The following is a 51,159-nucleotide window of genomic DNA, read 5'->3' as shown; positions in this document are numbered from 1 at the left end:
CCCCCCCCCCCCCCCCCCCCCCCCCCCCCCCCCCCCCCCCCCCCCCCCCCCCCCCCCCCCCCCCCCCCCCCCCCGCTCCTACAGGTCCTGTGCCTGCCTTGAAGGTGATGCAGGCCAGGTGGTGGGCTTGTCCCTCGAAGCGCCGCGGGAGCGGCGCTCGATTTGAGCATCAACTACAACTTCAGGCAGGCATCTTCAGCCTCGACGCCCGTCTCAAGCCGGCTCCATTGCCTCCACCACCTTCCCCCGGCTCAGGTGCACCACCTTGTCCGCCGTATCGAAGTACCGGTCATCATGCGAAATCACGATGATGGTCTTGCCCATGCGCTTCAGGTCCGGCAACAGCTCGGTGTAGAACACCCGGCGGAAGGTCGGGTCCTGGTCTGCCGCCCATTCGTCGAACACCAGCACCGGCCGCCCGTCCAGCCAGGCATTGACCAGCGCCAGGCGCTTGCGCTGGCCGGTTGACAGGTCGGTGGTGGTAAAGGCGCCATCGCGCACGCTGACCTTGTGGGCAATCTCCAGCCGCTCCAGGTAGCGCGTGGCATCGCTGGGCAGGGCATGTTCATGCTCGGGCAGGTCTTCGAACAGGTAGTAATCGGCAAAAACCGTGGTAAACAGCTGGCGATAGTCATCCAGCCCCTCCGGCCCAACGGCCTTGCCGTTCAGGCGCACCTCACCGCGCTGCGGGGTGTACAGGCCCAGCAGCAGCTTGATCAGCGAAGTCTTGCCGCAGCCGTTTTCACCGACGATGAACAGGATTTCGCCCGGCTCGATGCTCAGGTTCACCGGCCCCACGCGGAACGGTTCGTTGCCGTCCACCGGTGGGTAGGCGTACTCGACGTTGTGCAGCTCCAGGTGCGCGCTGGCCGGGGCGGCACGCTTGGCCGGCGGTTCCAGCAGCAGGTGCGGTTCGGGCGAAGAGAAGCGCTCGGACAGGTCGGCAATGCGGCGGAACGCAACCTGTGCACGGCCAAGAATCGGCAGGTTGCCGATCAGCGTTTCCAGTGGGCCTTTCATGTACAGCAGCACCAGCACGAAGCCGCTCATTACCGCCGGATCGTTGCTCGGCCACAACGATTGCAGGGCCAGGGTCAGACCGATGACCACGAAGAACAGCATCGAGCCCAGGCTCTTGGCCACAACGAAGATGTTGATGGCGCGGATGTGGGTACTGGCGATGAAGTCGGCGGTGCCCTGGATGTTGCGCGTCAGCATGGCGTGGCGGCGGCGGCGGTCAATGCGCAGTTCCTTGGCGCCTTCGGCGATGGCGGAGTAGTGCTTCTGCAGGTTGTCCTCGGCATCGCGCGCGGCGTTGAAGCCAGCCACACCTTTTTGCCGGGCGATGTACTGCACGCCGCTACCGATGCCAATGGCCACCAGGGTGATGAGGAAGATCGGCCACGACAACCAGGCCAGGTAGGCCATGCAACCCGTCACGGTAGTCAGGGAAATGGCCAAGGGGGAAAAGGCGAAGGCGAAGTCGCTGATGGTGTCGACGTCACGGGTCAGCACCGGGATCAGGCGATGGCTGCGGTAGCGCTCGATCTGTTCGATTGGCGCCGACAGCACCTTGGCGCCCAGGTCCTTGCGTAGCCGGGCAATCACCTTCTGCCCGACGTAGTTGCTGCCGCTGTCGGCCGCCACGCTGCTGACCAGGGCCAGCACGCACAAGCCGGCGAAGGCCAGGATCACGCCCTGGCTCATGCCATCGGCAGCGTGCAGGCCCTGGTTGACGGTGGCCAGCAGGGCGGTCACGGCCAGGCCGCCGAGCATGCCCAGCAGCACCGAGACGATGACCGCCGGGCGGTAGGGTTTGAGCAGGCCCAGCAGTTCGCGGATGGCCCCGGGGGAAGAGGTTTTCATGAAGCGTGATCTCGCTGGTGGAGTGGGGGCGGGGTCAGCTGCCGAGGGTCAGGGAGCCCTTCATCAAGGTGCTGTGGAACGGGAACGAGCAGTAGAAGCTGTAGTCGGTACCGGCCTTCAGCAGCTTGGTATCGAGGGTGACGCTGTCCTTTTCACCACCGCCGATCAGGCGGGTATGGGCAATCACCCGGGTGTCGCCAGGCTTGACGTAGTCCTGCGCCTCGCCGGCCTTCTGGCCTTCATCCAGCACGCCCTGCATGTCGGCCTGGGTGCTCAGCACCCAGTTGTGGCCCATCACGTTCTTCGGCATGTCGCCGGGGTGGCTGAGGGTGACGGTGAACGAACGGCAGGCCTTGGGCACGCTGATGGCAGCCTTGTCGAAGGTCATCTGGTCGGTGCCGTGGATTTCCACGGCGCATGGCTCCGCCGACCAGGCGGCCGGGGCCGTGGCGAGCAGGGCGAGGAGCAGGAGCTGGCGAGTCATGTACGGTTCCTGGGCGATAAAGGGGTGCACATCGTTCAGACGAACCGGCGCGGGCAGGCTTTACCTGTGTGCGCGCGGCTGGTGAATTTCCCGCAGCCCCGCTCGTTAATCTAGTCAGGCGCCGCCATGGCGCACATCCCGATTTCGCCGCCAACGCGGCCCTGGCTTGAGGTGACCGTACATGAGTGAACTGCTGAGCTTTGCCATCGAACCGCTGGACGCCGCGCGTGGCAACCTGCCGCTGCTGGTACGCGCGCCGGAGCCGGGTATCGACCTGCTGGAAGCCTTTGCCGAGCTGCAGCCCCTGGTGGACCAGCACCTGCTGCAAGCTGGCGGCATTCTGTTCCGCGGCTTTGAAGTGGCGGGTGCCGAAGCCTTCCGCCAGTTCGCCGCCTCGTTCGGCCACCCGCTGCTCAACTACGAGTTCGGCTCCACCCCGCGCAGCAACGTGACCAAGGGCGTGTACACCTCCACCGAGTACCCGGCGCACCAGAGTATCCCCCTGCACAACGAGCAGGCCTACACCCTGGAGTGGCCGATGAAGATCTGGTTCTACAGCGTGATCCCTGCCGAGACCGGTGGCGAGACGCCGATTGCCGACAGCCGCGAGGTTTACCGGCGCATGCCGGCGCGCATTCGCCAGCGGCTGGAGGAGAAAGGGCTGATGTACGTGCGCAACTACGGCAACGGCCTGGATGTGGAATGGTCGCAGGTGTTCAACACCGAAGACCCGCGCCAGGTCGAGGCCTATTGCCGGGCGCATGCCATCGAGTGCATCTGGAAGGACGACGGCGAACTGCGCACCCGCCAGCGTTGCCAGGTGGTGGCGCGCCACCCGGTGACCGGGGAGGACGTATGGTTCAACCAGGCGCACCTGTTCCATGTGTCGAACCTGCAGCCCGAGGTGCGTGAGTCGCTGATGGATATTGTCGAGGAAGAGGACCTGCCGCGTAACGTGTACTACGGCGACGGTACGACCATCGAGGACTCGTTGCTCGATGAGGTGCGTGGGGTGCTGGATGAGTGCACCATCAGCTTTCCCTGGCTGGCGAATGATGTGCTGATGCTCGACAACATGCTGGCGGCGCATGCGCGGTCGCCGTTTACCGGCAAGCGCAAGGTGGTGGTGGCGATGGCGCAGGGGTATAGCGAGGGGTTGGGCTGAGTAGGGAATGGGGGCGGGGTGTTTGCCTTGAGGGGATGTCAGGGCGGCTAGGTGTCTGCCTTGAGAGGTGTGTCGCCTATGAGATCGAGCGCCGCCCGCGCGGCGCTTCGCGGCTAAAGCCGCTCCTACGTTTGTTTCGGGCCAGTCCATCCTGTGCCAGGCGCGCGCGACCGCCTTGTTTGTACGACGCGATATTGAGACATGCGCCAAGGCGTTCGCGCGCAAATCCCACAGAAATAATTGGCCCGAAACAAACGTAGGAGCGGGTTTACCCGCGAAGCGCCGCGCGGGCGGCGCTCGATCTCACAGGCGCTGAATATGTCAAGGCGAACGCTTCGGCGCTCGATCTCACAGGCGCTGAAAGGGTTGTGGCGAACACCTGTCAGCCCAGATGGGGTTGATGCGCTGACCCTTGTATTGGATGGACCGGCCCTTTCGCGGCCGCTCCTACAGGGACTGCGTATGCCTCAGGGGATGCACCCTCTGTAGGAGCGGCTTTAGCCGCGAAGAGGCCCGCCAAGGCGACGCCCAGAGCCCCGCAACCCTCCACTAAATAACCCCCCCACCCCTTCGTCTGACAGTTACCGCTCGACTGCCAGGACTCCGCTCGACATGAATGCCGACCAAACGCTCAAGCTCGCCCGCCGCTTCATCGAACTCAGCCCCGACAAGCGCCGCCTGTTCCTCAAGGCGTTGCAGGGCGAGGGCATGGATTTTTCCGTGCTGCCGATTGCGCCCGGGGTGGAGGTGGCCGAGCGTGACCAGCTGTCGTACGCCCAGCGGCGCATGTGGTTCCTCTGGCAGCTCGACCCGCAAGGCGCGGCATACAACCTGCCCATGGCCGTGCGCCTGCACGGCCCGCTGGACCTGACCGCCCTGCAACAGGCCTTCGATGCCCTGGTGGCCCGCCATGAAACCCTGCGCACCCGTTTCGTCGCCGATGGCGATGACGTGCGCCAGCAGGTTGATGCTGTCGCAGCCCCGCTGCAGCTGCGCCAGGATGCCCTGACCGGTCTGGACGACAATGCCCGCCAGGCCGCCATCGAAACCATCGCCGAAGCCGAAGCCCTGGCGCCGTTCGACCTGGCCAGTGGCCCGCTGCTGCGCGTGCGCCTGCTGCAACTGGGCGCACAGGAGCACGTGCTGCTGCTGACCCTGCACCACATCGTCGCCGACGGCTGGTCGATGAACGTGCTGATCGACGAGTTCCTGCACCTCTACGACGCAGCCGTGGTCGGCACCGAGAGCACCTTGGAGCCGCTGCCGATCCAGTACCGCGACTACGCCCTGTGGCAGCGCAGCTGGCTTGAGGCCGGTGAACAGGAACGCCAACTGGCCTACTGGCAGGCACGCCTGGGCGACGACCATTCGCCGCTGGAGCTGCCACTGGACCGCACCCGTCAGGGCCGCCCTAGCTACCGCGGCGCTCGCCACGAATTCCCGATCGACGCAGACGTTGCCGAACGCCTGCGCGGGGTGGCCCGCAAGCACAATGTCACCCTGTTCATGGCCCTGCTGGCCGCCTTCAAGCTGCTGCTGCAGCGTTATAGCGGCCAAGCTGCGATCCGCGTCGGCGTGCCCATCGCCAACCGCAACCGTGCCGAAGGCCAGGGCCTGATCGGCTGCTTCATCAATACCCAAGTGCTGCACACCGAGATCGACCCGCTGCTGGATATCGCCGGTTTGCTGCAGCGCGTGCGTGAAACCGCTGTGGGCGCGCAAAGCCATCAGGACTTGCCGTTCGAACAACTGGTCGAAGCCCTGGACCTGCCGCGCAGCAGCGAAAGCCCGCTGTTCCGTGTGCTGTTCAACCATCAGGCGCAGGTGGCGGATGTTCAGGCCATCGAGACCCGCTCCGGCCTGAGCCTGGCGCCGATTGCCCTGGAAAAGCACAGCGCTCGCTTCGACCTGGCGTTGGACACCCACGAGCGCGCCGGGCAGTTGCATGCGGCGTTCACCTATGCGACCGATGTATTCGATGCGGCGACCGTCGAAACCCTCGGCGAGCAGTGGCTGGCCCTGGTGCAGGCGCTGGCCGCCGAAACGGCTGGCGCCGTAGGCGAGCTGGCATTGCCGGGCCTGGCCACAGCCATTGGCGCCGCAGCACAGGCTGACGAAGTACCCATGGTGCAGCAGCGCTTTGCTGCTGCCGCCCGCCGTCACCCTGAGCGTATCGCGGTGATGGCTGCCGGCGAGCAGGCCAGCTTCGCCGAACTTGATGCCCGCGCCGAGGCCATCGCCGGCCGGCTGGCCGAAGCCGGCGTGGGGCCGGACTCGCTGGTCGGCGTACTGGCCGACCGCAGTGTCGGCATGCTCGCCAGCATCCTTGGCGTGCTCAAGGCCGGTGGCGCCTACCTGCCGCTGGAGCCTGAGCAACCAGCCGAACGCCTGGCCTACATGCTTGCCGACAGCGGCACGCGCCTGGTGCTGGCCCCCGGCAGCTGGCAGGCCGAGCTGCCCGCAGCTGTGCAGTGCCTTGACTGGGCGCAAGCCGGCAATGGCCAGGCCATGCGCATCACTCCAGCACCGGCAAACCTGGCCTATGTGATCTACACCTCCGGCACCACCGGCCAGCCCAAGGGCGTGGCGATCAGCCACGGCGCCCTGGCCAACTATGTTGATGGCATCGCCGCACGCCTGCCAGTCGAACGCATCCGAAGCATGGCCCAGGTCTCGACCCCGGCGGCCGACCTGGCCCATACCATGCTGTTCGGCGCCCTGTGCGGCGGCCACACCCTGCACCTGCTGCTGCGCGAGCAGGTGCTGGATGCCGAAGGTTTCGCGGCCTACCTGGCCAAGCACCAGGTCGATGCGCTGAAGATCGTGCCGTCGCATCTGGAGGCTATGCTGGTGGCTGGCCGCGCGGCGCTGCCGGGCCAATGCCTGGTGCTTGGTGGCGAGGCTATCAGCCCAGGCCTGCTGGGCAAGATCCGCCAACTGGCCCCGGCGCTGAAGGTGTTTAACCACTACGGCCCGACCGAGACCACTGTCGGTGTGCTGGTCGCCGAACTGAATGAACAGAGCAGCCTCGGCCAGCCATTGGCCAACACCCATGTGGCGGTGCTCGACCGTTGCCTGCAGCCGCTGCCGGCCAAGGCCAAGGGCGAGCTGTACATCGGCGGCGCGGGCCTGGCCCGTGGCTACCTGAACCGCCCGGCACTCACCGCCGAACGCTTTGTCCCCGACCCGAATGGCAGCCACGGCCAGCGCCTGTACCGCAGCGGTGACTGGGTGCGCCAGGGCAGCGACCTGCAATTCGCCGGGCGCATGGATGGCCAGGTAAAGATCCGTGGCTACCGCGTCGAGCTGGCCGAAATCGAAAACCAGCTGCGCGCGCTGGACGGCGTCGCCAACGCCCTGGTCCGCGTGCATGGCCAGGCGCCGCAATTGCAACTGGCTGCCTGGCTGGTACCCAGCGAGATGCCAGCCGACAGCCAGGCCTGGCAAGAGTCGATCCGCACCACCCTCAAAGGCCTGCTGCCCGAACACATGGTGCCGAGCCACCTGATGGTGCTGGAACACTTGCCGGTCACGGTCAACGGCAAGGTCGACGTCAAGGCGCTGCCCGAACCTGTCGCCACCCAAGTGGCCTATCAGCCGCCGCAAACGCCGCTGCAGGTGCAGCTGGCGCAGATCTGGGCCGAAGTGCTGCAAGTACCGCAGGTGGGCCTGACCGACAACTTCTTCGCCCTCGGCGGGCATTCGTTGCTGGCCACCCAGGCCGTTTCGCGGGTGCGCAAGCAACTGGGCGTGGATATCCCGCTGCGCACCCTGTTCGACACGGTTGAGCTGCAAGCCTTCGCCCAGGCAGTGGCCGAGGGCGAGCAGGGCGCTGGCCTGGAGATCGAAATCCTCGACCGCCAGCAGCCACTGCCGGTGTCCCGCTCGCAGAACCGCCAGTGGCTGTTCTGGAAGCTCAACCCGCAGAGCCTGGCCTACAACACGCCGATGGCCGTGCGCATGCAGGGCAACCTCGACCAGGCCGCGGTGCAGTTTGCGCTGGATGCGCTGGTGGCCCGCCACGAGTCGCTGCGCACGGTATTCGTCGAGGCCGACGGCCTGCCCTGGCAGCGCATTCTGCCAGCGGCCACGGTGCCGATCGGTTTTGAAGACCTCAGCGGCCAGGACCACGCCGCGCAGATGCACAAGCTGGAAGCCGAAGCCTTTGTCCCGTTCGACCTGGAGCACGGCCCGCTGCTGCGCGCACGGCTGTTCAAGGTGCACGCACAAGAGCACCTGCTGTCGCTGACCTTGCACCATATCGTCTCCGACGGCTGGTCGATGAGCCTGCTGGTGCGCGAGTTCGCCGCCGCCTACAACGCCGCGGCCACGGGCCAGGCACACACCATCGCGCCGCTGCCGGTGCAGTACGCCGACTTCGCCGCCTGGCAGCGCAAGTGGCTGGCCGAAGGGCAGATGCAGGCGCAGATCGACTACTGGAAAGGCCGCCTGGAAAGCGACTTCGAAGTACTCGAACTGCCCGCCGACCGCATTCGCCCACCGGTCAAGAGCTACCAAGGCAGCCGCTTCGACGTGCGCCTGCCACTGGCCCTCACCGAGCGCCTGCGAACGCTGGCGGTGGCGTCCAACGCCACGCTGTTCCATGTGTTCCTGGCGGCCTATGCCATCGTGCTGTCGCGCTACAGCCGCAAGGGCACGCTGAACATCGGCGTGCCGGTCACCAACCGCAACCGCCTGGAGCTGGAAGGGCTGATCGGCTTCTTCATCAACGTGGTGGTGGCCCGTATTGGCGTCGATGGCAGCCAGCCGTTCCCGCAGCTGCTGGCGGCGATCAAGGAAACCACCTTGCAGGCCCAGGCCAACAAGGACGTGCCGTTCCTGGAAGTGGCCGAAGCGCTGTACCCGGACCGCGACCAGGGCGTGAACCCGTTCTTCCAGGTGTTGTACAACCACCTGCGCGATCTTGGCGAGCAGGTGTCCAGCGATGCCCTGCACGGCCTGCAGGTCAAGGAAGTCGACCTGCTGGAGCCGGGCGCGCAGTACGACATCTCGCTCAACACCCTCGAGCGCGCCGATGGCGTGACTGCCTCGTTCAACTACTCCACCGACCTGTTCGATGCCGCGCGCATCGAGCGTATGGCCGGCCACTGGCAGGCGCTGCTGGAGGCCATCTGCGCCGAGCCGCAGTGCTGCATTGCCGAGCTGGAGTTGCTTGGCAGCGCTGAACACCAGCAGCTGACCCACGGCTGGAACCCGGCACCGCTGGCCAGCAGCGGCCTGTGCGCGCACCAGTTGCTGGAGCACCAGGCACGTCAGCGGCCAGACGCTTTGGCGCTGATCTTCGACGACCAGCAGATGACCTACGCCGAGCTGGACCGCAGCAGTAACCAGCTGGCGCACCGCCTGCGGGCGCTGGGCGTGGGCCCGGACCGCCTGGTCGGCGTGGCGGTCGAGCGCGGCCTGGGCATGGCCCTGGCGCTGGTCGCCATTCACAAGGCCGGTGGCGCCTATGTGCCGCTGGACCCGGACTACCCACAAGAGCGCCTGGCCTACATGGTCGAAGACAGCAACATCGGCCTGCTGCTGGCCGATGCGCCTTCGCGTGAGCGCCTGCAACTGGGCAAGCAGCTGCCTTGCGTAGTGCTGGAGCCGGGCACCGAGTGGCTGAACGCCTGGCCCGCCGAGCCGCTGGCCAACCTGGCCGCACCGCACAACCTGGCCTACGTGATCTACACCTCCGGCTCCACCGGCATGCCCAAGGGCGTGGCCATCGACCACCATGCCCTGTCGGTGTTCTGCCAGGTAGCCGGCGACTATTCGCGGCTGAGCCCGAATGATCGCGTGCTGCAGTTCGCCACGTTCAGCTTCGACGGTTTCATCGAACAGTTTTTCCCGCCATTGGCCCAGGGCGCCTGCGTAGTGCTGCGTGACCTGCGGCTGTGGGACACCGCCACTTTGCTGGACGAGATCAACCGCCACGGGGTGACCGTGGCTGACCTGCCGGCGGCCTACTGGCGCCTGCTGGCGCTGGAGCGCCGCGCCCCCGAGGCCTATGGCCGGTTGAAACAGATTCACGTCGGCGGTGAGGCAGTGCCGGAAGACGCCCTGCGCGCCTGGCTGGCCGATGGCCCGCCAGCGGTGCGCCTGCTGAACACCTACGGCCCGACCGAAGCCACCGTGGTCGCCACCACTTATGACTGCTCGCAAATGACCGAGCAGCAGATCAGCCAGGGCGGCGTGCCCATCGGCCGCGCCTTGCCGGGCCGTGCCCTGTATGCCCTGGACGATGGCCTGGCGCCAACCCCGGTGGGCGTGCCTGGCGAGCTGTTCATTGGCGGCGCAGGCTGCCTGGCGCGGGGTTACCACCAGCGCCCGTCACTCACTGCCGAGCGCTTCATCCCCGACCCGTTCGACCCGGTTGGCGGTGGTCGCCTGTACCGCACCGGCGACCTCGGCCACTACGACGAACATGGCCAGCTGGCCTATCGCGGTCGGGTTGACCATCAGGTGAAAGTACGCGGCTTCCGCATCGAACTGGGGGAGATCGAGCAGTACCTGCGAGCACACCCGGACGTGCGCGAGGCCACCGTGCTGGCCATCGACCTGCCCAGTGGCAAGCAACTGTGTGCCTACGCCGTGCCGGCTGAAGGCCACAGCGGTGACCTGCGCCTGGCGCTGAAGCAGTACCTGCAGGCCAGCCTGCCGGACTACATGATCCCGTCCTACCTGGTGAGCCTGCCGAGCATGCCGTTGACCCCCAGCGGCAAGCTCGACCGCAAGGCCCTGCCATTGCCCGACCCAAACCAGCCGCAGCATGACTACGAGGCGCCGCAGACCGAGCGGCAACAACAGCTGGCGCAGATCTGGGCGCAATTGCTTAACGTCGCCCGGGTCGGCCTCAACGACAACTTCTTCGAGCTCGGCGGCCACTCCCTGCTGGCCGCCCAGGCCGTGTCGCGGATCAACGTCGAGCTGGGGCTGGATATGCCCCTGCGGCTGATTTTCAGCCACCCCCAATTGCGCGCCTTCGCCCAGGCGCTGGATGAGCAGGGCTTGTCGCTGTCCGACGACGGCCTGAGCGATATCGAAAAAATGATGAACGCATTCACAGAGGCCTGACATGGAACTCACTGCAGCACAACGCATCGCCCAACGTTTCGTCGGCCTCCCCGTGGAGCAGCGCCAGCAGATCCTGGAAAAGATGCAGGCCAGCGGCCAGAGCTTCCGCCTGCTGCCCATCGTGCCCGCCCGCCAGGGCCTGGCGCGTATCCCGCTGTCGTACGCCCAGCAGCGCCTGCTGTTCCTCTGGCAGCTGGAACCCGACAGCCCGGCCTACAACGTGCCGATGGCGGTGCGCCTGAACGGCGCGCTGGACCAGGCGGTGCTGCAACAGGCGCTGGATGCGCTGGTGCAGCGCCACGAGTCGCTGCGCACCCGCTTTGTCTCGCAGGAGGGTGAGTTCCACCAGGAAATTCTCGACCACTGCTCGCTGCCGCTGGAGCGGGTGCTGTTCGATGGCCGCCCCGATGAAGCAGCGCTGAGTGAGGCGGTGGACGCTGCCCTCAAGCAGCCGTTCGACCTGCTGACCGGCCCGCTGCTGCGGGTGACCCTGCTGCGCGTGGCGGAGCACAAGCATGTGCTGGCGCTGAGCATGCACCACATCATCTCCGACGGCTGGTCGAGTGATGTGCTGGTGCAGGAGTTCATCCAGCTGTACACCGCCCTGGCCGAAGGCCGCCAGGCCGCGCTGCCGGCCTTGCCGATCCAGTACGCCGACTACGCCATCTGGCAGCGTGCCTGGCTTGAAGCCGGTGAGGCGCAGCGCCAATTGGCCTACTGGCAGGCGCAGCTGGGCGATGAGCAGCCAGTGCTGAGCCTGCCGCTGGACTTCGCACGCCCGGCCACGCCAAGCCAGCGCGGCGCGGTGGTACGTGTGGACATCGGCAGCGAACAGGCCGAGGCCCTACGCAGCCAGGCACGCAAGGGCGGCCACACGTTGTTCGTGCTGGTGTTGGCAGCGGTGGCGGTGGTGCTGTCGCGCTACAGCGGCCAGGCCGACATCCGCATTGGCGCACCGAATGCCGGGCGCAACCGCACAGAGCTGGAAGGCTTGATCGGCTTCTTCATCAACACCCAGGTGCTGCGCGTGCAGGTGGACGAGCGCGCCACCTTCGCCGCACTGCTGGAGCAGGTGAAAGAGGTGATTGGCGGCGCCCAGTCGCACCAGGAGCTGCCGTTCGAACACCTGGTCGATGCCTTGCTGCCCGAGCGCAACCTGGCGCATAACCCGCTGTTCCAGTTCAAGATCAACCAGCACGTGGCCGCCAGCGACGCGGGCCGCAAGCGCCTGGGTGCGCTGGAAGTGGAAGGCTTTGCCCGTGACGGCGGCGATGCCCGCTTCGACCTGGCCTTCGACTTCTCCGACAAGGCCGACGGCATCGAAGGCTACTTCACCTACGCCACCGACCTGTTCGAGCAGGCCACCATCGAGCGCATGGCGGGCTCACTGCGCCAGGTACTGAACGCACTGGTGTGCGACCCGCAGCAAGCCATCGTCGATTGCCCGCAAGTGGCGGCAGTGCTGCCGGCTACCACGCAGCGCTACCCGCAGGGTGACTTCCTCGCCCTGTGGCGCCAGGCAATGGCGCAAGGCCAGGCCACCGGCGGCGTGCGCGCCGGTGAGCGGTTCATGACCCAGGCCGGGCTGGAGGCAGCGTCCAACCGCCTCGCCGACTACCTGCGCCAACGTGGCGTCGGTGCAGGCAGCATCGTCGCGCTGTGCCTGCCGCGCTCCATCGAATGGGTCAGCGCCTTGCTCGCGGTGCTCAAGACCGGCGCCGCCTACCTGCCGCTGGACACCCAGCAACCGCAGGAGCGTTTGCAGCAACTGATAGCCGACAGTGGCGCCGCCGTGCTGCTGCACGTGCCGGGTGATCAGCGTTTCGCCGGCCTGGATGGCGTGCAGGTAATTGCCTGCGATCACACGCTCTGGGCAACCTGCAGCGACAGCCCGATCGAGCTGTTTATCGCCGCCGAACAACCGGCCTACCTGATCTACACCTCGGGCTCGACCGGCCAGCCGAAAGGCGTGGTGGTCAGCCACGGGGCCCTGGCCAGCTATACACAGGCGGTGCTGGAGCGCCTGCAACTGCCGGCAGCGGCGAGCATGGCGATGGTTTCCACCACCGCAGCCGACCTGGGCCATACCGTGCTGTTCGGTGCCCTGGCCTCGGGCCGCTTGCTGCACCTGTTGCCGCAGGAGCTGGCGTTCGACCCGGATGGTTTCGCCAGCTACATGGCGCAGCACCAGGTTGGCGTGTTGAAGCTGGTGCCGAGCCACCTGCAAGGCCTGCTGCAAGCGGCCCGCGCGGCTGATGTGCTGCCTGCCAACGCATTGATTCTGGGCGGTGAGGCGTGCGGTTGGGGCCTGCTGGAGAAGGTCCGCGAACTGCGCCCCGATTGCCGGGTGATCAACCACTACGGCCCGACCGAAACCACTGTCGGCGTGCTCACTTTCGAGCCCGACCAGCCGCTGCCGGGCTGCCGCACCGTGCCGGTGGGTCGCCAGCTGGGCCATGCATGCGCCCAGGTACTGGATGGCTACCTCAACCCCTTGGCCGCGCAGGTTGCAGGCGAGTTGTACCTGGGCGGGCAGGGCGTCGCCCAGGGCTACCTGGGCCAGCCTGCGCTGACGGCCGAACGCTTCGTGCCGGACCCGTTCAGCGAAACCGGTGCCCGCCTGTACCGCACCGGCGACCGCGCGCGGCTGACGGCTGAAGGCCTGGTCGAGTTCATTGGCCGTGCCGACGACCAAGTGAAAATCCGTGGCTACCGTGTGGAGCCGGGCGAAGTCGGCCGCGTGCTGGCCGGCCTGCCTGGGGTCAGCGAGGCCGTGGTACTGGCACTGCCGCTGGAAGGCGATGCCGAGCGCCTGCAACTGGTGGCCTACGCGGTGGCTGACGCTGGCGTGACCGTGCAGCAACTGCAAGCGCAGCTGCAAGCACGCCTGCCGGACTACATGGTGCCGGCACAGATGCTGCTGCTGGAGCGCCTGCCGCTGACCGCTAACGGCAAGCTGGACAAGCGCGCATTGCCGGCACCGGGCGCGGTCAGCCGTGGCTATGTGGCCCCAGAAGGCGAAATCGAGGAGAAACTGGCCGCCGTATGGGCCGATGTGCTCAAGCTGGAGCAGGTCGGTAGCAGCGACAACTTCTTCGAACTGGGCGGTGACTCGATCCTCAGCCTGCAGATCATCGCCCGGGCCAAGCGCCAGGGCATCAAGATCACCCCCAAGCAACTGTTCGAACAACAGACCATTGCCCAGTTGGCCCAGGTGGCCAAACTTGTCGAGGCCAAGCAGCCTGCAGTTGCAGCAGCCGTGGACACGGCTACCAGTGGCGAGGTGGCCCTGCTGCCAGCCCAGGCGCGCTTCTTTGAGATGGCTGTCGCCCAACCGGCGCATTGGAACCAGTCGGTAATGCTCAAGCCGGCCAGCCCGGTGCAAGTGCCACAGCTGGAGGCAGCCCTGCGCGCAGTGGTCAAACAGCACGATGCCCTGCGCCTGCGTTTCACCCGTGACAAGGGCCAGTGGCAGGCACGCTTCCAGCCGCAGGACAACGCGCCGCTGTTGCGCCAGCGCAACCTGGCAGTGCTGGACCAACTGGACGCTGCCGGCAACGAGGTACAGGCCAGCCTGAACCTGGAGCACGGGCCGCTGCTGCGCGCCGAGCTGTTCGACTTCGCCGATGGCCAGCAGCGGCTGCTGCTGGTGGTGCATCACCTGGTAGTTGACGGAGTGTCCTGGCGGGTGCTGCTGGAAGACCTGCAAGAGGCCTACCAGCAGTTGCTGAACGGTCAGGCCGTCAACCTGCCGGCCAAGACCACCCCAGTGAAAGCCTGGGCCGAACGCCTTGCCGCCTACGCCAACAGCCCTGCACTGCAAGTACAGCGCGACTACTGGCTGCAGGCGCTGGCCGGCGACAACGCCGAGCTGCCGCGGGACAACCCGCAGGGCAGCCTGGTCAATACCCACGCCCGCACTGCCGCCACACGGCTGGATGCCGAGCGCACCGCCAAACTGTTGAAGCAGGCCCCGGCTGCCTACCGCACGCAGATCAACGACCTGCTGCTGACTGCGTTGGCGCGCACCCTTTGCCAGTGGAGTGCACAGGACAACGTACTGCTCCAGCTGGAAGGCCATGGCCGCGAAGACCTGTTCGACGACCTCGACCTCAGCCGCACCGTGGGCTGGTTCACCAGCCTGTTCCCGGTGCGCCTCACCCCCGGCCATGAGCTTGGCCAGTCGATCAAGACGATCAAGGAGCAGCTGCGCACGGTGCCGGACAAAGGCCTGGGCTACGGCCTGCTGCGCTACCTCGGTGATACCGAAGTACGTGGGCAGCTTGCGCGTACCGCCCAGCCCCGTGTCACCTTCAACTATCTGGGCCAGTTCGACGCCAGCTTCAATAGCGACGCCGGTGCACTGTTCGCCCCAAGCGGTGAAAGTGCGGGCCGTAGCCATTGCGCTGGCGCGCAGCTGGGTAACTGGCTGAGCATCACCGGGCAGGTGTATGGCGGTGAGCTGTTCCTGGAGTGGACCTACAGCGCCGAGGTCCATGCCCCGGCAACCATCGACAAGCTGGCCCAAGCCTACGAGCAGGCCTTGGTCGAGCTGGTCGAGCACTGCTGCGATGCCCGCCACCAGGGCGTGACGCCATCCGACTTCCCACTGGCCGCGTTGACCCAGGTACAACTGGACAGCCTGCCACTGGCCGCCGCGCAGATCGTCGATGTCTACCCGCTGTCGCCGATGCAGCAGGGCATGCTGTTCCACACCCTGTACGACCAGCAGGCCGGCAACTACATCAACCAGCTGCGTGTGGATGTACATGGGCTGGATGTGCAGCGCTTCCAGCACGCCTGGCAGGCTACGCTCGATGCCCACGATATCCTGCGCAGCGGCTTCATCCTGCAAGGCGCGCTGGAGCAGGCGGTGCAGGTGGTACGCAAGGCCGTCGAGCTGCCGTTCAGCGAGCATGACTGGCGCGGCCAGCCGGACCTGGAGCAGACCCTGCAGGCCTTGGCCGACGGTGAGCGCCAGCGCGGCTTCGACCTGGCTGAGGCGCCGTTGCTGCGCCTGGTACTGGTGCGTACGGGCGATGCCAGCCACCACCTGATCTACACCAACCACCATATCCTCATGGACGGCTGGAGCACCTCGCGCCTGCTGGGTGAGGTGCTGCAACGCTATGCCGGCCTGGTGCCGCAGGCCCAGGCCACGCACTACCGCGACTACATCGCCTGGCTGCAAGGCCAGGACGCAGCAGTAGCCGAAGCCTTCTGGAAGGTCCAGCTGGCGGTGCTGGACGAGCCGACCCGCCTGGCCCAGGCCATTGCCGGCAGCGCTGACGCAAGCGGCAGCGGCTATGGCGATCACCGCCTGTCCTTCGACCGCGAGCAGACCGCCCGCATCGAAGCCTTCGCCCGGGCCAACCGGGTCACGGTCAACACCTTGGTGCAATCGGCTTGGCTGCTGCTGTTGCAGCGCTGCACCGGCCAGGCCAGCGTGTGCTTCGGCGCCACCGTCGCTGGGCGCCCGGCAGACCTGCCAGGCGTGGAAGAACAGATCGGCCTCTTCATCAACACCCTGCCAGTGATCGGCGCGCCGCGTGCCGAGCAGACCGTGGCCGAGTGGATCGGCCAGGTGCAGGCCGGCAACCTGGCTGTGCGCGAGTTCGAGCACACCCCACTGTACGATGTGCAGCGCTGGGCGGGGCAGGGCGGCGACGCGCTGTTCGACAGCATCCTGGTGTTCGAGAACTACCCGGTGGCCGAGGCGCTGCAACAAGGCGCGCCCGGTGGCCTGCGCTTTGGCGACGTGGCTGTGCAGGAGCAGACCAACTACCCGCTGACCCTGGTGGTGGAGCTGGGCGCAACGTTATCGATGCAGTACAGCCACGACCGTGCACTGTGGAGCGACGAGACCATCGGCCGCCTGGCGGGCTACTTTGCCAACCTGCTGCAGGCGCTGGTCGAGAACGCGGAAACTGTTATCGGTGAGCTGCCAATGCTGGGCCAGCCGGAGCAGCAAAAGGTGGTCGAAGGCTGGAACGCCACCCAGGCCGCCTACCCGGACGAGCGCAGCATTCATCAGCTGATCGAGGCCCAGGTGTTCGCCACCCCGGACGCCCCGGCGTTGGTATTTGCCGAGCAGACCCTGACCTATGCCGAGCTGAATCGTCGCGCCAACCGACTGGCATACAAACTGCGCGAGCAGGGCGTAGGGCCGGACGTGCTGGTAGGCATCGCCATGGAGCGCAGCCTGGAGATGGTCATCGGCCTGCTGGGTATCGTCAAAGCCGGTGGCGCCTACGTGCCGCTGGACCCGGACTACCCGCAGGACCGCCTGAGCTACATGTTCGAAGACAGCGGCATTGCCTTGCTGCTGACCCAGTCGCACCTGCGCGACAGCCTGCCGATTCCGGCCGGCCTGCGCAGCCTGGACCTGGATAGCGAGGACCTGAGCGGCTACAGCGACGCCAATCTGGATATCGACGTCGCGCCGCTGAACCTGGCCTATGTGATCTACACCTCTGGCTCCACCGGCCGGCCGAAAGGTGCTGGCAACAGCCACCAGGCGCTGGTCAACCGCCTGTGGTGGATGCAGAAGGCTTATGGCCTGGACGCCAGCGACAGCGTGCTGCAGAAAACCCCGTTCAGCTTCGACGTGTCGGTGTGGGAATTCTTCTGGCCGCTGATGACCGGCGCGCGCCTGGTCATGGCCCAACCGGGTGCGCACCGCGACCCGCAGCTGCTGGTCGAAACCATCAACCACTACGGCATCAGCACACTGCACTTCGTACCGTCGATGCTGCAGGCGTTCATGACCCACGAGGCGGTCGAGCGCTGCGTCAGCCTCAAGCGCGTGGTGTGCAGCGGTGAAGCGCTGCCGGCCGAGCTGGCGCGTCAGACCTTGCAGCGTTTGCCGGCGGCCAGCCTGTACAACCTGTACGGCCCGACCGAAGCGGCGATCGACGTCACCCACTGGACCTGCCAGCCGGACGAAAGCATCAGCGTGCCGATCGGCCAACCGATCGACAACCTGAAAACCCACATCCTCGAAGGCAGCCTGCAACCGGCCGTGCGCGGCAGTGCCGGCGAGCTGTACCTGGGTGGCGTCGGCCTGGCCCGTGGTTACCACCAGCGCCCAGCGCTGACCGCTGAACGCTTCGTACCGGACCCGTTCAGTGACACCGGCGGGCGCCTGTATCGCACCGGTGACCTGGCGCGCTACCGTGCCGATGGCGTGATTGATTACGCCGGGCGTATCGACCACCAGGTGAAGATTCGCGGCCTGCGTATCGAGCTGGGCGAAATCGAAGCACGCCTGCTGGAACTGCCGGCAGTGCAGGAAGCGGTGGTGCTGGCCCAGGACGGGCCGAGTGGCAAGCAACTGGTGGGCTACGTGGTGCCTGCCGACAGCACGCAAGACCAAGGCGTATTGCGCGACAGCCTGCGCGAAGCCCTGAAGGTCGGCCTGCCGGACTACATGGTGCCGGCGCACCTGTTGCTGCTCGACAAGCTGCCAGTAACGCCGAACGGCAAGCTGGACCGCAAGGCCCTGCCGCAGCCGGATGCCAGCCAGTTGCAGGGTGAGTACATTGCCCCGCAAAGCGCGCTGGAGCAGCAGATCGCGGCAATCTGGGCGGATGTGCTGAAGCTGGAGCAGGTCGGCCTGGGTGACAACTTCTTCCAGCTTGGCGGGCATTCCCTGCTGGCTACACAAGCGGTGGCGCGCCTGCAGATGGAGCTGGGCGCCGAGACACCGCTGGCCTTGATCTTCCAGGCCGACAATCTGCGCGACTACGCCGCCGCCGTCAGCGCAACCAGCACTGACCGCTCGGCAGACCTGGACGAGTTCCACGACTTCATGAATGAGCTTGAGGCAGTTTGAAATGAGCACCGATAACCGCAACACCGACCTGGTTCACCGCTTCATTCGACTGCCGCTGGAGCAACGCAAGATGTTCCTGGAGAAGCTGGCGTCCAAGGGCAGCAGCCTGGCGCAGCTGCCCATCCCGCAGACGCGCGGCGAGTTCGAACAACTGCCGCTTTCCTACGCCCAGCAACGCCAGTGGTTCCTGTGGAAGCTGGACCCGGACAGCGCGGTGTACAACATCTCCACGGCCCTGCGCTTCAAGGGCGAGCTGGACCGGCCTGCGCTACAGCGGGCCTTCGACACGTTGCTGGCCAGGCACGATGCGCTGCGTACAACCTTCCGCCAACACGGCGAACAGGTGGTGCAAGTGGTTCACACGGATCAGTCATTGGCCGTGGCCCATGAACGATTGAGCGGTGCAGGCGAGCGGGCCCTGCGCGAGCAGGTGGAGCGTGAGGCCAGCCAAGGCTTCGACCTTGAGGCTGGCCCGCTGCTGCGGGTCAAACTGCTGGAGCTGGATACACAAGAGCACGTGCTGGTGTTGGTGCTGCACCACATCATTGCCGACGGCTGGTCGATGCCATTGATGGTGGAAGAGCTGGTGCAGCTGTATGCGGCTTATCGCGAAGGCGGCGATGTGCAATTGCCAACGCTGCCTATCCAGTATGCCGACTATGCCATCTGGCAGCGCAGCTGGATGGAGGCCGGTGAACAGGCGCGGCAACTGGCGTACTGGCGCGCGCAACTGGGCGGCGAGGCCCCGGTGCTGGAGTTGCCGACGGACCGCCCGCGGCCAACGGTCAGCAGCCTCAAGGGTGAGCGCCTGGCCATCGACCTGGACGAGCAGCAGGCGCAAGCGCTCAAACAGTTCGCCCAGCAACAGGGTGTGACCCCGTTCATGCTGTTGCTGGCCAGCTTCCAGATCCTGCTGCACCGTTATTCGGGGCAGTCCGATGTTCGTGTCGGTGTGCCGGTGGCCAACCGCAACCGTGTGGAGACCGAGCGCCTGGTCGGGCTGTTCGTCAACACCCAGGTGCTGCGCGCCGAGTTCGACCTGCAGATGACCTTCAGCGAATTCCTCGGCCAGGTCAAGCAGCGGGTCGTCGAGGCCCAGGCCCACCAGGAGCTGCCGTTCGAGCAACTGGTAGAGGCCTTGCAGCCAGAGCGCAGCCTGAACCACAGCCCGCTGTTCCAGGTGATGTACAACCACCAGACCCAGGCCAGGGGCGAGCAGCGCAGCCTGCCGGGGCTGCAGCTGGACGCCGTGGCATGGGACAACCACACGGCCAAGTTCGACCTGACCCTGGAAACCTTCGAGCACCAGGCCGGTATCGGCGCGGCACTGATCTATGCCACCGACCTGTTCGATGCCGCGACTGCCCAAACCATGGCCCTGCACTGGCAGAACCTGCTGACCGCCATCATCCGCCAGCCCGGCCAGCGTATTGCCGAGCTTGCCCTGCTGGACGCCGCCGAGCACCAGCAGATCGTCAGCGGCTGGAACGCGACCCAGGCCAGTTTCCCGGATGAGCACTGCATCCATCAGCTGTTCGAGGCGCAAGTGGTGAAAACCCCGGATGCCCCGGCGCTGATTTCTGGTGAGCAGACCCTGAGCTATAGCGAGCTGAACCGCCGCGCCAACCAGCTTGCCCACAAACTGCGCGAGCACGGTGTCGGCCCGGATGTGCTGGTGGGCATTGCCATGCAGCGCAGCCCGGAGATGGTCGTCGGCCTGCTGGCCATTCTCAAGGCTGGTGGCGCCTATGTGCCGCTGGACCCGGAATACCCGCAGGACCGCCTGGAATACATGCTCGAAGACAGCCAGGCGATCCTGCTGTTGTCAGAGACTGGCCTGATCGCACGCATGCCAGGGCAGTTCCAGTCGCGCACGCTGTTGGTCGACCAGTTGGCGCTGGACGGCTACCCGGACACCGATCTGGCCTGCGTGACCAGCGCCGGCAACCTGATCAATTGCATCTACACCTCTGGCTCCACTGGTAAACCCAAGGGCGTGCAGGTCGAGCATCGCAGCGTGGCGGCACTGATCGGTTGGTCGCTGTCGGTCTATAGCCAGGCAGACCTGTGCGGCGTGCTGTTCTCCACTTCGATCTGCTTCGACCTGTCGGTATGGGAGCTGTTTGTCACCTTGTCGGCCGGTGGCTATGCAGTGCTGGCCGCCAATGCCCTGGAGCTGCCGCAGCTGGCGGCCAGGGACCGGGTGCGGCTGGTCAATACCGTGCCTTCGGCCATCAGGCAGTTGTGCGAAAGCGGCAGCATTCCGCCATCGGTCAAAACCATCAACCTTGCTGGCGAAGCGCTGAAACAGTCGCTTGTCGATGACCTTTATCGACTCGAGCATGTAAGCGCTGTGTATGACCTGTATGGCCCTACGGAAGACACCACCTACTCCACCTTCACGCTAAGGGTTGCCGGCGGCAAGGCCAGTATCGGCCGGCCTTTGGACAACGGTGCTGCCTACGTGCTTGGCAGTGCCTTGCAACCGGTACCGGTGGGCGCGGTCGGAGAGCTGTACCTGACCGGTGCCGGCCTGGCACGGGGTTACCTGCACCGCCCAGGGCTGAGCGCCGAGCGTTTTGTCCCCAATCCGTTCGACGAACAGGGCGGTGGGCGGATCTACCGTACGGGTGACCTGGCGCGTTATCGGCGCGACGGTGTACTGGAATACGTTGGCCGTGTAGATCATCAGGTCAAGGTTCGTGGGTTCCGAATCGAGCTGGGTGAAATCGAGGCGCGTCTGCAACAGCAAGAGGCGGTGCGCGAAGCCGTGGTCATGGCCGTTGATGGGCCTGGTGGCCAGCAGCTGGCGGCCTATGTGGTGCCGGCCACGGCGGCAAAGGTGGACGATGCAGCAGCCCTGCCAGCGCTGCGCGAAAGCCTGCGGGTTGCATTGCGCAAACACTTGCCGGAATACATGGTGCCGGCCTACTTCATGTTGTTGGAGCAGTTGCCGTTGACACCCAACGGCAAGCTGGACCGCAAGCTGCTGCCGCGCCCTGACGCGGGCCAATTGCGCGAGGCGCATGTGCCGCCGGTTACGCCACTGGAGCAACAGGTGGCAGCGATCTGGGCTTCTGTCCTGGAAGTCGGCCAGGTTGGCCTCAGTGACAACTTCTTCTCCCTGGGCGGGCATTCGCTGATCGCCACCCAGGTAACCAGCCGTATCCAGGAACAGGCAGGGTTGCCGGTCAGCCTGAAAGCCTTGTTCGAAAACCCCGTGCTCGGCGATTACTGCGCATCGCTGGAGCAACTCACGCCCCTGGCCGACCCGCTGCAGAGCGAACTGGCTAAATCCCTGGAGGCCTTGAAACGTCTATCTACGGAGGAAATTGAAAAGCTGGTTTCTTAGGAGATTTTTACTGTGCAAGAGCTGCTTGAGTCTGTAAAGCTACTGTCCACCAAAGAGCGCCAGGCCCTGGCAGCCTTGCTCAAGCAGCAGGGGGTGAACCTTTATGGCGTCACCCCCATCTTCAAGCGCGAGCCTGAAGCTTCACTACCCCTCTCTTATGCCCAGCAGCGACAGTGGTTTCTTTGGCAACTGGACCCTGGCGCACCCACCTACAACATCCCGGCTGCCTTGCGCCTGCAAGGCCGTCTGGATATCGAGGCCTTGCAGCGCAGCTTCGATGCGTTGATTGCCCGCCACGAAACCTTGCGCACCACCTTCAGTGACGCAGGGCAGGGCACCGTCCAGGTCATCCACCCCGAACATACCCTGAGGCTGGATTTGCAGACCCTGCAAAACGCTGATGAGCACGCGGTGTTGGAGCAGGTGCAAGCCGAGGCGCGTCGCCCGTTTGATCTGCAGCAAGGGCCGCTGCTGCGGGTCAAGCTGCTGCGCCTGGCGCAGGACGAGCATGTGCTGGTGGTGACGATGCATCACATCGTGTCTGATGGCTGGTCGATGCCCGTGATGATCGACGAACTGATGCAGCTGTATGCTGGATACAGCCAAGGCGAGGCGGTGCAGCTGCCGGCACTGGCGGTGCAATATGCCGACTATGCGATCTGGCAGCGCCAGTGGATGGAGGCCGGTGAACAGGAGCGGCAGCTGGCGTACTGGAAAGCGCAACTGGGCGATGACCAGCCGGTGCTCGAGTTGCCGACCGACCGGCCACGTGCAGCATCGAACAGCCATCGAGGTGCCAGGCATGAGGTTCGGCTGCCGGAGCACCTGGTGCATTCGCTCAAACAGCTGGCCCAGCGCCAGGGCGCGACCTTGTTCATGTTGTTGCTGGCCAGCTTCCAGACCCTGCTGCACCGCTATTCCGGGCAGGCGGACATTCGTGTCGGGGTGCCGGTAGCCAACCGCAACCGGGTGGAAACCGAGCGGCTGATCGGTTTCTTCGTCAATACCCAGGTACTGCGTGCCGAGTTCGACTTGCAGATGACCTTCAGCAATCTGCTGGAGCAGGTCAAGCAGCGCGTGCTGGGGGCGCAAAGCCACCAGGATTTGCCTTTTGAGCAACTGGTAGACGCACTGCAGCCGGAGCGCAGCCTCAGCCATAGCCCGCTGTTCCAGGTGATGTACAACCACCAGATGCAGGCCAAGGGTAAGCAACGCAGCGTGCAAGGCTTACAGGTAGAGGGGCTGAGCTGGGACCACGACACGGCCAAGTTCGACCTGACCCTGGACACCTTCGAATACGCGCACACCCTTGGCGCGGCCTTGAGCTATGCGACCGACCTGTTCGATGCCGCGACCATCGAGCAGATGGCACGACACTGGGTGAACCTGCTTGAGGCTATCGTTCGTCAGCCTGGGCAGCGGTTGGTCGAGCTGCCGTTGATCGGCCAGCAGGACCAGCAGCAGATTGTGCAGGCCTGGAACCCGGCACTGAGCCATTTCCCGGCAGAGCAGACCCTTCATCAATTGATCGAAGCCCAGGTCGAGGCCGCCCCGGATGCCGTGGCAGTGATTTTCGGCGAGCAGGCTCTCAGTTATACCGAGCTTAACCGCCGGGCCAATCAGTTGGCGCACAAGCTGCTTGAGCTGGGTGCCGGGCCGGATGTGTTGGTCGGCCTGGCCGTGGAGCGCGGCCTGGAGATGGTCATTGGCCTGCTGGCCATTCTCAAGGCCGGTGCTGCCTACGTGCCGCTGGACCCGGAGCATCCGCAGGACCGCCTCAGCTACATGTTCGCGGACAGCGGTATTCGCCTGTTGCTGACCCAGCAGCACCTGCGTGATGCGTTGCCGGTGCCGGCGGGCGTGCATACCCTGGTGCTGGACAGCGAAGCTGGCCTGGCTGGCTACAGCGATGCCAACCCTGCCTGCCGGGTGAGCCCGGACAACCTGGCGTATGTCATCTACACCTCGGGCTCCACCGGCAAGCCCAAAGGCACGCTGCTGCCGCACCGCAACGTGGTGCGCCTGTTTGCGGCTACCCGGCAGTGGTTCCACTTCGATGCCAGTGATGTGTGGACCGTGTTCCATTCCTACGCCTTCGACTTTTCGGTGTGGGAGCTGTACGGCGCGTTGCTGTATGGCGGCAAGGCGGTCATCGTGCCCAAGGATGTGGCGCGCTCCAGCGAAGACTTCCACGCACTGCTGGTACGCGAACACGTTACCGTGCTCAACCAGACGCCTTCGGCATTCAAGCCGCTGATACCGGTGGCCTGCGAGGCAGCGCAGGCGGGGCAGGGCCTGGCCCTGCGCTACGTGGTGTTTGGCGGTGAAGCCCTGGAGGTCAGCAGCCTCAAACCTTGGTTCGAGGTATTTGGCGACCGCCAGCCGCGCATGATCAACATGTACGGCATCACCGAAACCACCGTGCACGTGACTTATCGGCCCATCACCCTCGAAGACCTGCACAAGGGCGCCAGCAGCCCGATTGGCGAGGTGATTCCCGACCTGTCGTGGTACTTGCTCGACGCAGCCTTGAACCCGATCCTGCCGGGGTGCACGGGGGAAATGCTGATTGGCCAGGCTGGCCTGGCACGCGGCTACCATGGCCGCCCCGGGCTGACGGCCGAGCGCTTCGTGCCGAACCCGTTCGATGACCATGGCGGCCGCCTGTACCGCTCGGGCGACCTGGCGCGTTACCGCAGCGACGGAGTTATCGAGTACATCGGGCGTATCGACCATCAGGTGAAGATTCGCGGTTTCCGTATCGAACTGGGCGAGATCGAAGCGCGCCTGCTGGAACAGCCAGCGGTACGCCAGGTGGCCGTCCTGGCGGTGGAGGGCGCCAGTGGCAAGCAGTTGGTGGGCTATGTGGTGCCTGCCGATGCAGGTGTGTTGCAAGGCGCTGAACAACAGGCGCAACTACGTGACAGCCTGCGTAGCGAACTCAAGGCCAGCCTGCCTGAACATATGGTGCCGGCGCACTTGCTGTTTCTTGAGCAGCTGCCACTGACCGGTAACGGCAAGCTCGATCGCAAGGCCTTGCCGGCACCGGACGCCAGCTTGTTGCAGGGCGAATATGTTGCGCCACAAAGCGAACTGGAGCAGCAGATCGCCGCCATCTGGGCCGACGTGCTGAAACTGGAGAAGGTCGGCCTTGCCGATAACTTCTTCGAGCTGGGCGGCGACTCGATCATGTCGCTGCAGGTGGTCAGCCGCGCCCGTCAGCTGGATATCCAGTTCACGCCCAAGGAACTGTTCCAGCACCAGACCGTGCAAGGGTTGGCAGCGGTTGCCCGGCGTGAAGTGGGGACATCAATCGACCAGGGGCGGGTAGAGGGCAGCATGCCGCTGACGCCGATCCAGCACTGGTTCTTCGAATCGGACATCAGCGCACGCCACCACTGGAACCAGTCGGTGATGCTGCGTGCCGGCGAGGTGCTGGATGAGCAACACCTGCGGACCGCGTTGCAGTACCTGATCGAGCATCACGATGCCCTGCGTCTGCGCTTCGACCAGTCTGAAGGTGCTTGGCGAGCAGTGTTCGCAACCTCGCAGCACGCGCTGCTGTGGCATCGGCAGGTTAAACATGCCGAGGCATTGGAACAGTTGGGCAACGACGCCCAGCGAAGCCTTGACCTGGAGCAGGGGCCACTGCTGCGGGCAGTGTTGGGCGACCTGCCTGATGGTAGTCAGCGCTTGCTGCTGGTGGTTCATCACCTGGTGGTTGATGGTGTTTCATGGCGCGTGCTGCTTGAAGACTTGCAGCAGGCTTACCAGGCACTGGCCGCCGGTACAACGCCAGTGTTGCCGGCCAAGACCAGCTCGTTCAAGGCTTGGGCCGAGCGGTTGCAGGGTTATGCAACAGGGCCCGCGTTGCAGCAGGAGCTGGCCTACTGGCAGGGCCAGTTACGGGGTGTTGACGATGATTTGCCGTGTGACAACCCGCTGGGTGCCAACCTGGAGCGGTGTGCCGCCTCGGTGGCGACTCGCCTGGATGCACAATGGACGCACAAGCTCCTGCATGAGGCTCCGGTTGCTTACCGTACCCAGATCAACGACTTGCTGCTCACCGCGCTGGCACGGGTAATCGGGCGCTGGACCGGTCGGGATCAAGTGCTGGTGCGCCTGGAGGGGCATGGTCGCGAGGACCTGTTCGACGGTATCGACCTGACCCGCACGGTAGGCTGGTTTACCAGCATGTATCCACTGAAGCTCAGCCCGCAGGCGCAGTGGGCGGGCTCGATCAAGACCATCAAGGAGCAGTTGCGTGCAGTCCCCGACAAAGGGATTGGTTATGGCGTACTGCGTTACCTGGGCGGGGACGCGGCACGCCAGGCGCTTGGGCAGTTGCCGGCTGGCGAGATTGTCTTCAACTACCTGGGCCAGTTCGACAGCAGTTTTGACACGGCAACTGGCTTGTTAACGCCTGCTCAGGAAAGCGCTGGCCAGGGCCATGATGATGCAACGCCTTTGAGCAGCCAGCTGGCCATCAACGGCCAGGTATTTGCCGGTGAGCTGAAGCTCAACTGGACCTTCAGCCGGGAACGTTTCGAGCCATCGACCGTTCAGCGTTTGGCCGATGCCTATGCACAAGAGCTCAAGGCGCTGATCGAGCACTGCTGCCAGGCGCAGAATCGCGGGGTAACCCCTTCGGACTTCCCGCTGGCAGGGCTGACCCAGGCCCAACTGGACAACCTGCCGGTGGCCGCCGCGCAGATCGCCGATGTCTACCCGTTGTCGCCTATGCAGCAGGGCATGTTGTTCCACAGCCTGTATGAAGAGGACAGCGGTAACTACATCAACCAGATGCGGGTCGATGTCGACAACCTTGAGCCGCAGCGATTCAAGCAGGCCTGGCTTGATGTGCTGGCTGCCCACGACATCTTGCGTACCGGCTTTGTCTGGCAAGGCGAACTGGAGCAAGCCGTGCAGATCGTGCGTAGAACAGTTGGTTCGCCGTTCAACGAACTCGACTGGCGCACCCAGCCGCAACTGGAGACGGCCTTGCAGGCGTTGGCCGATGATGAGCGTCAGCGTGGCTTCGATCTGGCTGACGCACCTTTGCTGCGCCTGGTTCTGGTACAGGTCGACGAACGCCGTCACCACCTGATCTATACCAACCACCATATCCTGATGGATGGCTGGAGTACCTCACGCTTGCTGGGCGAAGTGCTGCAGCGCTATGCCGGGCTACCGATGCAGGCGCAGGCGGCTCATTACCGGGATTACATCGGCTGGCTGCAGCGCCAGGATGCTGGCGCAGCTGAAGCATTCTGGAAGGGCCAATTGGCGGACCTGGAGGCACCCACCTACCTGGCGCAAAGCATCCACAGTACTGGCCTCGGCCGTTCCTCCAGCGGGCAGGGCGAGTACCACCAGCGCTTCGACCGTGAACAAACCCAGCGGATCGAGGCCTTCGCCAGGGCCAACCGGGTTACCGTCAATACCTTGCTGCAGTCTGCCTGGCTGTTGCTGTTGCAACGCTATACCGGTCAGGCCACTGTCTGCTTTGGTGCCACGGTGGCCGGGCGGCCGGCTGACTTGCCAGGGGTGGAAGAACAGATAGGCCTGTTCATCAACACATTGCCGGTGGTCGGCACGCCACGTGTGGAGCAGACAGTCGCACAGTGGGTTGCCCAAGTGCAGGCGAGCAACCTGGCCGCGCGCGAGTTCGAGCACTCGCCGCTGTATGAAGTGCAGCGCTGGGCGGGGCAGGGTGGTGATGCCTTGTTCGATAGCCTGCTGGTATTCGAAAACTACCCCGTGGCCGAGGCATTGCAAAAGGGCGCGCCAGATGGCCTGCGTTTTGGCGAGGTGGCCAATCGTGAACAGACCAACTATCCGTTGACGCTGTTGGTGAGCCTGGGTGCAACGTTGTCAATCCAGTACAGCCACAATCGCGGCCATTGGACCGAGCAAGCCATTGAGCAGGTGGCGCGGCACCTGGGCAACCTGCTGACCAGCCTGGTAGAGCATGCCGGGCAGCCACTGGCCGAACTGACCTTGCAAAGTCTGCACGAGCAGCAGCAACAACTGAGGGACTGGAACGCCACGGATGCAAGCTTCCCGGGGCAGAGCAGCATTCATCAGCTGATTGAGACCCAGGTGCTCGCCACCCCGGATGCCCCGGCGCTGGCGTTTGGCGAGCAGACCCTGACCTATGCCGAGCTCAACGGCCGGGCCAACCAATTAGCGCACAAACTGCGCGAGCAGGGCGTAGGGCCGGACGTGCTGGTTGGCATCGCCATGGCGCGCAGCCTGGAGATGGTCATCGGCCTGCTGGGCATCGTCAAGGCCGGCGGCGCCTACGTGCCGCTGGACCCGGAATACCCGCAGGACCGCCTGAGCTACATGTTCGAAGACAGCGGCCTTGCCTTGCTGCTGACCCAGTCGCACCTGCGCGACAGCCTGCCGATCCCGGCCGGCCTGCGCAGTCTGGACCTGGATAGCGAGGACCTGAGCGGCTACAGCGACGCCAATCTGGATATCGACGTCGCGCCGCTGAACCTGGCCTATGTGATCTACACCTCTGGCTCCACCGGCCGGCCGAAAGGTGCTGGCAACAGCCACCAGGCGCTGGTAAACCGCCTGTGGTGGATGCAGAAGGCTTATGGCCTGGACGCCAGCGACAGCGTGCTGCAGAAAACCCCGTTCAGCTTCGACGTGTCGGTGTGGGAATTCTTCTGGCCGCTGATGACCGGCGCGCGCCTGGTCATGGCCCAACCGGGTGCGCACCGCGACCCGCAGCTGCTGGTCGAAACCATCAACCACTACGGCATCAGCACACTGCACTTCGTACCGTCGATGCTGCAGGCGTTCATGACCCACGAGGCGGTCGAGCGCTGCGTCAGCCTCAAGCGCGTGGTGTGCAGCGGTGAAGCGCTGCCGGCCGAGCTGGCGCGTCAGACCCTGCAACGCCTGCCGACAGCGGGGCTGTACAACCTGTACGGCCCGACCGAAGCCGCCATCGACGTCACCCACTGGACCTGCCAGCCGGACGAGAGCATCAGCGTGCCGATCGGCCAGCCGATCGACAACCTGAAAACCCATATCCTCGAAGGCAGCCTGCAACCGGCCGTGCGCGGCAGTGCCGGCGAGTTGTACCTGGGTGGCGTGGGCCTGGCCCGTGGTTACCACCAGCGCCCATCGCTGACCGCTGAACGCTTCGTGCCGGACCCGTTCAGTGACACCGGCGGGCGCCTGTATCGCACCGGTGACCTGGCGCGCTACCGTGCCGATGGCGTGATTGATTACGCCGGGCGTATCGACCATCAGGTGAAGATCCGCGGCCTGCGTATCGAGCTGGGCGAAATCGAAGCATGCCTGCTGGAACTGCCGGCAGTGCAGGAAGCCGTGGTGCTGGCCCAGGACGGGCCGAGCGGCAAGCAGTTGGTGGGCTACGTGGTGCCTGCCGACAACACGCTAGACCAAGGCGTATTGCGCGACAACCTGCGCGAAGCCCTGAAGGCCGGCCTGCCGGACTACATGGTGCCGGCGCACCTGCTGCTGCTCGACAAGCTGCCAGTAACGCCGAACGGCAAGCTGGACCGCAAGGCCCTGCCGCAGCCGGATGCCAGCCAGTTGCAGGGTGAGTACATTGCCCCGCAAAGCGCGCTGGAGCAGCAGATTGCGGCAATCTGGGCGGATGTGTTGAAACTGGAGAAAGTCGGTCTGGGTGACAATTTCTTCGAGTTGGGTGGTGATTCGATCGTGTCTCTGCAGCTGGTCAGCCGGGCGCGCAAGGCAGGCATTCACTTCACCCCCAAGGAACTGTTCGAGCATCAGACCGTGCAGAGCCTGGCGTTGATTGCCCGCTGTCAAGACGACACAGTAGAAGCCGAAAGCCAACTTGTCATAGCTACTCCCGATGCGTTGGGGGTTCTGACCCAGCAGCAGCGTGACCAATTGCCAGTGCCGGTGGAGCAGATCGCGGATCTCTATCCGCTTTCGCCGATGCAGCAGGGCATGCTCTTCTACACCTTGCAGGGGCCGGAAGCTGGGCTGTATATCAACCAGACCGCGGTCTCGGTTGCGGGGCTGGATATTGATCGGTTCGCCGAGGCCTGGCGGCAGGTGATTGGCCGGCATGACATTCTGCGTACGGCATTCTGGTCGAGCCCGCAACTGGACGAGCCGCTGCAGTTGGTGCTGCACGAAGTGGCGTTACCGTTGCAGGTGCTCGATTGGCGGCAACGGGATTGCTCGGCGGATGCACTCAAGGCAATGGCCGTAGAGGAGGCTGCCCAAGGCTTCCAGCTGTCGAGTGCGCCGCTGATGCGCCTGACGCTGGTCCGCTTGGGCGATGGCCGTTTGCACCTGATCTGGACGCGGCACCACATTCTGATGGACGGCTGGAGCGACTCGCGCCTGCTGGGCGAAGTGCTGCAGACCTATCATGGGCAAGCCTTTGAACGCCCTGTCGTGCGTTTTGGTAACTACATTCGCTGGCTCGGCAACCAATCTCAGGAACAACTGGAACGATTCTGGAGCGCAACACTCCGCGGCCTGGAAACCCCGACCTTGCTGGCGGGCACTGTAATGCCTCGCCCCGAACGGGAACTGGCCGGGCATGCTGCGCTTTACCTGCGCTGGGATGCGCAAAGAACCCAGCGCCTGCGCGAGCAAGCGCAAAGGCTGCGTGTGACACCGAACACCCTGATTCAGGGGGCCTGGTTGCTGGTGTTGCAGCGTTACACCGGGCAGGCGACCGTGTGCTTTGGGGCAACGGTGGCTGGGCGTCCGCCGAGCCTGGAGGGCGCCGATGAAATGCTGGGCTTGTTCATCAACACGCTGCCGGTGGTGCAGGCGCCCGAGCCCGAACAACGTGTCGAGGCATGGTTGCAACAACTGCAGGCTTACAACATCGAGTTGCGCGACCATGAACATGCCGCCCTTGCCAATGTCCAGCGCTGGGCCGGCCGCCCTGGCCAGGCATTGTTCGACAGCATCGTCGTGTTCGAGAACTTCCCGGTCGATGAGCGCCTGACGGAGAACAGCACCGATACCCTGCAGTTCGGTGATGTCAGCGCGCGGGGCGTGACCAACTATGCAATGGACTTGTGCGTGGAACTGGGTAGCACCCTGATGGTGGAGTTCATGTACCTGCGCAATTGCTTCACCGAAGCCGCCACTGACGCGCTGCGTGGCAGCTTCGAGCGTTTGCTGGTGGCAATGCTGGATAACCCGCAGGCGACGCTTGGCAGCCTGGATATGTTGACCCCGGCACAGGTGCAGCAGGCCAGTGAGCGTAACCAGCTGGCCACCAGCCCGCAGCACCAGCCGCTTTTGGCCGGGCAGATTGCCCAGCATGCAGATGCTCGCCCCGATGCCATCGCGGTCGTCTGTGCAGATCGGCAATTGACCTATCGCCAGTTGGAGCAGCGTGCCAACCGCCTGGCGCATCAGCTCATTGCCATGGGCGCACGGCCAGAGACTACCATTGGCATTGCCCTGGAGCGTTCGGTCGATGTCATTGTGGCCTTCCTGGCCGTGATGAAGACCGGTGCGGCCTATGTACCGCTGGACATCGACTACCCGCAGGAGCGCCTGCAGTGGATTGTCGACGACGCTTGCATGCATTTGCTGATTACTTCCAGTGGCCTGCGAGAGCGTTTCGCTCAGGTGGAGCACTGTGTAGAACTGGATGTGCAGCAGTTCACGCACATGCCGGCAACATCGCCGCTGGTAAACATGCAGCGTAGCAACCTTGCCTATCTGATCTACACCTCCGGTTCTACTGGCAAGCCCAAAGGCGTGGCAGTCAGCCATGAGCAGATCCGCATGCACTGCGAGGCAATCGCAGCGTTGTACGAGATGGATCGAACCACCCGCGAGTTGCTGTTCATGTCATTCGCCTTCGATGGTGCACAGGAGCGCTGGCAGTCGACGTTGTCATCCGGTGGTTGCCTGGTGGTGCGTGACAATCGCCTGTGGACGGCGGAAGAAACCTGGCAGGTGCTACATGAGCAGCGCATCGATATTGCCTGTTTCCCCCCGGCCTACCTTCAGCAACTGGCAGAGTTCGCCGAGGATCAGGAGCAGGCGCCTCCGCCGGTACGGGTCTATTGCTTTGGCGGTGACGCGGTACCCAACGCCTTGTTCGAGCAGGTCAAACGCAGCTTGCGGCCACAGTGGCTGACCAATGGTTATGGCCCGACCGAGACGGTGGTTACACCATTGTTGTGGAAGGTATCGCGAGAGCAGACTTGCGAGGCCGTGTATGCACCGATTGGGGCGCGTGTCGGCGAGCGCACACTGTACGTGCTCGACCAGTACCTCAACCCGTTGCCTGATGGTGTGGCCGGTGAGCTTTACATCGGCGGGGAAGGCGTGGCCCGCGGTTATCACCAACGGCCGTCTCTTACGGCGGAGCGTTTCGTCGCCGATCCGTTCGGCCAGGGCTTGCGCCTGTACCGCACCGGTGACCGGGTTCGACGCCGCGCTGATGGGGTGATCGACTTTATCGGGCGCATGGACAACCAGTTGAAGGTTCGCGGTTTCCGTATTGAACCTGGCGAGATCGAAGCGCGCCTGCGCGACCTGAGCGACGTGAAAGACGCCGTGGTGGTGGCGCGTGAAAGTGCCACCGGCAAACAGTTGATCGGTTATGTGGTTACCGCTGAGAAAGTCCGCCCTGTGCAGGCACTGCGCGAGGCCCTGGGCGCCGAGTTGCCGGATTACATGGTGCCTGCGCAACTGGTACTGATGCCGGCGTTGCCGCTTACGCCCAATGGCAAAATCGACCGTAATGCGTTGCCCGCCCCCGAGTTTGCAGGCCAGCGGCTGCAGGTCGCACCGCGCAACGCCATTGAGCAAGCGCTGGTGGATATCTGGCAGCAAGTGCTTGATGTGCCCAGCGTGGGTGTCGAAGACAACTTCTTCGAGTTGGGCGGCGATTCGCTGCGGGTCTTGAAGATGTTGTCCAGGGTACGCGCGTGCGAGGAACTGCCAATAGAACTCAAGCTGCGCGACGTCATTGCCAGGCCTACCATTGCCGAACTGTCCGGTTACACGGACAAGGAAGCCAGCCTGGACCCGGTCTTGTTGCTGAACAGCCGCGTTCCAGACGCCAGCCCGCTGTTCTGCCTGCACGCCGGTTTTGGCACGGTGTTCGACTATGAGCCGTTGGCCCGTCGCCTGGACGGCCGTTGTGCAGTCTATGGCATTCAATGCCGCATGTTGCTGGACCACACGTGGGAAGACGACTCCATTCAGGCAATGGCCATCGATTATGCCCAGTACATTCGCCAGAAACAGCCAGACGGCCCTTATCAGTTGGTCGGTTGGTCGCTCGGCGGCACCCTCGCGGTATTGGTGGCCAACGAACTGGAAAACCAGGGGCAGCAGGTTTCGATGTTGAGCCTGGTGGACAGCTTCATTCCCCAGCCGGGCCAGATGCAGCCTGACGCTGACTGGGGTGAAGACCTTCAGGGCTTCCTGGGTGTGATTCTGGGCGTCGAAAAGCACAGGTTGGCAGTGCCTGCCATACCGGCCGCTGGTGACAGCAAGATGTTGGAACAGGTCATTGAGACGGTACGAGCAACCGAGGCAGGGCAATCGGCTTATGCCGAAATAGGCAGCGCAGAACTGGCGCACACCTTTGTGGTGGCGATGAAACTCAAGGTGCTTTCGCAACAGATGGCAGCGTTACCAGGTACTGCTGCCGATGCTGCATGCTGGTGGGCGGGCACGGGTACATTCGAGGGCCGGATCGCCGGCAATGCGCGGCATGTTGCTGTGGATGCCGGGCACTACGACATCCTCAATCATCCTGAGGTGCTCGACGGTGTGATCGCGATGCTGGCGCTGGAGGCCAGGGTGAGCGCCTGATCCCGGCCGCCCTTTTCGAGGGGCGGCAGCCACCTGCGAAAGCCCGTTGTCTATCCCTTGGGGCATGCAACGGGCTTTTTGTTGCCTGGTGTTTACCCGGCTTGCAACAGGCATAGGGGCAAGGCCAATTAGCTGGCTGTTGGGTGGGCAATAGAAAAGGTTCTTCACGGAAAACTGGGGACGAGTGGCTGCGATTTGTTCGTCGGGGAGGTGGGGTGGGGGCTTGCAGGTGCATGTCTTGGGATTTGAGGTGATGCACAGATCGAGCGCCGCCCGCGCGGCGCTTCGCGGCTAAAGCCGCTCCTACGTTTGTTTCGGGCCAGTTATGCCTGTGCCAGAGGCGCGCGCCCCCTGGGTGCATGGCTGGAGAACGATGAAGGGCAGCGGCGTCCCCTTCAATTCTGAATGGAACACACAAGGCGGACCTCACAGGAGCGACTGGCCCGAAACAAACGTAGGAGCGGCTTTAGCCGCGAAGCGCCGCGCGGGCGGCGCTCGATCTCAAAGCCGATAAAAATGTTGTGACAAGCACCTCTCAGCCGAGATGCTTTATCAGAGCATAAAAAAACGGCGCTCCCCGTATGGGAGGCGCCGCTGCTTCAGGCCTGTTTCTTCTACGATCAGAAGTCGTAACGCAGGTTCAGCATCGTGTTGCGAGGGGCGCCGTAGTGGGCGTAGCTACCGGCCATGCCAGCGTAGTATTTCTCGTCGAACAGGTTGTTGACGTTCACCGTGGCCGAGAGGTTGTCGTTGATCTGATAGCGGGCCATCAGGCTGGCAACGGTATAGTCGTCTTGCGTTACCCGTGCGCCCAGGCGGGCGTAGGTCAGGGACGAACTGGAGTTCCAGTTTGCACCGCCGCCGATGGTCAGCTTGTTCCAGTCACCTTGCAGGCGGTAAGTGGTCCAGAGACGGAAGGTGTCCATGGGCAACTGGGTGGTCAGGCGGTTGCCATCGGAGTCTTCGGTACGCGAATGGCTGTAGCCGGTCTGGATGTTCCAGCCTGGCAATACCTCCCCGGAAAGTTCCAGATCGATACCTTTGGTTTCTGCGCCATCAACCGCGCGATAGGCCTGTGTACCGCCGGGCGTCGTGTTGGTGCCATCCTCTTCCGCAAGGTTGTCGCGTTTGACCATGTAAATGGCGGCGTTGGCATTCAGGCGACCTTCATAAAACTCGCCCTTCCAGCCCAGCTCGTAGTTTTTCCCTGTAACCGGCTCAAGCGTCTTTCCGGACACATCCATGGATGACTGCGGTTTGAAGATATCCGTGTAGCTGGCGTAGACGGACTGTTCTGCCGTCAGGTCATAGACGATGCCGGCATAGGGCGTGACCACGCCGTTCTCACGCATCTTGGTGGTGGGCGAACGGTTGGGCAGTACATCGAGCCTGTAGTCGTAGCTGTATTTCGAAACCCGGGCGCCGAGGATGAAATGCAGGTCGTCCGTGATATTGAAGCGTCCTGCCAGGTAGTAACCGCTTTGGCGGGAGGCCACGTTGTAGTCCAGGAACGGCACGTAGCTGTCGTCCGCTGGCCGGGCCATCTCGTTGTTCCAGTTGTAGTAATCGATGGTGGTGGACGGTGCGTCCGATTCGTCGTGCTGGTTTTCGTATTCCTGGAAGTTGTAGCCAGTGATCAGTTCATGGCGTTGCCCCAGCAACTCGAATGGGCCCTGCAGCGTGACGTCGACACCTTTCTGTGTCTGGGTTGCCTTGGCTTTGGCCGGAATGATCGGCACTGCACCGGTAGCCTGGTTGATGTACGCCACGTTGGTCGTGGTACGCAGGTAAGCGGAGTCGGTATCGCGGTCAACGTCCATGTAGTTGGCGGCAATCTTGAACTGCCAGTCATTGGCCAGTTGCTGCTCCAGGCCGAAGGTGTAGTTGGTGGTCTCGATTTCGTCGTACATCCAGCGCGCACCGGAGCTTTTCGAGCGCGAGAAATCGGTGGGTTGGCCGTTGCTGAACAGAATGGGCACGCCTGGTGCGCCGTCAGCCCGGTACTTCTGGTGGTCGATGCTGAAACGGCCGACGGTGGTATCTGTCAGGTCTGCCTCAAGCACTCCGTAGACCAGGTCGCGTTTCTGGCCGTACCAATCCATGAATGTGTTGTTGTCTTGCTTGGCCGCAACGAAGCGGCCGCGAACATTGCCGTTGTCTGTCAGTGGCCCCGAGACGTCTGCTTCGGCGCGGTAGTAGTCCCAGGAGCCCACACCCGCCTGGATGTGAGACTTGAACTCACGGGTCGGGCGCTTGCGAATCAGGTTCACCACGCCGCTTGGGTCGCCCGCACCGGTCATCAGGCCGGTCGCACCGCGAATGATCTCGACGTGGTCGTAAAGGGTCATGTCCAGCAAGGTGCTGGGCATGTTGCGGGTCTGGTTTTCCTGGGTGGTGGTCACGCCATCGATCTGGTAGGTGTTGATTGCGCTACCACGGGAGTAGATGTTGAAGCGCTCCCCGCCGTCCTGGGACATGGTGATGCCGGGTGTCTGGTTGAGCACTTCGGTCATGGTGGCCAGGTGTTGGTCATCCATGCGCTGACGTGTGATTACAGTGATGGTCTGCGGGGTCTCGCGGATCGACAGGTTCATCTTGGTGGCTGTGCTGGTCACCCCGGTAGTGTAGGACCCTGTGCCTTCGGTAGTGGCCCCCAGGCCCGTACTATTGACGTTGGTCGCCGAAAGCTCGACCTGACCGTCCTTTGCACCAGAGCCCGCTGTTACCGTTACGGTATTGCCGTCGATCTGGTAGCGCAGGCCGCTGCCACCCAGCAGGATGCGCAGCGAAGTGGCGAGGTCATGGCGCCCTTTGAGCGTGGAGGAACGCAGGCCGCCGATATCTTCCGGGCTGTACAGCAACTGGGTATCCGTCTGCTTGGCCAGCGCCTGCAACGCCGAGTTCATCGACTGCGCGGGAATATCCAGGGTCCACTCCTGCGCCTGCACCTGGGCGACCATCGCAGCGGACAGTGCCAGGCCCAGGCCGACGCGTGACAACGCGCGCTGGGGGCGAAGGGAATGACGGATCAGTAAGGCTTTGGCAAGCGGGTTGAGCGGGCCGGGCAAGGACTTGGACATCTATTGCGGTCTCGTTGGCAGAGGGTTTTTTTCTATGTCAGCTATATGACGCAGCACCTGCGAAAAACCGGAACGATTCTTATTGGCAAGTTTTTTCAGGGGTGCTGCGTTAACCGCGTCACAACTTCACAGTTCGCGTGCTACGCGAAAGCCGAGGAAGTCGCCGCGGGTGGTCTTGAGGCGGTCGTTGCGGTTGGCCGAGCGGGAGAAGATCGGTGGCTCGCCCCAGTCGTTGCCACGCATGTGCGCGCGGATGCACTTGGGGTCCTGGATCCAGGCGCTGCCATCGCTGGGGGCGCCTTCGTAGCTGTCGTGGTAGCAGTCGGCAACCCACTCGTAGACGTTGCCGTGCATGTCGTACATGCCGAAGGCATTGGGCGGGTAGCTGCCCACTGGCGAGGTGAAGGCGTAACCGTCCTTGGGGCCGTAGGTGTTGGCGTGCTTGCTGATCTCGTACTTGCCCGGCGCGTCGAAGGGGAACGGGAACGGCCCGGTCGAGCCGCCGCGGGCGGCGTATTCGCGTTCGGCTTCGCTGACCATGCGGTAGGGCTTGCCGGTGGTCTTGGCCAGCCACTGGGTGTAGGCCTGCACTTCGTTGAAGTCGACGCACACCGCTGGCTGGCGGGGGCCTTGCTTGTAGCTGGGCTTGCTGGCCTCGCACCAGCGGCCGGGGCGCTCGTCGCCGCTGTTGATGACTGTGCCGGTGGCCTTGATGTAGGCGTCCAGTTCGCCGGCGGTGACCTGGTAGCGGCTCATGGCGAACGGTTTGGCGAAGGTCACGGTGTGCAACGGGCCCTCGTCTGGCTGGCGGCCGACTTCGTCGTCGGGGGCGCCCATGACATAGCTGCCGGCGGGCAGCACGACCATCTCCGGGCAGTCCTTGCAGTCTTTGAACACATCGCCGGGCTTGGCGGCGTGGGCGTAGGCGCTGACCAGTAGCAGGCAGGTGATCTGGGCTGGCCGGTAGAGCCAGGTGGATACGTTCATCGAAGGTCCTCGAAACGGGTGAATGCGTGCTGCGTTTCGCATTCAGACGAGTCGGGGTGGTGGAAAATTAACCAGTACATATTCAGGCAGCGCGGTCGTTGTAGGAGCGGCCTTGTGTCGCGATGGGGCGCGAAGCGGCCCCGGCAATATCGGCGTAGATGCAAAGAACTGGGGCCGCTGCGCGCCCCATCGCGACACAAGGCCGCTCCTACACAGGGATCGTGCCAGGCAGGGGAGGTTGCCAGCCGCCTGACACCGGGCTATAGTCCAGCCCATTGTTCTCTTCCTGAAGACCTGTTCATGCCAGCCAGCCCTTCCACCACCAGCTTTGCCATCGCGCCAGTCGCGGGCATGGTCGTGCGTGGCAGCCAGCAGCCGGTCATGATCAGTCACTACCCACCACCTGTCAGTGGCGTTGTAGGCGGCGTAGCTCCGCCTCCTTGCGTGGTCGTGCTGGGCTGATCGGCTTCTGGCCGTACCCCTTCGCACACGCAACCTACTGAACACGGTCGGCTACTTCCTACGCTGAAGCGCACGCCGTCCGTTTGGCTTATTCGCCTTACATCAGGTGGCAATACATGTCTGTCTTTACCAAAGCATCCGTGGCCTCGGCGGCCACTACCAGCCTGTTCGTCCTGCTGTGGAGCAGCGGGGCGATCGTTTCCAAACTGGGCCTGGCGCATGCCAGCCCGTTCGCCTTCCTGCTGTTGCGCTCGGCGCTGGCCCTGACCGGCCTGCTGCTGATCGGCCCGCTGCTGGGGCTACGTTGGCCGCGCAGTCGCGGGGCCATCCTGCGTGCCTTGGGGACCGGGTGCGTGCTGCTTGGCGCGTACCAGATCTTCTACTTGCTGGCGCTCAATACCCATGTCACCCCCGGCGTCATGGCCACGGTGATGGGGGTGCAACCGATCCTTACCGTGGTGCTGATGGAGCGCCAGCGTTCCTGGAGCCGTTTGTTTGGCCTGGGCTTGGGGCTGGGCGGGTTGATCATGGTGGTCTACCAGGGCATCAACCTGGGCGGGGTGTCGCTGGCGGGGATGCTGTTCGCCTTGCTGGCGTTGGCCAGCATGACCTTTGGCTCGATCTTGCAAAAGCGCATCACCGACAACCCGATGGGCACGCTGCCGTTGCAGTACCTGGCCGGCTTTGCCATGTGCGCGCTGTTCGCACCTCTGCAGCCGCTGCATGTGCAGTGGACTGGCGGCTTTGTCGGTGCGCTGTTGTGGATGGGGCTGGTGGTCTCGCTGCTGGCGACCTTGCTGCTGTACCGGCTGATCGCCAAAGGCAACCTGGTCAATGTCACCAGCCTGTTCTACCTGGTGCCGGCAGTAACCGCCGTGATGGATTTCCTCATCTTCGGTAACCGCCTGGCGCCGCTGAGCCTGCTGGGCATGGGGCTGATCGTGGTGGGCCTGCTGTTCGTGTTTCGCAAGCCCGCCGCCCGTTTGGCCGAGGCTTAAGCCTTAGCGGAACTCTTCGGGGATGGCGTGGCGCAACACGCCTTCCTCGAAGTCCAGCAGGCCGGCTTCGCGCTGGGTGAGCAGGTAGTAGAGCAAGGTGTCGAGTGCACGCTGCGACGGCACTTCGACGGCCAGCATCTTCACTGCCGGCTCGGTTTCGCAGGCACAGCCGAAGTCCTGCAAGGCTGCGCGTACCTGGTCCAGGGTTTCTGGTGGTCTCACGACTACCCGGAACACTGAGCTGGCGCTGCTGCGGCGCAGCTCATCGAACCAGGTTTCGCCATCTTCTTCACGGGTGCTTATCACGTCACCCGGGGCAATGCCGTAGACATGGAAGGGAATATTGTCGACGGCATAGCCGCCTTCCACGGCCTTGGCCCACAGGCCCTCGACCGAGGCCGGTGGGTAGCCGTTCTCGTCCTGTTCCAGGCGGAACAGGACCTTCTTGTATGCGTCGTTCATCGCGCGCCTCGCTTCAGCTGCGCGCTGGGCGCAGCACCAGCCACAATGCCAGGCCAATCAGCAGGCCGCCGTACAGGTGGGCCATCGATAGCGGCTCGTCCAGCAGCCATGCCCCCCACAATACGCCGAATGCCGGGATCAGGAAGGTGACGGTGCTGGCTTTTACCGGGCCGATTTCTTCCAGCAGGCGGAAGTACAGGATGTAGGCGAACGCCGTGCACAGCAGGCCCAGGCCTAGCAGCGACAGCCACACCTGCCAGCCGCCCCAGCTGGCGGGTGGCTGGCTCAGCGCGCTCCAGGCGAACAGCGGGCTCAGCATCAGGGTGGCGCCGAGCATGCTGCCCAGTGCCGACAGGCGGCTGTCCAGGCCACTGACCCAGCGGCGCGCGAGGAAACCGGCAAAGCCGTAGCAGGTGGTGGCCGCCAGGCAGGCGAGGGCGCCTTGCAGCAAGGCCATGTCCAGCGCTACCGGCCCGGCGCCGCTTAGGATGCCGACGCCAAACAGGCCAAGGAAGATGCCGCAGAGTTTGGCCAGGGTCATCGGTTCGCGGAAGAACAGCACGCCGACCAGCACGCCCATCAGCGGTGTGGTAGCGTTGAAAATTGCCGAATAGCCAGCCGGCAGCACTTGGGCGGCCACGGAGTAGAAAGTGGCGGGGATGCCGGAGTTGATCATGCCCAGCACCAGGCAGGCGCCGAGCTTGCCCTGGAAGTCCCAGCGCACGCGGGCGGCGGCGAGCAGCGCGATCAGGCCCAGGCAGGCGATGGAGACGCGGAAGAACGCGGTCGGCACTGTGCCCAGCTCGGGGGCGATGATGCGCATGAACAGGAAGCTCGCCCCCCAGACGGCGGCAAGGGTCAGCAGGCGGGCTAGGGCGATGGGGCTCACAACGGTCTCCGGAGGCAGGGCAGGGGCGCGAGTTTACGCCAGGGGGCGGGGGGATTCTTGTGCTTTCTTGCGCTGTAAACCTGTGCCGGCCTCTTCGCGGGTGAACCCGCTCCCACAGGGATAGCGTTGCATTTGAACGTTGTGCAGTACCTGTGGGAGCGGGTTTATCGATGCGTCGAACCGCCGCGAAGAGGCCAGCACAGGCATCGCATTTCGGACAGGCCGACTAAGCTCTCTATCTCACCTTGCCCCGAGGCCCACCCGCATGTCCCAGCCCTGGCCCGCTGTCGAAATCGCCCGGACCATCCTCGCCGGCTTCGACGACTACCGCGACCACTTCCAGCGCATCACCCTCGGTGCCCGCAAGCGCTTCGAGCAGGCGCGCTGGCAGGATATCCAGCGTGCCGCCGCTGCCCGCATCAACCTGTATGAAGAGAAAGTCGCCGAGGTCAACGGCTGGCTGCACCAGGCCTTTGCCGCAGAAATGCTGCTGGACGTGGAGCAGTGGCCACTGGTGAAAAACGCCTACATCCACCTGATCGACCCGCGGCTGGACGACGAGCTGGCCGAGACCTGGTACAACTCGCTGTTCTGCAGCCTGTTCAGTCACGACCAGATCAGCGACGGCTGCATGTTCATCCATACCACCCGGCCGTCCATGCGCGGCCGTGAACGTGCCGCGCAAACCCGCACCTACACGCTTGCCGCCGGCCTCAAGGGCATGTTGCGGGCAATCTTTGCCGACTACCCGTTCGATGTGCCCTACGGTGACCTCGACGGGGACCTGGCCCGCCTGGAAGAACAATTGCGCGAATGCCTGCCCGATTGGGTGTGCAAGGACCCGGCCCTTGCGGTGGAGCTGTTCGTGCCGGTGCTCTATCGCAACAAAGGCGCCTACCTTGTCGGCCGCCTGTACAACAGCGACGAGCAGTGGCCATTGGTGATTCCCCTGTTGCACCGCGAGGGGCACGGCATCGAGGCCGATGCGCTGATTACCGACGAGTCCGAGGTGTCGATCATCTTCTCCTTCACCCGCTCGTACTTCATGGCAGATGTGCCGGTGCCAGCCGAGTTCGTCAATTTCCTCAAGCGCATCCTCCCGGGCAAGCACATTGCCGAGCTGTACACCTCCATCGGCTTTTACAAACAGGGCAAGTCGGAGTTCTATCGTGCCCTGATCAACCACCTGGCCGGCAGCGACGACCGCTTCGTCATGGCGCCTGGGGTGCGTGGCATGGTCATGAGTGTGTTCACCCTGCCGGGCTTCAATACCGTGTTCAAGATCATCAAGGACCGCTTTGCGCCGTCGAAGACCGTCGACCGCGCCACGGTGATCGACAAGTACCGGCTGGTGAAAAGCGTCGACCGCGTCGGGCGTATGGCCGATACCCAGGAGTTCGCCGATTTTCGTTTCCCGCGCAGCAAGTTCGAGCCGGAGTGCCTGGCCGAGTTGCTGGAGGTGGCGCCATCGACCGTGGCGCTGGAGGGCGACACGGTGCTGATCCGCCACTGCTGGACCGAGCGGCGCATGACGCCGCTGAACCTGTACCTGGAGCATGCCAGCGAGGGCCAGGTGCTGGAGGCGCTGGAGGATTACGGCCTGGCCATCAAGCAGCTGGCGGCGGCGAACATCTTCCCGGGCGACATGCTGCTGAAGAACTTTGGCGTTACCCGGCATGGCCGGGTGGTGTTCTATGACTATGACGAGATCAGCTTCTTGACCGAGGTGAACTTCCGCCATATTCCGCCGCCGCGTTACCCGGAGGACGAAATGTCGGGCGAGCCGTGGTACTCGATCGGGCCGCATGACGTGTTCCCCGAGGAGTTTCCGCCGTTTCTGTTTGCCGATATTGGCCAACGGCGGTTGTTCAGCCGTTTGCATGGGGAGTTGTATGACGCAGATTACTGGAAGGGGCTGCAGGTGGCGATACGTGAGGGGAAGGTGATTGATGTGTTTCCGTATCGGCGCAAGGGGCGGTGATTTTGCTTTAGCAGGCCTGGCCTATTCGCGGGTAAACCCGCTCCTACAAGGGATGGGGTAACCGTTGTAGGAGCGGGTTTACCCGCGAATAGGCCAGGCCTGCTTAAATAATCACCCCTTCATACACTTCAACTCACTGAAATCGGTACGCACCTTGCCCAGCCGCTCCTGCAAGAACCGCCGCTGCTGCGGGGTGCTCTGGTGCACCAGGTCCACCAGCAAGCTGCGCGCTTGCCGCTCGGTATTCTGATACGCCGCCCGGTACTCCGGCGTCCACAAGCTCTCCTTGCGCTGCAACAAGGTCGCCAGGCGTGGCTCGAAGCTGGCGTCATTGCGCTGGTTCATCGCCAGCAGCAACTGCTGCTGCCAATGGTCGCGGTTGGCGATCCATTCGCGGTTCTGGTCGCCCAACGCCTGGGACCACGCCTGCACGCGCTGCATCTGCACCGGGGTCAGCTCGCCAAACCACGGCGTAAGGCGTTTTTCCATGCGTTCGGTACGGCGGGCGATCTGTTTGGTCAACGGCGTATCGACATACAGCTTCTGCCGTTCACTGATGTCGTCGTGGAATGCATTGCGCATCTCTGCCACTTGGGTATCGCTCATGCCACGTAACAATTCAGTGGCCGACGGGGTGATCTCCTCGGCCACCCGGCCAATGGCCTCGCGGGCTTCGCGGGTGCGTTGCTGCAGGGCCTGGTCGGTCACCTGGTCGTCGGCGACCATGCCGCGTACCCGGTCCAGCCAGTCGAGGTAGCCAGGCAGCTGGGTCTTGCAATGCCAGGCCAGGTGCTCCTTCAGCCGGTCGTCGAGCAAGGCTTTCTGCTCATGGTTCATGTCCAGGTAATCGCCCAACGACCACGGCACCAGCCGGTCGAGGTTGCGGTAGGCCAGGTCGATGCGGCTGCAGGCGGCCAGGGCCAGGGCGAAGCCGATGGCGATGAGCAGGGCTTTGGACAGGCGTAAAGGCATGTGCTGTTCCTTGCAGTGGCGGCCAATCGGTAGACGTAAGGGTAGCCGCACGGTTCCACTGCAGTGCTGCAATGGCGGTTTCCTTCCATCGGCAATCTCACTATTATTGCGAGTAATTCTTATCCGCATCGTTACAAGGATGATTGCGTGTACAAGGTCCCGCCTGCACCGCACGATGATATGCATTGCCTGTATCGCGACCACAGCGGCTGGTTGCAAGGCTGGCTGCGCCGACGGCTGGGCGACCGCGAGCGAGCCGCGGACTTGACCCAGGACACCTTTGTGCGGCTGATCGCCAGCACGGTTGCCCACCCACTGCGGGAACCGCGCAATTTTCTGGCGACCGTGGCAAAGCGGGTGATGGTCGACCACCTGCGCCGGCGTTCGCTGGAGCAGGCGTACCTGGAAACCTTGGCGCAGCAGCCGGAGTTGCTGGAAGTATCGCCCGAGCAGCGCTTGCTGTTGCTGGAAACGCTGCTGCAACTTGACGCCATGCTCGACGGCCTCAGCCACAAGGTGCGCCAGGCCCTCTTCCTGTCGCACCTCGAAGGCTTGAGCTACGCCGAAATCGCCGAGCGCCTGGGGGTGTCGGTCAGTTCGGTGACCAAGTACATCGCCAAGGCCACCGAGCAGTGCCTGCTGTTTGCGCTGGATGCCGAGCTGTGACCCCGGCGCAGCAACGCCAGGCGCTGCGTGATGCGGCGCAGTGGCATGCGCAACTGAGCGCGGGGGCCGATTACCCGGCGCTGTACCAGCGCTGGCAGGCCTGGCACCAGGGCGACCCTGTGCACCAATGGGCCTGGCAGCGCCTGGAGGCATTTCACACCGAGCTGCGCAGCGTGCCGGCGACGGTGGCGCAACGTACCTTGGCGGTGGAGCAGCCGTTGGCGGGGCGGCGTACCGTGCTCAAGGGGCTGGTGCTGGGCCTTGGTGTCTCTGGCCTGGCTTGGACGGGCTATCGGCAAACGCCGCTGTGGTTGGCCGATGTGCGAACGGCGACCGGTGAGCGGCGCCAGTTGCGCTTGGCAGATGGGACGCAGCTGACGCTGAATACAGCCAGTGCCGTAGACATTCGCTATGACCAGCAGCAGCGCCTGATCATCTTGCGTACCGGGGAAATCATGGTGAGTACGGCCAAGGATGCCCGGCCACTCAGGGTGCGCAGCCAGCAGGGTGAGATGCGAGCGCTGGGCACGCGGTTCGTTGTGCGCCAGCTGGATGGGCAGACCGAACTGGACGTGCAGGAGCATGCCGTTGCGGTGCGCAACCGGGCAGACGGCGAGCCGCTGCGGGTGGAGGCGGGCATGGGCCTGCGGTTTGGCACCGGGCCACTGCCGGCGCCGCAGTTGCTCGACCCCAACCGCGACGAATGGGTCAATGGCCGGCTGGTGATCGACAACTGGCCGCTGGGCCAGGTGCTGGAGGAACTGCAGCGCTATCGCCCGGGCTTTATCGAGTGTGCCAGGGAGGTGGCGCAGTTGCGCCTGTCCGGGGCCTTTCCGCTGGACGACACCGCGCGTGCGTTGCAGGCGATTGCCCAGGCGCTGCCGGTGCGCATCGAGACCCGCACGCGGTTTTGGGTGCGGGTGCGGCCACTGGCCTGAGGCGGTCCCGCTTTGTGTAGGAGCGGCCTTGTGTCGCGAAAGGGCTGCGCAGCGGCCCCAGATTTTCAGCTTCGCCGCAGATATTGCCGGGGCCGCTTTGCGGCCCTTTCGCGACACAAGGCCGCTCCTACACAAAGCGGGACCGAGCCGGGGCATCAAGTTTCTAAAAATATTTCTCGTTTGCATTGTCGGTTTCCCCGTTTCACCCGACCCCTCCTGCAAACCGCCACCACAGGCCTTTGAAGGAGCCCCCCATGCAGCGCCGCGTTACCCCCCACGTCCACTCCAGAAAACCCCTCGTCGTCGCCATGTTCAGTGCCGCGTTGCTGTTGCAGGCCGGTGTGCTCCACCCGTTGAGCAGCGCCGGCCAGGCCCGTGCCGCCGAAGCCACACGCAGCTACGCCATCGCCGCCGGCCCGCTGGGCGCGGTGCTCAGCCGCTTTGCCAGCGATGCCGGGGTGGTGCTGTCGTTTGATGCCGAGTTGACCCAGGGTAAGCACAGCCCGGGGTTGCAGGGGACGTACAGCATCGAACAAGGTTTCGCCCGGTTGCTGGCAGGGAGTGAGCTGCAGGTGATGGCCGCGAGCAATGGCAATTACCTGCTGTTGCCACGGGCTTCAGGCGATGCGCTGGAACTGGGGGCGACCAGCATCAATGCTTCGGGGTTGGGGGCAACGACAGAAGGGACGGGTTCGTATACGACAGGGTCGACCAGTACGGCGACCAAGATGAATCTGTCGATTCGGGAGACGCCGCAGACCATTTCTGTGGTGACGCGCCAGCGTCTGGATGACCAGCAACTTCACAGCATGAGTGAGGTGTTGACTCAGGCCCCCGGCATCACCATGTCCCAGGACGGTGGCGAGCGCTTCAACATCTACTCGCGCGGCAGCCAGATCAACACATATCAGATCGATGGGGTCACTACGACTCAGGAAAACCAGACACGCACCATGCCTGGCACCTTGCTGGACATGGCTTTGTATGACCGGGTGGAGATTGTGCGCGGTGCCACCGGCCTGATGACCGGTGCAGGCGACCCCAGTGGCGTGGTCAACGTCATTCACAAACGGCCGACTGCGCATTTTCAGTCTCATATACAAGGCACCGTTGGTTCTTGGGATTACAACCGCCTGGATGCAGATGTATCCGGTCCGCTGATCGACAGCGGCAAGTTGCGTGGACGCTTCGTGGCGGCCAAGCAACACAACAATACCTTCATGGACTGGTACAGCCAGGACAAGAACATAGCTTACGGCGTCATCGAGGCTGACCTGGCCGACACTACGCTGGTGCGCTTCGGGGTCGATTACCAGACTTACAAGGCCACGGGTGCCCCTGGCGTGCCGCTGATGTACAACAATGGGCAGCAAACCAACTTTTCACGTTCGACCAGTGGTGGAGCACGCTGGGCATACGATGATTACGAGACCTTCAATTACACCATCAATGTTGAGCAACAACTCGCCAATGATTGGCAACTGAAAGTGGCGGCCAACTACATGGATGTGGACCGTGATGTGGGGGTTGCGTATTACGCTACCAACAGTCGTACCTCCAGCTTGGACCCTGCGACCAATCGTGCCAATGCCGAGCGGGGGAAGTCCTGGGCAGATCAGACGCAGAAAGGCGTCGATGTCACCCTGCAAGGGCCTTTCGAAGCGTTTGGGCAGAGCCACGATCTGATCGTCGGTTACAACTACCAGCAATATGACAACACGCACTTCTCCTACACAGGCGGTACGCAGAGTTTTGATTTCGATACCTGGGGCAACGAGCTGCCAAAGCCGGAGCGCTACACGCCACTGCTGGATTTCAACATCAATTCTCGACAAAGTGGCTACTTTGCAGCCACGCGTCTCAATTTCACCGATGATCTCCATTTGATAATGGGTGCGCGTGGCAGCGACTATGAGTACAACTACTATTCGAAGGTACTCAACAACCCGAGTCTCAAAGCCACTGATTATGGTATGCGGGAAAGCGGCGTGGTCACGCCCTATGCGGGCATCGTCTATGACCTCACCCCGGAGCAGTCTGTGTATGCGAGCTACACCGACATCTTCAAGCCGCAGTCGAACAGGGATATCAACAACACGCCACTGGAGCCGGTAGAGGGCACTAACTACGAGCTCGGCTGGAAAGCCGAGTTTTTCGACAGACGCCTGAACGCAAACGCGGCGATGTACTACATCAAGCGTGACAATCTGGGCGTTGCCACCAGTGAAGTGATCCCCGGAACCGGCGATACCGCCTACAGGGCCGTCAGCGGCGCAGAAACCAAAGGTGTGGACCTGGAGCTTTCCGGTGAGCTGCTACCTGGCTGGAGTGTGCAGGCAAGCTACAGCTGGTCCAGAACCGAAGATGCCGACGGTAATCGCCAACTCACCCAATTGCCCATGGACACAGTGCGCTTCTGGACCACTTATCGGTTGCCTGGCCAATGGAGCGACCTGACCGTGGGCGGTGGGCTGAACTGGAACTCCGGGACTGCGTTGTACTTCAGCAGCTACGAGACCTGGGCCAAGCAGGATGACTATTACGTAGCCAGCTTGATGGCGCGCTATCAGGTCACTGATCAGTTGAGCACCACCCTCAATATCAACAACCTCTTCGACGAGAAGTATTACGCGGGTTTTGCTGGCAACTATGGCCATTACGGCGCGCCGCGTAATGCCATGCTCAACCTGCGCTACGATTTCTGATCCAGCGCCCCAGAACGTCAAGCACAACGGGGCAACCGTCCGGAAGCTTTGACACCACCCCGTGTCTATCCGGAAAATAGCCCCCTTGTCTTGAGGATCATCAGAAATGGCTCTGCTTGGGCGTTACAACAGTTTGCAAATCGTGAAACACGTGGACTTCGGCCTGTATCTGGACGGCGGCGCCGACGGCGAAATCCTGCTGCCCGGGCGCTACATCCCGAAAAACGCCGAAACCGAAGTCGATGACTGGCTGAACGTGTTCATTTACCTGGACAGCGAAGACCAGCTGATCGCCACCACCGAAAAGCCCAAGGTGCAGGTCGGTGAGTTTGCCAGCCTCAAGGTCAAGGACATCAACGGTGCCGGCATCTTCCTCGACTGGGGCCTGTCCAAGGACCTGCTGATGCCGTACTCGGAAGAGGCGCGGCCGCTGAAGATTGGTGACTACTGCGTGGTGCACGTCTACCTCGACAAGCGCACCCGCCGTATTACCGCCACTTCGCGCCTGGACCGCTACCTCGACGTCACCCCGGCCGACTACAAGGTTGGCCAGCCAGTCGAGCTGCTGGTTGCCGGCGAGACGCCGATGGGCTTCAAGGCCATCATCAACAACCGCCACTGGGGCCTGATCCACAAGAACGAGGTGTTCAAGTTCCTGCGTTCGGGCATGCACGAGAAGGGCTTCATCAAGGAAGTGCGCCACGATGGCAAGCTCGCCTTGAGCCTGCAACCGGTGGGCGCTGCCCTGGCCGACAGCCTGCAAGAGCAGATCATGGCGCGCCTGGAGGCCGAAGGCGGGGTGCTGGGGGTGTGCGACAAGAGCGACCCGGCGCTGATCAGCAAGCTGTTCAACGTCAGCAAGGGCAACTTCAAGAAGGCCATTGGCGGGTTGTTCAAGCAAGGCCTGATCGTCATCCATGACGACCGGATCGAAAAGGCCTGATCAGGCCTGCACGAAGTTGCGGAAGTCCAGCTGCTCGCCACCCGGGCGGGTGTCGCGCAGCAGCGAGTCGCGGTCGGCGCTGAGAGCCAGGCTGATGGTCGAGCGGCGCTTGCCGGGCTTGCGCACTTCCATCTGCTCCAGGTGAGCCTTGAGGAAGTTGGTGGGTACCTTCAGGTGCTGCAGCTCATCGCTTTCCGGGGTGTGCAGCAGCAGGTTGACCCAGTCGGCCTGGCCTTTGCCCAGCAGCTTCACTGGCACTTCGAACCACCACAGGTTGCGTTTGTTGTCCAGGATGGCGAACAGGGTGTTGCTGCTGTTCAGCACCGGGCGGGCCAGTGCTTCGTTACGCCGGGCGATGGCGGCGGGTTTGTCGAGTTTCATGCAGGTTCCTGCGGGTTGACGCTATGAAGGCCTGCATTGTGAGGGGTGGCACGGGGCGGGGCAAGGTTTGTAATTTGCTGTGCCTGTGCCGGCCTCTTCGCATCGAACCGCCGCGAAGAGGCCGGTAGCCTTACCTACGAACCGGCAGGCTCAACTCGGAAGTGGCCCCATCAGCAGTTGTCACAGTCGCAGTAAAGCTGCGCACCCCGGCGTTATTCTCCAGCACCTGGGCAAACCGCGCCTGCCCCTGCTTGTCGCTGTTCACCAGCACCTCCCCAAGGTACTGCTCGGCCTCGGTGCCATCCGCCTCGGCATTACCAAAAAACTCTACCCGCAACAGGCTCGACGCCGGCCCTTGCACCTCACCGCGCAGCACATTGCCTTCCAGGGCAATCAGCCGTGGCGCCTGCTGGTTGTGGTTGGGCAGCGGCTGGCACGGCTTGGGCTCGCCCTTGGCGTCGCAGATGATTGCCTGGTCTTTCTTCGGCAAATCGCCGCCCACCCCGCGCGAACCCACATACAGCGCATGTGCCTGGGCTGGTACGCCAAACACGATGGCGCCGGTGCGTTGGTCGGGTACGCACGAGCCACCGGCCTCACAGCGGCGGATGTCCTGGCTGTTACCCCAGATACGGTTGCCGGTCAGGCGCGTGGCGGTAACGTCCGGCTCTGGGCGCAGGGCTACGCCGATGCGGTTGCCGTGGATCAGGTTGCCGTCGAGGATGTTGCCCTCGCCGGTGACGCTGACGCCAATCGAGTTGCCGCTGAAGGTGTTGGCCGCCAGGTAGTTGCGCTTGCCCCAGTTGATCTGCAGGCCGTCGGAGTAGTTCTCGAAGCGGTTGCGCACCACGCTGTTGTCGTTGCCCAGCAGAATCTCGATGCCTTGGGACGGCTCGGGGTTGGCCGCGGTGGAGCGGAACAGGTTGTCGGCCACCAGGTTGAATGCCGCGCCGCGGGTCAGCTCCAGGCCATCGCCGTTGTCGATCAGCTGGTTGCGCAGCACCTTGTTGTTGTTCGTGGTGGTGGCGGTGGGGTTACCGGCGCCGTCGTCACCGGTCAGCATGATGCCGGCACCGCCTTTGTTGGCGACGATGCGGTTGTCTTCGATGACGTTGCCGCTGGCGCGGTTGACCAGGATGCCGATGCAGAAGTTGCGCACCTCCAGGCCGCTCAGGTGCACGCCCTGGGTGTCGCGCAGCACCAGGCCGGGGTTGGTGGTGGTGCGTACGTTGGTGCCGAACTGGCCGGGCAGGGCGCCGGGGCAGGTATGTACGCCCTGGTCCTTGATATATGCCGAACCGTCGATGGCGATGTATTGGCCATCGTGCGCCCAGGGCAGGCCGGTGATGCGCACCGGGCCTTTGATTTCCGGCAGCGCGTGGCTGGGGCGGATGACGTAGGGCGGTTTGCCGACCGCAGCGATGTCGATACGGTAGTGGCCGGGATTCTGGTTGCTGGTTTCGATGGCCCAGCGCAACGAGCCGGGTTGGCCATCGTCGGCGTAGTGGTCGACGCGCAGGGTCTCGGGGCTGGCCGGTGCGGCGGCCAGGGCGGGCAGGGGGAGCAGTGGCAGCAAGGCCACCAGCACAGGCATCAGACGCATGGGTGCGGGTATCCGTAGAGCATTGTTTTTGTCGAGGGCCAGCCTGCTTTGGGCGGACGTTTGCGGGGATTCTAGGGCAGCAGCGGTGGCTGGGCAGAAGCGCGGGGGCGATTCGGTGCGGTATTCGCCCGCAGTTTTACCGCTCGGCTCGCGGGTTGGAAATCCGTTGAAACTCCTGACGAAGGCGTTGGGTCCACCTTCTGTCGACACGGTTCACGTGTCTCCATTTGCAGGAGTTTTGCCATGAGCGGTACTAAAGACAAAGCGAAAGGCCTGGCCAACGAAGCGATCGGCAACGTGAAACAGGGTGTTGGCAAGGTGACCGATAACGACAAGCTGCGGGCCGAGGGTAAGGCGCAGGAGCTGAAGGGCGAGGCGCAGCAGATCAAGGGCAATGTGAAGGATGCGGTGAAGAAGCCTTGATTTGAGGTGGCCTGGGCCGGCCTCTTCGCGGGTGAACCCGCTCCTACATTGAACGGTGTACG

The 51,159-nt window shown here is 63.9% G+C and carries 22 protein-coding genes; 13 read left to right on the top strand and 9 right to left on the bottom strand.

The features are described 5' to 3' along the window. Window positions 1-213: 213 nt before the first annotated feature. Both ACIP1G_RS12090 and azu read right to left on the bottom strand, forming a co-directional pair. Entirely contained in the window at window positions 214-1,866 is a 1,653-nt protein-coding gene (locus ACIP1G_RS12090; protein WP_400736993.1) for a cyclic peptide export ABC transporter, read from the bottom strand. Window positions 1,867-1,900: 34 nt separating this feature from the next. Then, window positions 1,901-2,350: an azurin gene (gene azu / locus ACIP1G_RS12085; protein WP_400736990.1), complete on the bottom strand. Its 450-nt coding sequence runs from the start codon at window positions 2,348-2,350 to the stop codon at window positions 1,901-1,903. A 181-nt stretch (window positions 2,351-2,531) separates the two neighbouring features. Here azu and ACIP1G_RS12080 point away from each other — a divergent pair, with 181 nt between their 5' ends. The 5 genes from ACIP1G_RS12080 to ACIP1G_RS12060 all read left to right on the top strand — a co-directional run bounded on the left by ACIP1G_RS12080 (window position 2,532) and on the right by ACIP1G_RS12060 (window position 33,607). Beyond that, a complete protein-coding gene (locus tag ACIP1G_RS12080; protein WP_400736987.1) occupies window positions 2,532-3,515 on the top strand; it encodes a TauD/TfdA family dioxygenase in 984 nt (327 codons plus the stop codon). 612 nt (window positions 3,516-4,127) lie between these two features. After that, window positions 4,128-10,595, top strand: a complete 6,468-nt coding sequence (locus tag ACIP1G_RS12075; protein WP_400736985.1) for an amino acid adenylation domain-containing protein — start codon at window positions 4,128-4,130, stop codon at window positions 10,593-10,595. Window position 10,596: 1 nt separating this feature from the next. After that, window positions 10,597-18,429: an amino acid adenylation domain-containing protein gene (locus ACIP1G_RS12070; protein ID WP_400736982.1), complete on the top strand. Its 7,833-nt coding sequence runs from the start codon at window positions 10,597-10,599 to the stop codon at window positions 18,427-18,429. 1 nt (window position 18,430) lies between these two features. Further along, window positions 18,431-21,781, top strand: coding sequence for an amino acid adenylation domain-containing protein (locus ACIP1G_RS12065; RefSeq protein ID WP_400736980.1), 3,351 nt, complete (start codon window positions 18,431-18,433; stop codon window positions 21,779-21,781). A gap of 12 nt (window positions 21,782-21,793) precedes the next feature. Beyond that, entirely contained in the window at window positions 21,794-33,607 is an 11,814-nt protein-coding gene (locus tag ACIP1G_RS12060; protein WP_400736977.1) for an amino acid adenylation domain-containing protein, read from the top strand. Window positions 33,608-34,227: 620 nt separating this feature from the next. Here ACIP1G_RS12060 and ACIP1G_RS12055 read toward each other — a convergent pair. Both ACIP1G_RS12055 and ACIP1G_RS12050 read right to left on the bottom strand, forming a co-directional pair. Continuing rightward, entirely contained in the window at window positions 34,228-36,687 is a 2,460-nt protein-coding gene (locus tag ACIP1G_RS12055; protein ID WP_400736974.1) for a TonB-dependent siderophore receptor, read from the bottom strand. Window positions 36,688-36,813: 126 nt separating this feature from the next. Continuing rightward, on the bottom strand, window positions 36,814-37,674 hold the full coding sequence (locus ACIP1G_RS12050) for a formylglycine-generating enzyme family protein (RefSeq protein ID WP_400736972.1): 861 nt from the start codon (window positions 37,672-37,674) through the stop codon (window positions 36,814-36,816). Window positions 37,675-37,974: 300 nt separating this feature from the next. Between ACIP1G_RS12050 and ACIP1G_RS12045 the strand changes: the two genes are divergently transcribed. Next, the gene (locus tag ACIP1G_RS12045; RefSeq protein ID WP_400736969.1) at window positions 37,975-38,136 is read left to right on the top strand and encodes a hypothetical protein; all 162 of its coding nucleotides are present in this window, start codon (window positions 37,975-37,977) and stop codon (window positions 38,134-38,136) included. A 116-nt stretch (window positions 38,137-38,252) separates the two neighbouring features. Further along, a complete protein-coding gene (locus ACIP1G_RS12040; RefSeq protein ID WP_400736966.1) occupies window positions 38,253-39,134 on the top strand; it encodes a DMT family transporter in 882 nt (293 codons plus the stop codon). 3 nt (window positions 39,135-39,137) lie between these two features. Here ACIP1G_RS12040 and ACIP1G_RS12035 read toward each other — a convergent pair whose 3' ends face one another. Both ACIP1G_RS12035 and ACIP1G_RS12030 read right to left on the bottom strand, forming a co-directional pair. Further along, entirely contained in the window at window positions 39,138-39,596 is a 459-nt protein-coding gene (locus ACIP1G_RS12035; RefSeq protein WP_400736963.1) for a DUF4265 domain-containing protein, read from the bottom strand. Window positions 39,597-39,609: 13 nt separating this feature from the next. Next, on the bottom strand, window positions 39,610-40,485 hold the full coding sequence (locus tag ACIP1G_RS12030) for a DMT family transporter (protein ID WP_400736960.1): 876 nt from the start codon (window positions 40,483-40,485) through the stop codon (window positions 39,610-39,612). 265 nt (window positions 40,486-40,750) lie between these two features. Between ACIP1G_RS12030 and aceK the strand changes: the two genes are divergently transcribed. Beyond that, on the top strand, window positions 40,751-42,466 hold the full coding sequence (gene aceK / locus ACIP1G_RS12025) for a bifunctional isocitrate dehydrogenase kinase/phosphatase (RefSeq protein ID WP_400736957.1): 1,716 nt from the start codon (window positions 40,751-40,753) through the stop codon (window positions 42,464-42,466). Between the two features lie 111 nt (window positions 42,467-42,577). Here the strand turns inward: aceK and ACIP1G_RS12020 are convergent, their stop codons facing one another. Next, window positions 42,578-43,438, bottom strand: coding sequence for a DUF6279 family lipoprotein (locus ACIP1G_RS12020; RefSeq protein ID WP_400736954.1), 861 nt, complete (start codon window positions 43,436-43,438; stop codon window positions 42,578-42,580). A 147-nt stretch (window positions 43,439-43,585) separates the two neighbouring features. Between ACIP1G_RS12020 and ACIP1G_RS12015 the strand changes: the two genes are divergently transcribed. The 4 genes from ACIP1G_RS12015 (at window position 43,586) to ACIP1G_RS12000 (ending at window position 48,690) form a co-directional block, all read left to right on the top strand. Further along, entirely contained in the window at window positions 43,586-44,104 is a 519-nt protein-coding gene (locus ACIP1G_RS12015) for a sigma-70 family RNA polymerase sigma factor (protein WP_400736952.1), read from the top strand. After that, window positions 44,101-45,042 (top strand): FecR domain-containing protein, encoded by a 942-nt coding sequence (locus ACIP1G_RS12010; RefSeq protein ID WP_400736949.1) that lies wholly within the window; start codon window positions 44,101-44,103, stop codon window positions 45,040-45,042. The genes ACIP1G_RS12015 and ACIP1G_RS12010 overlap by 4 nt, the downstream gene beginning before the upstream one ends. Window positions 45,043-45,296: 254 nt before the next feature. Then, the gene (locus tag ACIP1G_RS12005) at window positions 45,297-47,747 is read left to right on the top strand and encodes a TonB-dependent siderophore receptor (RefSeq protein ID WP_400736946.1); all 2,451 of its coding nucleotides are present in this window, start codon (window positions 45,297-45,299) and stop codon (window positions 47,745-47,747) included. Window positions 47,748-47,853: 106 nt separating this feature from the next. Continuing rightward, the gene (locus ACIP1G_RS12000; RefSeq protein ID WP_400736943.1) at window positions 47,854-48,690 is read left to right on the top strand and encodes a S1 RNA-binding domain-containing protein; all 837 of its coding nucleotides are present in this window, start codon (window positions 47,854-47,856) and stop codon (window positions 48,688-48,690) included. On the opposite strand, the gene ACIP1G_RS11995 is transcribed toward ACIP1G_RS12000, so the two are convergent. Both ACIP1G_RS11995 and ACIP1G_RS11990 read right to left on the bottom strand, forming a co-directional pair. After that, a complete protein-coding gene (locus tag ACIP1G_RS11995; RefSeq protein ID WP_400736942.1) occupies window positions 48,691-49,071 on the bottom strand; it encodes a hypothetical protein in 381 nt (126 codons plus the stop codon). Between the two features lie 130 nt (window positions 49,072-49,201). Further along, complete coding sequence (locus tag ACIP1G_RS11990) at window positions 49,202-50,674, bottom strand: nitrous oxide reductase family maturation protein NosD (RefSeq protein ID WP_400736940.1); 1,473 nt, start codon at window positions 50,672-50,674, stop codon at window positions 49,202-49,204. 243 nt (window positions 50,675-50,917) lie between these two features. Between ACIP1G_RS11990 and ACIP1G_RS11985 the strand changes: the two genes are divergently transcribed. Continuing rightward, window positions 50,918-51,097 (top strand): CsbD family protein, encoded by a 180-nt coding sequence (locus ACIP1G_RS11985; RefSeq protein ID WP_003254639.1) that lies wholly within the window; start codon window positions 50,918-50,920, stop codon window positions 51,095-51,097. The last annotated feature ends 62 nt before the right edge of the window (window positions 51,098-51,159 follow it).

It is taken from the genome of Pseudomonas sp. NPDC089392, from assembly GCF_044749595.1.
GTDB lineage: Bacteria > Pseudomonadota > Gammaproteobacteria > Pseudomonadales > Pseudomonadaceae > Aquipseudomonas.
Note: the sequence above shows the minus strand (reverse complement) of the source record. Positions and strands in the feature narration are given on the sequence as shown.

Coding starts and splice junctions, on each gene's coding strand:
- ACIP1G_RS11995 (WP_400736942.1), bottom strand. CDS start 49,071: ATGAAACTCGACAAACCCGCCGCCATCGCCCGGCGTAACGAAGCACTG.
- ACIP1G_RS12045 (WP_400736969.1), top strand. CDS start 37,975: ATGCCAGCCAGCCCTTCCACCACCAGCTTTGCCATCGCGCCAGTCGCG.
- ACIP1G_RS12035 (WP_400736963.1), bottom strand. CDS start 39,596: ATGAACGACGCATACAAGAAGGTCCTGTTCCGCCTGGAACAGGACGAG.
- ACIP1G_RS12055 (WP_400736974.1), bottom strand. CDS start 36,687: ATGTCCAAGTCCTTGCCCGGCCCGCTCAACCCGCTTGCCAAAGCCTTA.
- ACIP1G_RS12050 (WP_400736972.1), bottom strand. CDS start 37,674: ATGAACGTATCCACCTGGCTCTACCGGCCAGCCCAGATCACCTGCCTG.
- ACIP1G_RS12040 (WP_400736966.1), top strand. CDS start 38,253: ATGTCTGTCTTTACCAAAGCATCCGTGGCCTCGGCGGCCACTACCAGC.
- ACIP1G_RS11985 (WP_003254639.1), top strand. CDS start 50,918: ATGAGCGGTACTAAAGACAAAGCGAAAGGCCTGGCCAACGAAGCGATC.
- ACIP1G_RS12020 (WP_400736954.1), bottom strand. CDS start 43,438: ATGCCTTTACGCCTGTCCAAAGCCCTGCTCATCGCCATCGGCTTCGCC.
- ACIP1G_RS12000 (WP_400736943.1), top strand. CDS start 47,854: ATGGCTCTGCTTGGGCGTTACAACAGTTTGCAAATCGTGAAACACGTG.
- aceK (WP_400736957.1), top strand. CDS start 40,751: ATGTCCCAGCCCTGGCCCGCTGTCGAAATCGCCCGGACCATCCTCGCC.
- ACIP1G_RS11990 (WP_400736940.1), bottom strand. CDS start 50,674: ATGCGTCTGATGCCTGTGCTGGTGGCCTTGCTGCCACTGCTCCCCCTG.
- ACIP1G_RS12090 (WP_400736993.1), bottom strand. CDS start 1,866: ATGAAAACCTCTTCCCCCGGGGCCATCCGCGAACTGCTGGGCCTGCTC.
- ACIP1G_RS12005 (WP_400736946.1), top strand. CDS start 45,297: ATGCAGCGCCGCGTTACCCCCCACGTCCACTCCAGAAAACCCCTCGTC.
- azu (WP_400736990.1), bottom strand. CDS start 2,350: ATGACTCGCCAGCTCCTGCTCCTCGCCCTGCTCGCCACGGCCCCGGCC.
- ACIP1G_RS12075 (WP_400736985.1), top strand. CDS start 4,128: ATGAATGCCGACCAAACGCTCAAGCTCGCCCGCCGCTTCATCGAACTC.
- ACIP1G_RS12065 (WP_400736980.1), top strand. CDS start 18,431: ATGAGCACCGATAACCGCAACACCGACCTGGTTCACCGCTTCATTCGA.
- ACIP1G_RS12070 (WP_400736982.1), top strand. CDS start 10,597: ATGGAACTCACTGCAGCACAACGCATCGCCCAACGTTTCGTCGGCCTC.
- ACIP1G_RS12080 (WP_400736987.1), top strand. CDS start 2,532: ATGAGTGAACTGCTGAGCTTTGCCATCGAACCGCTGGACGCCGCGCGT.